Here is a 57,671-nt window from a genome sequence, read left to right as displayed (position 1 = left end):
TCCGTCAGTTGACCTTCCGGTGGCTGCCATGTTTTCTGACGCTGCAAGAGAGCCGCTTGCTGTAAATAACGGGTATGCGATAGCAGCATTCCAAAGATCTGCTCTGTAATTGGAATCGCATGTACACCACTCGTATTCGTGAGTGCAATGTTGCGCTTTTCCAGTTCGGTAAGCGGGAGCTTATCAATCCCAGCCGACCAGGTTTGTATCCACTTTAGCTTGCTGTCTGGATGTAATGCTTCCTCGGCAATATGCTTGGACCAGCCTAGAATAACCTCGGCCTCACGGATCTGTTCAGTCTCCAATTCCTGGGCTTTGCCAATAAGCAACTCGTAGCCTGGAGCCGCTGCACGAACCTGTTTTTTTTGATCATCCGTCAGTTGATGTAAACTTAAAATGCTTCCCATGATTCATAGCCTCCTCGATGTTTGATTCCTTGGAGTTTCCAATATATTCTGGCGAACCATCCCTTCAAGGATAACAGATTGTCGGAAAATTTGCATAAGATGGGTAGAAACAAGCCCGCGGTGTCATCATATATAACAACAAGTGGCTTTACCCTGATTGGGGACCAACCAAACAGCTACTTTTTGGGATATCCACGGGATATTCATTAAGAAAGGAGAAGAGGTAGATGAAAAATGAATCGCAAAGACTCTTTACAGCGATAGCTCTCCCGGACCAGCACAAGAAGAAGTTACGTCATTGGGTAGAGCAGGATTTGAGTAATTTGTCTTTCCGCAAATGGAGTGACTTCAGAGATTACCACGTGACACTTCAGTTTCTGGGTGATGTGGCGAATTCGGTTATTCCAAAACTTGAGCAGGCTCTAGTTCATGCTGCAGCTGAGCATCGCCCGTTCACGCTTGACATGGGTCAAGCAGGCTTTTTTGGACGCGAAGATTTTCCGCGTGTACTATGGAGGGGAGTGACCGGGCAGCGAGAGTCACTGGATCAGCTGTACCAGTCCATACTTCGAGCTACCGAACCGCTGGGTTTTAAACCCGAGGAACGACCTTATCGACCTCATATCACTGTAGCACGTTCATATACAGGAGGGGAGCCTGTTTCAGCGTCTGTGTGGCAGTCAGATGACCGAAGCGGCGAGCCTTGGGAAGTGGGGGAATTTGTATTATATGCAACCCGAATGGGACAAAAACCAATGTACCAAATAATTCAAACATTCCCATTAATGAGGTGAAACCCTTGATCTATCAGCGAATTTAGTGATATAGTGTTTCAGCGTTATTCAAAAAGCGCATTTTGGGTTACATATCTGAGGAATGTGCTTAAAGTTAACGGGAGGAACATTATGGAAATCGTTAAAGAACATCGTTGGTTTGCACCTCTTTTGAGTGTGCTGCTTGTTTGTATATTGGGGATAGGCCTCTACGCTGAGGTTCAGCAAACACAGAATAATCATAAAAATGCACCTATGCAATCTCTGAGCTGGTCAGGGAACACTTCGGTTCCTACATATGGCGACAGGATGGGGACCCATAACGGGTCAAACAGGACAAGCCCCATCTTTGTCGCTGCTCATGGGCAGCCAAGCTGGAAAGAAATCATGCCGACTCCGTTACCCGCTTCCCAGATGAAGCAGGTGGAACAAGCTCGGAATAACGCTGTTACAGGCAAGAAAAAGCCTGAGGTCCAGCATAGCAAGTCCGCAATCCTAACCCCTCCTACAACCATCTACTTTACGAAGACAAAAATGCTCACTCAGGATGACAAGGCGTTGTCTACCTGGAGCTATCCTGTCTCCGCTAAAGAACTGCTCCTGCTGCAAAAAATAGTGATGGCAGAAGCAGAAGGCGAACCGTACGAAGGCAAAGTGGCAGTTGCCAACGTTGTCTTAAACCGGCTGCGGTCAGCCTCATTTCCCGATACGATTCAGGCAGTGATTTATCAAAAAGCGCAATTTAGTCCGGTTGCGAACGGGCGTCTTCGTCGTGTTCAGCCTAACCAGGACTGCATACGTGCAGTTACGGCCGCTTTGAATGGCCATAAAGCCGTGCCTGATAACACCTGTTTTTTCCTTTCGCTTACGTTGGCCCAGGACCTTACGGTTCATCATTCGCGTACCAAGGTGAAAACAATCGGTCATCATACCTTTTATAAATGAGCATTTAGTATAAATCCCATGAGCGACAAATAACAGCCCTTTCTAAACAACAGGGTTCAGCTTTGTGAGCGTATTTTGTGTGCGCAGGTGAAGCAGGTATGCAAAAGAGGTATAATTAGGTAAAGGAAAGTAACCTAAATAATAAAAGTGACAAAGGAGGCGTAAATGTTATGAAAATCACATATTATGGACATTCAGTTGTGTTGGTGGAGGCAGAGGGGAAGCGGATTATTATCGATCCTTTTTTGACGGGGAATCCTAAAGCAACCGTACAGGCTAAAGATATTCAGGTGGATGCAGTGCTGTTGACACACGGTCACGCCGATCATTTTGGTGATGCAGTTGAAATTGCCAAGCGCAATGATTGCCCTGTAATCGCGGTGGCGGAATTGGCTGAATATTGTGCATCCTTGGGAACCAAAGCTCACGGTATGAATCTGGGTGGTGGTCACCAATTTGACGGTTTTCATGTGAAATTTACGCTGGCGTTCCACAGTTCCTCTTTGACAGTGAACGGACAAACCATCTACATGGGAGAGCCTGCGGGGATTTTATTGATTATGGGAGGCAAAACATTTTTCCATGCAGGGGATACCGGCTTGTTTGGCGATATGCGTCTCATTGGAGAAACCAACTCCATCGATGCCGCAGTATTGCCGATCGGAGATGGTTATACAATGGGACCGGAGGATGCTTTGCTGGCAGCGAAATGGCTACGGGCAAGCCGCGTGATACCGGTGCATTACAATACTTTTCCCGGCATAGAGCAGGACGGAGACGGCTTCTGTGACCGTCTTCATAAAGAAGGTATTGAAGGGAAAGCATTGAAGCCAGGCGAAAGTCTCGAATTTTAATACGGTTTATCGATTTGCGGGAATGTACATGATGGTCCGTATGTATATTAAACTCCTTTGTCAGCCTTTTCTGTTCCTTGGGAATAGAAAAGGCTGACTTTTTTAATGAATATTTATACATAAAAATGATATATTTTTGCATTGGTACGTTGAAGCTGTAATGTAAAAGATTTATTATCACAACCATAAAAACTTTGAATTGCTAACACAATAGGTCAATGATAAAATGATAGAACTAATTAGATTCATCAGTGGAATCGACGTGTTTTTCAAGTCAAGCCATTGCATAATTATTGAAAAACATGCGCATTCGGCGGACCGTACCGCCTTGAATACGTCTTATGTTTTTTGTCCCCCATTCCTCGTAGTTGTTCTTTGATTTACCTCTTGTTGCCACTGTCTTCTATTCGGCCGCCTGTATTTCAGGCCAGCATGACTTTATAACAGAAAGGTTGCGTTCCATGAGACAGACAGGTTTACCACCCAAACAGGGACTATATGATCCCCAATTCGAAAAAGACGCCTGCGGCATGGGCTTTGTTGCCCACATCAAGGGAAAACCATCGCACGATATTGTAAGTCAGGCTTTGACCATGCTCGTAAACATGGAGCATCGGGGCGGTCAGGGAAGTGAACCAAACTCCGGTGACGGAGCAGGGATCATGATTCAGGTTCCGCATCTGTTTTTTCAAGAGGAAGCGGAGCGATTGGGCTTCAAATTGCCAAAGGCTGGACAATATGGCGTGGGTATGCTTTTTGTATCCAATGATCCAAAAGTTCGTGAGCTGCATGAGCAAAAGCTTAGAGAAATCATTGTGGACGAGGGCCAGAACTGTCTGGGCTTTCGCGATGTTCCAACGTATGACGAAATGCTGGGTAAATCGGCAAAAGCAGCTAAACCTGGCGTACGTCAGGTGTTCATCGGCCGCAGTAGCGATTTGAAGGAAGAACTGGATTTTGAACGGAAACTGTATGTCATTCGTAAACGTGCAGAGCTTGCCATTCGCTATAACCAAGAGGATATGAATGGTGAGTCGTTCTATATTCCAAGTTTGTCATGTCGCAAGGTTGTATACAAAGGAATGCTGACAACCGAGCAGGTAGGTAAATTTTATCTGGATTTGCAGGATGAGCGGGTGACATCGGCGATCGCGCTGGTCCATTCCCGTTTTAGTACGAATACGTTCCCGAGCTGGGACCGTGCGCATCCTTATCGTTTTATGATTCACAACGGTGAAATTAATACCATGCGCGGCAACGTAAACTGGATGCATGCGCGTCAGGCACAGTTTGAAAGTGAAGCGTTTGGCAACGATATCAAGAAGGTTAAACCTGTCATCAACCCAGATGGCTCGGATACAGCTATGTTTGATAATACGCTGGAATTTCTGTATCTGAGTGGACGTTCGCTTCCTCATGTAGCCATGATGATGGTACCTGAGCCTTGGAACAAGCATGAGACCATGGACCCGAAGAAGCGGGCATTTTATGAATATCATAGCACCATGATGGAGCCGTGGGATGGACCTGCTGCGATGGCGTTTACAGACGGTATCCAAATCGGGGCGATTCTTGACCGCAACGGCCTGCGTCCTGCACGTTACTATGTGACCAAGGACGATCTGATTGCACTGTCATCTGAGGCGGGCGTTTTGGATATTGCTCCTGAAAATGTGCTTTATAAGGATCGTCTCCGTCCAGGGCGTATGCTCCTGGTGGATACCCAAGAAGGTCGCATCGTTTCTGATGAAGAGTTAAAGGAGCGCATTGCATCCGAAGAACCTTATCAGCAGTGGCTGGATGAGCATTTGATTGATCTGGATGATCTGCCTGAAGCACTGGAGCAGCCAGAACCGAAACATGAAAATGTAAATCAGCTTCAGCTCGCTTTTGGATATACGTTTGAAGAACTACGCAAACTTCTGGAGCCGATGGCACTTACAGGTGCGGAACCGATTGGCTCAATGGGGTATGATGCTCCATTGGCGGTATTGTCTGACCGTCCGCAACGTTTGTACAATTACTTTAAACAAATGTTTGCTCAGGTTACCAACCCGCCGATTGACGCCATTCGTGAAGAAATAGTGACGTCAACTGCAACGACGATTGGACCAGAGCGCAATTTACTGCACCCAGAACCGGAAAGCTGTCGCCAGATTCGGTTGGATTCGCCGGTGCTGTCGAATGAAGAGTTTGCCAAAATTCGTCACGTACACCGTCCAGGCTTCAAATCCATGACCATTCCGATCTTCTTTGAAGCAAAAGAAGGTGCTGAGGGCCTGTACAAGGCGCTGGAAGGACTGTTTGAGGCGGCTGACCGTGTCATTGACAAAGGTCATAACATTCTGATTCTGTCTGACCGTGGAGTGGACGCAGAAAATGCAGCCATTCCGGCGTTGCTAGCTGTTTCCAGCCTGCATCACCATCTGATTAAGCAGGGTACACGCACACGTGTGAGCATTTTGCTGGAATCCGGGGAGCCAAGAGATATTCACCATTATGCGGTGCTTTTGGGCTACGGTGTGAGCGCGGTTAATCCGTATCTGGCGTTTGAAACGCTGGATGTCATGATTCAACAGGGCTTGCTGCGCGGCATCTCGCACGAAAAAGCAGTTAAAAATTATATTAAAGCGGCAACCAAGGGTGTCGTTAAAATATTGTCCAAAATGGGTATTTCCACGATTCAGTCGTACCGTGGAGCGCAAATTTTCGAGGCCGTAGGTCTGAAGCAGGATTTCGTTGACCGTTATTTCACATGGACGCCTTCCCGCATTGGCGGTATTGGTCTGGAGGAAGTGACGATGGAAGCGCTGGCCCACCATAACCGTGCTTTCACTGATAAGGACGGCAATGACAAGGTGCTCGATTCGGGCGGCGAATACCAATGGCGCAACGATGGAGAAGAGCACTTGTTTAACCCGCAAACAGTGCATTTACTCCAGCAGTCGGTTCGCTCGGGAGACTACGAGCTTTACAAGAAGTATACCAAGCTGGTACAGGGTGAATCTGAACAACATTTGACGATTCGCTCCATGCTTCAATTGAAGCCTGCTGGTGAGCCTGTGCCGCTGGATGAAGTGGAATCTGCTGCATCGATTATGCGTCGCTTTAAAACAGGGGCTATGTCTTTTGGCTCCATTAGCCAGGAAGCGCATGAAGATTTGGCGATTGCGATGAATCGGATCGGTGGCAAGAGCAACACGGGTGAGGGCGGGGAAAACCCTGCGCGTTTCATCCCGGATGCTAATGGTGATTCACGTCGCAGTTCGATCAAGCAGGTGGCATCTGGCCGATTTGGTGTCACGTCGAACTACTTGGTGAATGCCGACGAAATTCAGATTAAAATGGCGCAAGGCGCGAAGCCGGGCGAAGGTGGGCAATTACCAGGACGCAAGGTGTATCCTTGGGTCGCCGAGGTACGCGGTTCAACGCCAGGAGTAGGCCTGATTTCGCCACCACCGCATCACGATATTTATTCTATCGAGGATTTGGCAGAGCTCATCTATGATCTCAAAAACGCCAATCCACGTGCTGATATTAACGTAAAGCTGGTATCAGAGGTAGGTGTAGGCACGATTGCTACAGGGGTAGCCAAAGGCCGTGCTGACATTATTCTGGTCAGCGGTTATGACGGTGGTACAGGCGCTTCCCCGCAAGGCTCCATCCGCCATGCGGGTATGCCTTGGGAGCTGGGGCTGGCTGAGACGCATCAGACGCTCATGCTGAACAACCTGCGCGACCGCGTGGTACTGGAGACAGACGGTAAGATGCTGTCTGGACGTGATTTGGTTGTAGCTGCCCTGTTGGGTGCGGAAGAATACGGCTTCTCCACAGCGCCGCTCGTAGCGTTGGGCTGTATTATGATGCGGGTATGCCAAATGGATACCTGTCCGGTGGGTGTGGCTACGCAGAATCCAGAGTTGCGCAAAAATTATATGGGTGATCCAGCCCATGTGGTGAATTTTATGCGTTTCATCGCAGAAGATGTCCGTGAAATTATGGCGGAGCTGGGATTCCGCACGATTCAGGAAATGATTGGCCGTACGGATTGTCTGGATACCGTGAACGCCGATTCGCACTGGAAGAAGAAGGGCGTAGACCTGAGCTTGCTGCTGCATGTTCCTGAGTTGGAAGATGGAAGTGTACGTTACCGTGTACAGCGCCAAAACCACGGTCTGGAAGAAACACTTGATATGCAGAAGCTCGTACCGATGGCTGCGGAAGCACTGGAGAGCGGAACGCCTGTGGAGGGTACCTTGCCTATTACTAACGTGAATCGGGCGGTAGGTACGATTCTGGGCAGCGAGGTTACACGTAAGTATGGGGCGGCAGGTCTGCCTGAGGATACGATTCGCTTTAACTTCATTGGATCGGCAGGTCAGAGCTTCGGAGCCTTTATTCCGAAAGGTATCACGTTGAGCGTCGAAGGCGATAGCAATGACTATGTCGGTAAAGGGCTATCTGGCGGTAAAGTTATTGTAAAGAAATCTCACAAAGCGACCTTTAAGGCTGAAGAGAACATTATTATCGGGAATACAGCCTTGTATGGAGCGACCAGTGGTGAAGCTTATATTAACGGAATCGCAGGCGAGCGCTTTGCCGTTCGGAATTCCGGCGCACGTATTGTTGTTGAGGGCGTTGGTGATCATGGCTGCGAATACATGACGGGCGGACGTGTAGCTGTATTGGGTGGAACCGGACGGAACTTTGGAGCCGGGATGTCCGGAGGTATTGCATACGTCTATGATCCTGAAGGAACGTTCCTGAGCCGTTGTAATCTGGAGATGGTGTTGCTGGAAGATGTGGAGGACCCTGCAGAAGCAGCGGATTTGCGCGGCTTAATTCAGCGCCATGTCACTTACACGGGTAGTGAAGCAGGACAACGTATTTTGGATGAATGGCAGACTGCGATTCAGCAATTTGTACGGGTGATTCCAAAGGATTACAAGCGTATGGTTGAACAGATCCAAAAAGAAGAGGCGACCGGTTTGAGCGGGGATGAAGCTCTACTGGCAGCATTTGAAGCCAATATGCGTGAGTTGGCGCGTACCGGGGGCTAAAAAGCAGACCGCCAAATTCACTAAAAAGGACTTGCTGAATACCGCTGTTATAGTCACGGCGGTGCCAGCAAGTCCTTTTTTTAGGCTGATAAAAATGTGATTTATTACCTTGACAAACGTCATAAATTCTGACATTACCCCCAAAATGTTTTCCTGAAACGGTAAATATGTTATAAAAAGTACCAAATTTTTTGGAATGTAACCGTTTACGTAAGAGTTTATGTCTTGTTATTTATTTTTGGATTGGTTATGATTTTTTTAGAGTACGCAAACAAACCTAATATGCCCATCGTCCCTTCAAAACACAGAATAGGGTGACAGGATGAAGTTGAAGAAGTCAGCAGAAGACAAAATGATTTTTTTATACCGTTATGTATCATTATCTTTAACATCACTTGTTTTTCTGTTCGAAACATCTAGATTAATGGTATGGCAAAAGCTATTACTGATTGTTTTTCTATTTTTATCCGTTACAGCATTTACTTGGATTTACCGTAAATACAGACTTCATGATATGGTATTGAAATGCAGTATTGCACTAGAAACCGCAGGGATCATTTTGCTGTTATTCCCGACCGGAGGGATCAATAGCCCGTTCAAATGGTATGTGATTACTCCCATGCTGGTAGCTTGTGCTCATCTATCTATGAGGTACAGCTGGACGCTCCTACTTTCTTATATCGGTTTGGTGCTCACATTTTGTTATATCTTTTTTACACCAGGTCAATATTTTTTGTGGGATCTTATATTGCAGAACATTAATCTGTTTCTGGTATTGATCGTAACCACTATGGCAATGCAGGTTATTCGCGTCATGAAGGACGAACTGAAGGTGGCTAAAGAACAAGCCAATGAGACGATGGATCATATCAAGTCGATTTACCACATCATGGAGACGACCAGCCATAATGAGGCATTAAATCTAGGTCAGGTCATCTCGGATTACACTGTCAAGTTAACCAAGCAGAGCCGTGCATTTTTCTGGCTGGATAGTCAGGAGGAAGATGCGCCGGCAAGCAGCCAGACAGGCTGGACGGTAGAGGAAGAGGAACAGCTATTCGAGGAACTGGAGAATTACCGGGAGGAGTTCAGGGAAGAGCGCGAACCATTTTTCAGACATCTGCCGGAATGGGGCGACTTTCTCATGATCACCGTACCGATGACGACCCGCTTTGTAGCGACGATTGGCCTCAAGCTGGGACCGGATCAAAGTTTGACAGGAAGACGCTGGCTTGTGCAACAACTGATATTCTTAGCTGAGCTGAGTGCTGTGTTTTTGGAACGCTATGAGCTGGAGCGTATTGAGAATCAGTTGATTGTGACGAATGAGCAGAACCGGATTGCAAATGAAATGCATGACAATGTTTCACAAAGTCTTTTTGGTATTGTGTATGCAACGCATTCTCTCCGGCAGACTTGGTGCCATCAGCCTAAGGAGCAGGTGGAGGAACAAATTGATTTAATTCAGCAATCGGCCAATCAAGCGGTTAGAGAGCTGAAGGGGGCAATTCATAGTCTAAGCTCGAAAAAAAGCGGAGGATCAACTTGGTTGGGGACGGTGAAAAGTCATCTGCATACACTCTCTAAGCTGAACCATGTACAAATTGATTTTGACATCCATGGTGATCATTATTCACTTCCGTATTTGTACCAAAAGGCTTTGTTCCGCATCATTTCCGAAGCGGCGGGGAACGCAATCCGTCATGGATTGGCCAAGCGAATTGATGTGAAGTTAAAATTGACGCCCCAAGTGATTAGACTGTCTATTCATGACGACGGAGTAGGGTTTGAGACGGCGAGAATGGTAGCAGGAGGTGAGGCGGTCAGTGCAGGCGGGGGCCTGGGCATGATGAATATGGAATATTTAGCTCAATCGATGGGAGGCGAATTTGATATTTCAAGTCGAATCGGAGAGGGAACACAGATCCGATTGTCCATTCCGGTAAATGCTTATGAATGAGGATTTTACAAAATCCTTGAATACATTGCGTGAACATTCTGCAATACAAAATCTGCGGTAACAATCGGATACATAGGGATTATGCAAATCCTGAACTGTAGACAGGAGGCCGAATCATGAAAATTGTCATTGTCGATGATCATCCTTTAGTACGGAAAGGACTCGCTGCGGTTATATCCATGCAGCCCAATGTTCAGTTCGCGGGAGAGGCCCAGAATCAACAGGAAGCACTTGCGGTGATCGAGGAAACGGATCCGGATTTGGTGCTGCTGGATTTGAAATTAGCTGATGAATCAGGTCTGGATATTATCAAGATAGCGCGCGGACGCGGGTTCAGAAGCAAATTTATTTTGCTGACCTCTTCTGCAACACGTGAAGATTTTCTGAAAGCGGAGGAAGCCTCTGTGGACGGTTACGTGCTTAAGGAGGCTTTGCCTGAGGAACTAATTTACGCGATTCATCTTGTCAACAAAGGACGCAAATATTATGATCCGGCTATTCTCGAAAATAAACTGCGTGAAGATGCGGGCAATCTCACGGACGACCTGACACCCAAGGAAAAGGAAGTGCTGGTCGAGCTGGGACAAGGGGCTTGCAATCGTGAAATAGCATCCCGGTTATTTATCAGTGAGTTCACCGTCAAAAAGCATGTCAGTCAGATCTTGGCCAAGCTGCGACTGGCAGATCGTACGCAGGCAGCATTATATGCCAATGCGATTGGTCTAGCGAAGTACGAGCCAACCAATATGATGATGCGCTAACCCCATAAGCTACGCAGTAGTTTCAATATGCGAGTGGTATAGAGAAATCCTCAAAATCACCAACTTTGGTGGTTTTGAGGATTTTTTCTTGCGTATTTACCATAATCGACAAAGTATGGTACAAAAGTATACCATGCCGTGTCCAAAAGTATACATCCCCCTTCCTCTGTAGTGAGGGAGAAAGTGCCGTTCGGTTCCATGTCGTTAATACAACGGATTGTTACAATTAGATCATACTTAAAATAAGAAGAGAAATTGTATGGGAGGGAGGATTTTTGTGGAGAAAACCATTTTGGATTATCTAGTCCTGATCAAAAAAAGATTGTGGCTGATTGCGATTTTTGTCATTCTCTCATGTGTAACGACTTACATTGTGAGCGACAATGTCGTAAAGCCAGTCTACTCCGCTTCAAGCCAACTGCTGGTTAATCATATTTCCGCCAAGCAGGGGAGTAACAATCTGAATGACGTCAACACAAGTCTTAATTTGGTGGAAAGCTACAAGCAAATTCTCACTTCACCTAAAATTATGGACGCTGTGGTAGCGACTCATCCTGAGTTCAATTTGACGTCGCAAAAGTTGGCAGAGAAGCTGCAAATTAAATCCTCGGATAAAAGTCAGGTAATCGGCTTGACGTTTGAGGCAGGGAATTATCCCCAGGCCGCAGCGGTTGTAAACGCAGTAACCCAGAAATTCGTGCAGACGGTTCCGGGATTGATGGAATTAAATAATGTGAAAATTTTAAATGAAGCGGACCCGCAAGCCAATCCTGACCCGATTAATGGGAATCCGCTCATGAATATTGCGATTAGTTTTCTCGTATCGCTGATGATTGCGCTGGGCACGATTGTGTTCCTGGAAAGCATTAACGGCACGCTGCGCACGGAAAAAGAAGCGGATGCAGACATCGGCATTCCGGTAATTGCATCGATTCCCGTCATTCGCAAGAAGGACATCGATGGAGTGGCCGGAAATTCCAAAGAACGGGTAGGGGAGCGTAAATATGCTGCGATTGAATGACATGTTGATTACAGAAAGTAATCCATCATCGTATATCTCGGAATCATTTCGATCCCTCCGTACATACATCCGGCAGCAGGTGGTCGGGCAAAAGGACTGTGGGACGGTTCTTTTGTTAACCTCGCCGGAAAGCGGAGCGGGGAAAACAACAATGATCGCCAACATCGGAGTTTCCTTTGCTCAAGAAGGCAAGAAGGTGGCTCTGGTGGATTGCAATCTGCATAAACCAGCGCTGCACGAGATATTCGGAATGGAGAATACCGGAGGTCTATCGGCTTATTTGCGCGGTGGGGCTTCTTCCAAATCTATCGTTAGGCATGGTGGACTGGAACTATCGGTTGTTCCTGGTGGGGACAGTCTGTATAACGCAGCAGATCTGCTCGGTAGCGAACGTATGGCAGAGCTGTTGGAAGAGCTCAAACGTGAATATGACATCATATTACTCGATTCGGCGCCAGCGCTGAATTATACGGATGCTCGCCTGATTGCAGGCTTGACGGATGGTGTGATTCTCGTTGCCAAACATGGCCGGACCAAACGGGAAGATCTACGCAAAACGAAGCAACTCATGGAGCAGGCTAGCGCGACGCTGGTTGGAATTGTGATGAATCAGGTGAAGTAAGCAACACCAAAATTCGATGAAGCAAGGAGAATGAGTGCGATGATGAAAAAAGTGAAAAAGGCCATTATTCCAGCAGCAGGATTGGGAACGCGCTTCCTCCCTGCCACCAAAGCAATGCCTAAGGAAATGCTCCCGATTATCAATAAGCCTACGATTCAATATATCGTGGAAGAAGCGATTGCTTCTGGTATCGAGGACATCATTATCGTTACGGGTAAAGGTAAACGTGCCATTGAGGACCACTTTGACAACGCATTTGAGCTGGAATCCAAACTGCTCGAGGACGGTAAGCTGAAGCTTCTGGAGGAAGTACAGCGTTCTTCAGGCGTGGAAATTCATTACATTCGCCAGAAAGAACCCAAAGGTCTTGGACATGCGGTATGGTGCGCAAGACGCTTTATCGGGGACGAGCCATTTGGTGTGCTGCTGGGCGACGATATCGTAACAGGTCAAAAACCTTGCCTGCGCCAGCTGATGGATCAATATGAGGAAACACAAAACTCTGTGATCGGTGTGCAGCGGGTACCACAGGAATTCACGAACCGGTATGGCATCATTGAACCGGACCAACAGGACGGACGATTGTACCGAGTGAATAATTTTATTGAAAAACCGGCTCCAGGCACAGCCCCATCCGATTTGGCTATTATGGGTCGCTATGTGTTCTCGCCGAAAATTTTCAAATATCTTGATCTTCAGGAAAAAGGAGCTGGAGGCGAAATTCAGTTGACGGATGCGATCCAAAAGCTGAATCAGAGTGAACGTGTGTACGCCTATGACTTTGAAGGCACGCGTTATGACGTAGGTGAACGTCTTGGATATATTTTAACCACTCTTGAATTTGCACTTGCCAGCGATGATTTGAAGTATCCGGTTATGGAGGCCATGAATGAATGGCTGAAAAAAACCGAGAAAGCAACCACAGCGGGTTGAGAGGAGGTACGTCAGCATGAGCATGGAAAATTTACCGGAGGATGGCGAGGCTGTCATGTCAGGTAAAGCGTTTTACATGCCATACGGAAATACACAAATTCAGGATAAAACGTCCTACCTGGTCACAAAACGCCTCCTTGATATGCTGCTGTCTTTCGTGGGTTTAATCGTATTGCTTCCATTGTTTGCAGTGGTGGCCATTCTGATTAAGCTCGAAGACCCAAAGGGAAGTGTGTTTTTCAAGCAAACTCGGGTGGGCAAGAATGAGAAGTTATTCGATATGTATAAATTCCGTTCAATGGTGTCCAATGCCGAGGAACTGAAAAAGGACCTGATGGAGCTGAATGAAGTGAGCGGCGCCATGTTCAAAATTAAAAACGATCCTCGGATCACGAAAATTGGCAGTTTTCTGCGCAAGACGAGTATTGATGAGATTCCGCAGCTGTGGAATGTGTTGGTTGGAGACATGACTTTAGTCGGTCCGCGTCCGCCGTTGCCCAGCGAGGTTGAGCAATACTCCGATTATGACAAGCAGCGCCTGATTGTAACACCGGGATGTACGGGTTACTGGCAGGTGAGCGCACGTAACAGTGTAGGCTTCGAAGAAATGGTGCAAATGGATTTGAAGTATATTCATGTTCGCAATACGTGGCTCGATCTGAAAATCATCATGAAAACAGGCGTTAAAATGCTGTTCTCCAAGGATGCTTACTGATGGATGCATTTAAGCGATGTCCCGCAGTGTCCGTCGTTATTTGCACCTATAACCGGGCGGACCTGCTGGAGAAAACGTTAATGTCTCTACTGAAGCTGGAAGACCTTGCACTGGCTGAGATCATTGTGGTCGATAACCGATCCACCGATCATACAGCAGCGACGATCAAAAGATTCACCGTTGCGCATGGTCAGCATATTCATCTTCGGTATCATTATGAGCGCGAACAAGGACTGTCTGCCGCTCGTAATGCCGGCATTACGTTATCAAAAGCAGACGTCATTGCTTTTCTGGATGATGATGCAATTCCGTGTGTTACATGGCTGCAAACGATTATGTCGGCCTTTGGGAACAATCCCGAGCTGACGGCTATGGGTGGGAAGATTGATCCTAAGTTTGAGACGGAACGCCCGAACTGGTTGACAGGGCCGCTTGAACTGCCTTACACGATTATTGATCTGGGGAAATCCGTTCGGGAATATCCGGCGGGCCTGAATCCATTTGGAGCGAATATGGCTATGCGCAAAACGGCTTTCGCCGCCGTCATGTTCCCGCTTCACTTGGGCAGAAAGGGAGATATCCTACTATCTGGTGAAGAATCGTGGGTATTCGAGCAAATCCGTAAAAATGGTGGAACGATTATGTATCATCCGCACATGGCTGTAGAACATTTTGTTCCGGCTTCACGCTTAACGAGAGAATGGATTTTGAATCGCTACTATTGTCAGGGCATGTCTAATGCTGCTCAAGCTACAGGTCTGCGCGGCAACGCGGTGCTGATGGCAAAAGTGGCAGCCAAAGTGTTATACATCACGGTGGATTCCCTGCTGGCACGTACTGAGGGCAGGAAGCTGTTGAACCGGTGCAGGCTTGAAAATATCCGCGGAACGCTGGATACACTGCGCAACCGGAAAAGCGAGTCAGCTGCGGGGTGAAAGATTGAACATGAGTAACTATCCTTGGACTTCCAGAATAAACACGATACAGCATGTTTTTATTTTTCTACTAGGCGCTCTTGCTGTAGGAATTGCAGCTACCTATCAACCTGTGGTCAGTATTGCGGCGGTATGCTTACTGCTTTTGTTGGCTGTCTCTATCCATCATCCTGAGCGCATTAGCTATGCGGTTTTACTAAGCACAGCGGTCTCGGTCGATTCTCTGTATCAGGGTGGCGTGTTCGGCATTGAGATATTGTCATTGTACAAATTGGGCATTTTGGCTCTGCTAGTGCCCTGCATGCTCGTGTATGGCATTCGTCTCAAGTTCAGCTATCCAGTTTGGGCATTGGTGATCATGCTGGGGATTACATTTGGATTTTCAGCATGGCTGCCTTTGTTAACGACCTCGATTGCCGTCAAGGCGTTCGTGGGACTATCACTGCCCTTCTTTTTTTTACTGATCCAGTGGAAAAAGGATGTGGCGGAAAAGCATATTCGACTGATTAGCCTGTTGCCGATTATTAGTGTGGTCATTGGATTAGGCTTACAGGTTTTAGGATTGCACTCATTTACGGATGTGGAATTTACGGGCGCAGTCAGAGTACAAGGAGCGAACATACCGCCGCATTTGGCAATGCTCTCCTTTCTCGGAATTGCTGTCTCTCTGATTGAGGTAAAGCGCAAACCTAGGCAAGCTGCCTTTTATTACACGGTGTTGGCCCTGAACTTTCTAATCCTGATCGCCACCGGTACACGTGGGCCGATTCTGGCATTGCTATTAATGTTTGCTGTGTATCTGTTTGATATTGCCCGTCAGTACCTCAAGGGAAAAGTCAATTATTTGCTACCGCTGGCCGGATCGTTTTTGGTTGCTCTGGGGGCGGTGGCCCTACAATGGAACAATTTAAAAAAACGCTCCTTCGAACGGGAGACCGACACAGGCATTGACCTATCGGGACGCTCGGAGGCATGGGAATATTTTTTGAACAGAGTACATGATTACCCTTGGTCAGGCAGAGGCCTTGGCGCGGTAACGGTTGCGAACGACGGGACGTTATTCAATGGTTTTGTTGTACCGCATAACGAGTATATACGATTTTATTTTGATACCGGATATATCGGTTGCGGGCTATTAATGCTTTCATTACTGATCGTGTTCGCTCTCATTTACCGGTCACTTGCCAAGTCTATCAAACCTTATTTTGCAACTTTAATTGCAGGTTTTTTGATCTACTCGTTTTCAGATAATACGTTGTCGACGGTTCAGATGATTATTCCGTTTTGCTGGTATTTGAACGCATTATACCAGACATCTACTCAAACCGATTTTCGCAAAGAGAAGTGATACGATGAGCAGAGTGAACATGTTCGATGTCAACTTTGATAATTACGATTTTAATGATCTACTCGAATTTATAGATACTTCTATTGAGCATCAGCGTCATTCCTACATTTTGACCTGTAATGTCGATCATGTGATCAAGCTTCGTAAGGATGATGAATTCCGCAAGGTGTATTCGGATGCCGGAGCTGTAGTGGCCGATGGAATGCCTATCATTTGGGCGTCTAAGTTGCTGAAAAAGCCCCTCAAACAAAAAGTGTCAGGGTCCGATTTGTTCACCCGGCTGGGAGAGGCTTTTGAGGATCGGGGCTATCGCTTGTTTTTTCTGGGTGCAGCTGACGGTATTCCTGAGAAGGCTATGCTTAATCTCCAGGAATCCTATCCAAACATGAATGTGGTGGGCTGCTATTCTCCTTCTTATGGCTTTGAGAAAAACGAAGAGGAGAACAGATACATTATCCAGTTGCTTCAAGAGGCTCGCCCAGACATCGTTTTTGTAGGTGTAGGAGCACCGAAGCAGGAAAAATGGATTTACAGATATTATGAGACTTACCGCGCTCCAGTTTCGATTGGGGTGGGAGCGACCTTTGATTTCCTGTCGGGAAATGTAAAGAGAGCACCGGAGCTGATGCAGAAGACAGGATTTGAATGGTTTTGGAGGTTGTCTCAGGAGCCTAAACGATTGTGGAAAAGATATTTGATTGAGGATTCCCAGTTCCTCGTTCTGCTGTTTAAAGAGATGTTCAAGCGGAAGCGGATGAAGGGAGGCCAGGGGTGAGAAACATGAGTCGGTTGGCAGATCAGCAGATTTCCTTCTGGCTAGGAAGTCGGCGTGGAATCGGCATGATCGGCATGGGGGTGCTGGCTTGTATGCTACCACTCGCCATCGGATTTGTCAGCGCCAAGATGAATCCCACCACGAGCCAGCAGGGAGCCATATTGCTGGCGATCGTTTTTCCAGCCTTCCTGCTGGCGATCTTGCAATCACGGCTATTGATTTCTTACACATTGGTGGTGTGGGCAGTAGGTCCGGAAATCCGCCGCATTGCAGATTGGTTGGAGGGAACGTATCACTCGGTTTCCTTATTGAGCGTGGCGCCGCTGCTGGTAAGCAGCATGCTGATCATTCCTGTGCTGCGGGGTATTCATCTGGCGGAAAAGCCATTAACCCGGATTGCTGTATTTTTCGGCATAGAGTTGGCCTACGGAAGTGTGGTCGGGTTATTCAAAAATGGTATTGTTTTTGCTTATGATTTGGCCAATTATGTGGTTCCATTGCTTCTATTGCCTTATCTTGCGATTAAGCCTATGAAAGCCAAGGAGCTGGACCGACTGCTGTATTCATACGCCAACATTGCTGTTCTAGTAGCGATATACGGCATTATTCAGTACTTGACGGTGCCTCCTTGGGATGCATTTTGGATGAATCGTGTGGAAATGAATTCCATTGGCGTGCCAGAACCGCTTCAAATTAGAGTGTTTTCTTCCATGAACTCGCCTGGCCCATGCGCTATTTTCCTGGCAATGGCACTTGTACCAATGCTGATGGAGAAACGGTGGCGAGGCACTTTGGGATGGATTGGAGTCCTGCTAACAGTCGTTTGTCTCTTGGTCACGCTCGTACGTTCAGCATGGCTGATTGCATTCGTCATGTTGCTGGCTTACATTCTCAGCTCATCCTCCAAAGGAAAGTGGAAGACCCTGTTTCAACTTGCTATCGTCGGCCTTCTTCTCTATATCATCGTTCCAAAACTTCCGGGGGCAGAAGGTTTGGTGGCTCGCATGCAGACGTTGACAGATATTCAACAGGATCATTCGTACAATGAACGTTTGGATCTACTGCATACAATGCTTCCGGCGATTACTAGCAATCCGGTCGGGCAGGGGATCGGGAGTGTAGGTATCGGAACCAAGCTTGATAACGGCGGCGATCTCGGTGAACTTGGGATTATGGATAATGGTTATATTGCCATTTTCCTCACCTTCGGTATTTGCGGAGCATTCTTTTTCTTCGGTGGTCTGTTCGTTATCATCAAGCGCCTTCTCGTCCGTATTGCCGAACGGAATTCCAGTCAGCCTTATATCAGACTGGCGTTGGCTACATGGGCCGGAGCTGTAGCCAGTCTCATATCGGATAATGGTTTCCCCGGTATGCGCGGCTATTTGATCTGGATGATGATCGGAATAGGACTATGGGCAAAAGATGTCATCGCGGAAAGAAGGTAAAGGCTGTGCAAAACTTACAAGCATTATCCGCACCTGTCCGGACACTATGGTCCACGGTGATTCGGTTTGCCAAAAGCAAGGATAACAGCTCTGCAGCAGTAAAAACGATGATATTTAGTATGCTGATTCTCGTCGTGAATATGCTGACTGGTGTGCTGACGGCACGATTCTTGGGTCCTACTGGACGCGGGGAACAGACAGCGATGGTGAACTGGTCCCAATTTCTTGCCTTCTGCATGAGCTTCGGTGTTCCATCTGCATTGATTTACAATGCCAAAAGGAAACCTGAGGAAACGGGTAAGCTGTATGGTCTGGCCTTGCTGCTGGCTACGGTATTTGGGGGAATGGCGACACTCGTCGGAGTATTTCTAATTCCTTATTGGCTGCGCTCTTTTTCTTCATCGGTCATACTTTTCGCGCAGTGTTCTATGATGATGTGTCCGCTCATAGCGATTTCACAGATCAATAATGCATTGCTTCAAGTTCGCTCGGAATATAAACAATACAATTTATTCCGGTACCTGGTACCACTAAGTACACTGCTGGGTCTGGCGATTCTGATCCTGACGGGGACGATGAATCCGTACACCTCAGCATTGGCTTACTTACTGCCAGGCTTGCCGATCTATATCGGTGTCACGATACGAATGATTCGGCTGTACAAACCAAAGGTGAAGAACAGCTGGACGCAATTTAAAAATCTCTTTACCTACGGTATGGGTTCATACGGGAATGATCTCATGGGGCAGGTTTCCACTTACATTGACCAGATTTTGATTGCAGGTCTGCTCAGACCTGCTGATCTCGGTTTATATGCGGTAGCGGTCAGCCTGGCCCGGATGGTGAATGTATTTTCAACCTCGATCATTGTCGTGTTGTTTCCCAAAGCCTCTGGTCTGGATAAGGAAGAGGCAGTGGCCATAACATTCCGGGCATTTAGAGTGACTTCAACGGCAACCTTTTTGGCTGCGGTGATGTTAATGCTGGTTGCTCCGTTCGTATTTACATTGTTATATGGTCAAGAGTTTAAACAAGCGCTTACGGTATTCCGGTTTCTGGTGCTTGAGGTTGCTATCAGTGGAGGTACCATGGTGCTGGCACAACAATTTATGGCGCTGGGTAAGCCCAAACTGGTTACCATTCTACAGGGTGTCGGATTGGCGCTCGTCATTCCATTGCTGTCCATACTCGTGCCGAGATATGGATTGACGGGTGCAGGGATAGCAATGCTGTCTTCGGGGATTTTACGGTTCGTTTTCATTTTATGTAATGTTAAGTTCGTTCTAAAAATGAAAATTCCAAGACTGCTTATTTCCAAACAAGATTTTCAATGGCTCCGATCAACGATGTCACACTACATCCGGAAAAAGCCAGTTAACGGTTAGATAAAGAAGGAGGCACCCGCTAATGAACCACATGTCTAGCGTTCCCGCGGACAACCGGATATCCGTAGTTATTATCGCTCAGGATGATGGCACTCGAATTACAGCCGCCATTAAATCCTGTCAGCCCTTTGCGGACGATATCGTCGTCATTGACGGAGGGAGCAAAGACAATACGATTCAGGTAGCTGAATCATTGGGCTGTCGGGTGTTTTCCAACCCATGGCCTGGTTATGCCAAACAGCGCATGTTTGGTGTTGATAAAGCGGAATTTGATTGGATTTTCCTGATTGATACAGACGAAGTAGTGGATGCAGAGTTGCTTGGTGACTTGTTGAAAGTAAAGGAAACGCTCCACGATCCGGCCAAAGCCTATTCTGTATTTCGCATTGGCGATTTTCTCGGCAAATGGATGAACAAAGGCGAGTATTTGGTTCGTTTGTACAATCGGCGAATTTATGGCATTACGAATAGTCTTGTTCATGAAATGCCGGATGTAGCCTCTTCCCAGATCATCAATCTGGAGGGCGTGTTATGGCACTATGGCTTCCGCAGCATCAGCGATCATATGACCCGTTTTAACAAATATACGGATCTGGAAGCAGAGACGGCATTTAACAAAGGAAGATCCTTTCGGATTACCAGACTGTTGTGGAGACCGCCTGCCCGCTTTGTACAGAAGTATTTTGTTCAAGGCTTATACCGCAAGGGGTTGGCGGGTTTTGCCGTAGCCGTTTTCTGGGTGATGTATGAGTTTCTCGTCTGCTTCAAGCATTATGAGTTAACCAAGCGGCGAAAAAAGATTGAAGTTGTGGATGGCGGACAAACCGAGCAGAAAGGAGAAACCAGCTATGTCGTACAATAACGGATTTCGTATTGCGGCAACCGGGCTGAGCTGGCCGTCCTTGCAGCCAGGAGGTCTCAACACATATTTCAAATCCATCTGTGAGCAGCTTACGCTAGAGCGCAATACGCTGGATGCTTTAATCTGTAGTGATGAGCAGCCTCAGGCGCCTGAACGCATTCGTATTCATTCAATTGGTAGCAAGCAGCAATCCATCTGGAAGCGTCGAGAGCTGATGCAAAAATATGCAGCAGAACTGTTCGACAAGCAACCGATAGATGTGCTGTATTCCCACTTTGCTCCCTATAGTGTCGGACCGGCACTGGAGGCGAAAAAAAGAGGAATCCCGGTCGTTACTACCTTCCACGGACCGTGGACGGAGGAAATGAAGATTGAAGGACAGGGAATTAAGCATTTTCTTAAAACGACGTTGGCCAAATCCATTGAAATGAAAGCTTATGGTTTGGCGGATAAATTTATAGTGCTAAGCGAGACTTTTCGGGATATTTTACACGAGCACTATAAAGTTCCACTTAGTAAAATTCATATTATTCCTGGTGCGGCGAATGTAGAAAGGTTCCATCCGGCAGAGGATCAGGAGGCCGTACGGAAGCGGCTGAATTTGCCGCAAAATGCGACGATTGTGCTAACCGTTCGTCGTCTTGTTAATCGCATGGGACTGCTACAGCTGCTCGAAGCATGGCGGCGAGTAACCGAGCGACACCCTGATCATCTGCTGCTGATTGGTGGGAAGGGCCCCTTGATGGAGGAATTGGCTTCCAAGGTGGCGGAATACAATCTTCATAATCACGTAAGATTGCTTGGTTATGTGTCGGATGAGGAGCTGCCCCTGTACCATCAAGCCTCGAACTTGTTCGTTGTGCCAACACAGGCACTAGAGGGTTTCGGTCTGATTACAGTCGAGGCGATGGCCTCGGGACTACCGGTGCTGGCCACTCCTGTAGGCGGCAACAAGGAAATCTTAAGTGGATTCCGTCCTGAGCTTTTGTTCCAGGGGACGGACAGTGAAGCCATTGCTGCTGGGCTGCTGCGTGTGCTGGATCATCGTGAACTTCTACCGAATGCACGGGAATGCCGGGACCATGTCCTGAGCAGATACACATGGGGACATGTAGCGGAGCAGGTAGAAGAGGTGTTCCGACAGGTCCTTGACAGAAAGGCGGCGGCGAAATGATGAGAGTAGCTTATATTGACCATACGGCAAGATGGAGCGGCGGCGAAGTCGCTTTGTATAACATCCTGACGAATATTGGGGAACATATCGACCCGCTCGTTATTTTGGCGGAGGAGGGCGATTTGGCGGATCGGCTTCGGCAGCGTGATATTGATGTGCGCATCGTTCCACTAGATGATTCGATTCGCAATCGAGGACGAAATGCTGTTAATCTGGGTGCGCCTGCAGCAGCCTTTCGATTGCTGGCTTACGGCAGAAAACTCGCGCCATTGCTGCGTGAGGAAAAAGTCGTGTGTGTGCACACAAACTCACTCAAGTCTGCACTGTATGGTGCAGTAGCCGCCAAATCGGCGAAGCTGCCGTTGATCTGGCATATCCGTGACCACATCGGTCCGCCGTATCTGAAGCCGATTGTAGCCAAAGGGATTCGGCTCATGTCCCGCTTTTTGCCTAACGGTGTGATTGCCAATTCCAAATCCACGCTGAGTGCATTGGAATTACCCCCGGACAAAAAGACGCTCGTCGTCTACTCCGCTTTTGCCAAAGCAATTACGGCTCGTGATTCGGCTGCGCATTTGCGTGGCGATGACTCGTTTAACGTCGTATTGGTCGGCAGATTGGCGGAATGGAAGGGACAACATATTTTATTGGAAGCGGCACGTTCTTTTTTACCAGATCAGCGTGTGAAATTCTGGCTGGCTGGAGATGCGTTGTTCGGAGAAGAGGAATACAAACAACGATTGGAATCCACGATGCGCGAATATGGGTTGACCAACGTCAATCTGATGGGACACGTCGATGACATTCAGGGACTGATGCAGCGCTGTGACCTGCTAATTCATACTTCCATTACACCGGAGCCATTCGGTCAAGTCATTATTGAGGGCATGGCTGCAGGTTTGCCAGTGATCGCTTCAAACGAAGGTGGTCCCAAGGAAACGGTGGTACCTAATGAAACCGGGCTGCTCATTGAACCGGGAGACCCGGCCAAGCTGGAAGAAGCCATCCGCTGGATGCTGGAGCATCCACAGGAACGTCAGCAGATGGGTGAGAGAGGGATGGAACGGGTCAAGAAGCATTTTGTCATCGAGAACACTGTTAAGGATATAGTTCATTACTATAAGGGTTTGTTGGCAGGAGTCTGACCGACATTCGCGTTAAAGGATGATTCAGATGAAAATAGCGATAGCACATGATTACTTAATCCAAATGGGCGGAGCGGAAAGGGTAGTAGAGGTATTCCATGATATGTATCCGGAGGCTCCCATCTTCACAACGGTGTTCAGCGACGAGCGCCTGTCGCGCAACTTGAAGGATGCGGACATTAGAGCCACTTGGCTACAAAACGTCCCAGGAGTGAAGACCAATTTCAAAGGAGTGCTGCCGCTGTATCCCATCGCTATCCGTGATTTTGATTTTAGGGATTTCGACATTGTTTTAAGCTCCAGCAGCGCATTTATGAAAAGCATCCAGGTACCCAAACATACGTTTCACATTTGTTACTGTCACACACCGATGCGGTTTGCCTGGGATTACGATACATATATGGCCCGGCAGTCCAAATCCAACCTGCTCAAAAATATGCTAAAGCTGTACATGAACAGGCTGAAAACATGGGATGCCAAAACTTCTCGCAACGTAGACCAGTTTATCGCCAATTCTTCCGTCGTCAAACGGAGAATTCTGCACTATTACCAACGGGAGGCAGATGTTATTTTCCCTCCTATCAATACATCCCGTTTTAAACGTGCTACAAGCATCGGTGACTATTATCTGATCGTATCCCGATTGGTGTCTTACAAGCGTATTGATCTCGCGATCGAGGCATTCAAACGTAACGGTCTCAAGCTGCGCATCGTTGGCGAAGGACCAGATCGTAAACGACTCGAAGCCATGGCTGGCCCGAACATTGAGTTCCTCGGCAGGCTTGAGGACGAAGAGGTTAACAAGCTGATGGCCGAATGCCGGGCGCTTGTTTTTCCGGGGGAAGAGGACTTCGGTATTACGCCTTTGGAGGCGAATGCGGCTGGACGGCCAGTTATCGCTTTTCAGGGCGGGGGAGCGCTGGATACGATTGTTCCTCATGTGAACGGCGTATTTTTCCGCAAGCATCAAGTAGACGATGTGCTGGAGGCCGTCGCAAAGGTCGAGCAACATGCATGGAATGTGGACGATATCATTACCCATGCCCGCAAATTTGATGAAGATAACTTCAAGGATCAATTGAAAAAGTATGTAGAACAAGCCTATGTGAACTTTCTAAAAGGAGGATGAACGGAATGAAGCTGGCTGTAATCGGTACTGGATACGTTGGACTCGTCTCGGGTGTGTGTTTTGCGCAAAAAGGTAATGAGGTGATTTGTGTCGATCTGGAGCAGTACAAAATCGACATGTTGAACCGGGCAGAATCTCCGATCTATGAACCGGGTATTGAGGAATTGATCGCGTTGAATCTGGAAGCTGGCCGTTTGGAGTTTACCTCCGATTTGGCCGATGCGGTACGTCGCTCGGATATCGTTATTTTAGCGGTAGGTACGCCTTCACTGGCTAACGGCGAGGCGAATTTGTCTTACATTGAACAGGCGGCTGCCGATGTCGGCAAAGCCATGAACGGGTACAAGATTATTATGACCAAGAGTACCGTACCTGTCGGAACGAACGAAAAGATTAAGGACGTAGTGGCTCGACATACGAGTTTGTCTTTTGATATTGTATCCGCGCCGGAGTTCCTGAGAGAAGGCTCAGCCATCAATGATACGCTTCATCCAGATCGCATCATTATTGGTTTGGACAATACAGGTTTGCGTGAAACAATGGTCACTCTGCATCAGGTATTCACGGATAAAATCTATGTGACCGATATCCGCAGTGCTGAAATGATCAAATATGCCTCCAATGCGTTCTTGGCAACTAAAATTTCGTTTATTAACGAGATTGCTAATATTTGCGAAAAGGTTGGCGCGGACGTTACCTGTGTGGCTGAAGGTATGGGCATGGACAAACGGATCGGTTCCTCTTTCCTGCAAGCAGGGATCGGATACGGGGGCTCTTGCTTTCCGAAAGATACGAATGCGCTCATCCAAATTGCGGGTAATGTAGACTATGAATTTAAGTTGTTAAAATCGGTGGTCGAGGTGAACACTGACCAGCGCTTTATGATTGTATCCAAGTTGCGTGAATCGCTGGGTCAGCTAAACGGCGTATCGATTGGCATTTGGGGCCTCGCCTTCAAGCCTAATACAGATGACATCCGCGAAGCTCCAGCACTGGAAATCGTAGAAACGCTCATTCAGGCAGGTGCTATTGTCAAGCTGTATGATCCCATTGCGATGGATAAATTCAAGGAGCGCGTGGATCACCCGAATATTATATGGTGCTCCTCCCCGCAGCAAGCCGCCGAAAGAAGCGACGCTGTGTGCCTGCTGACGGATTGGGAAGAGTTCAAAGAAGTTGATCTCGTGCAACTGGGCTCTATTCTACACAAGCCAGTTCTGATTGACGGTCGTAACGTATTCACCGAGGAACAGATTCAAGGCTCTGGACTGGAATACTACTCCGTGGGTCGTCCGCGGATGAGTGGATGGAACAGAGATAAAGTGGAAGTTTAAAAAGTGACTGTGGGCGGTGGGGGAGACGCTATGCGTTCTATTTGATCTTCCGATCGCTGTTGCAGTGGGATTCTCTGGATTATATAAAACATTCCAAGGTAAGAATCCCACTGCAAAGGCGAACGCCAGCGCTTCTCCAGATTCAAATGGGCCGCTCCGCTGCTTTTGCCGCATAGAGTCACGATTTTTAATCTCCCATCTTAGGGGATGGGAGTAGTAAGGGCGTATCGGAAGGAGCGGCACAGTTGAAGCCGCTCCTTCCGATTAAGGCGCCATGCGCTGTACCGCGGCGCCCCTGTGGAGCAAGCCTACCATGCGGATACGCTATGTTGCTCCTGCGGAGCAAAGCTGCCATTGCGGTAGTCGAAGGCAATCTTGGTAAGGCGTTACGAAGCGTCGATTACTAGAAGCTTGCAAGCAAGGCAGGCAAACGCCGAGCTCCCGAACGTTTTTTACAGGCTGACCGGACTTAATAATGTCCGGTCGTGCCTTTTGCACCACAAGGTATGATCGATATGATGCATTTTTGAGTAGCGTAGGAATGGATTTGAATCCCGGTCCAACAGCGATCGTAAGATCAAATCCAGCCCGTAGCGGGCTACTCAACCTTGCCTCATCCGATCGCCCACACATTATAGAGAGGAAGTGGAGAATTATGAAGCTCGTACTTTTGTCTGGTGGTTCCGGTAAAAGATTATGGCCGTTATCCAACGATTCCCGTTCCAAACAATTTTTGAAGGTACTGGAGAGCCCGGAAGGGATTTCGGAATCCATGGTGCAGCGGGTATGGAGACAATTGGGAGACAACGGATTATCCGAATCCTCGTTTATTGCGACAGGGAGAGCGCAGGTTGAAATGATCCAGAGTCAGGTCGGACCGAATACGCGCATCATAGTTGAGCCGGAACGCAGAGATACCTTTCCTGCGATTGCGCTGACAGCGACTTATCTATATTCCATTGCGGGTGTTTCGCCTGATGAAATTATAGCTATATTGCCTGTAGATCCTTATGTAGAGGATGCTTTCTTTGCTTCCGTTGCCCAACTGGAACACACACTTCAGGAGAGTGAAGGCAAGCTTGCATTAATTGGGGTTGTCCCTTCCTATCCTTCAGAGAAATACGGTTATATTATTCCGAAAAACGATGCCACTCAAGGTAGCACAGGCTACCGTGAAGTGAGCCATTTTCAAGAGAAACCCGACCGGGAGCAGGCGGAGCGTCTGATTGAACGCAATGCTCTATGGAACTGCGGGGTTTTTGCATTCAAATTAAGCTATTTGCTGGATATCCTGGCATCCAAGGGCCTGCCGCTGAATTATGAAGAAATGCAAAAGCAATATGCGTCTCTGGAAAAAATCAGCTTTGACTACGAAGTCGTTGAGAAGGAGAAGGACATTGTTGTTCTTCCTTATGATGGTTTTTGGAAGGATTTGGGCACCTGGAATACGCTCACAGAAGAAATGTCTAATCAGCAAGTGGGCAGAGGTGTAGTAACGGAGGATTGTGTCAATACAAGCCTTATTAATGAGTTGGACATTCCGGTAGCGATCATTGGAACGAATGATCTGATTGTAGCCGCTAGCCCAGATGGTATTCTTGTGACCAATAAGGCAGAAAGCCCACGCATCAAGGAAGTGCTCAAGGCTCATGATCAGCGTCCAATGTATGAAGAACGTCGTTGGGGGCAGTATCGAGTTGTAGACTATGTAAAGTATGACGAGGGTAATGAGGTACTGACCAAACGAATCCGCGTACACAAAGGTAAAAATATCAGCTACCAGCTTCACTTCAAACGAAGCGAAATCTGGACCATTATTAGCGGCGAAGCGGAAATTATTTTGAATGAGAAGCTGCACAAAGTGAAGGCCGGTGACGTAGTCCGTATCCCTGAAGGAACCAAGCATAGTATTTTGGCTGTAACCGATGTGGATTTTATAGAGGTGCAGACTGGCACTGAGTTGGTTGAAGAGGATATTGTACGCTTTTGCATGGATTGGAATGAAATTGCCCGTCATCAATTTATCTCATAATCGTTTTCGTAAAAACGAAATAAAGAAGATTTGATGAAAATTTATAGCCCAAACTGTCGAAATTGGGCGAAAACCTGTAAATTCATGAACATGACCTATTAAATTTTGGTAAAAAAAAGTCGATACTTAGGTTAAGAAGGAATCCAAACTCCTTCCAACGATAAACGCAGCCCTGTCGAAAGGCAGGTACGCAAAGCTAAAGGGCCTTCCCGTAAGGATGGCAGCCTGGCTACCGAAAGGAAGAGCAAAAGTGAGATTCAATTTTATTCCTCTGTATCGACTGATACGTCATGTACTCCCCGTAGTTATAATTTTTTCTTTGTTTCCCGTCGGATTTGGTGATTCTCTGTCTGTGGTGAATGCCGCTTCATTACAACCTGTTAATTCGGACGCTTGTACTCAGGCCCGTGAACTATACAATTATTTACTCAGCATCTCTGGAAAGAAAACAGTCACTGGTCAGCATGATTATTTGGAAAGTCCAGATGAATTAAGCAACAAGGTCCAAAAAATCAGCCAGGCGTATGTGGGTCTGCACGGCTATGAGATGGGAGCCATCTCTGGTCAATCTGACGCTACAGAAGCAGCACAACGTAAAAATGTCATCGATAGCGCTATTCGTTGGAGCAGAGCAGGTGGCATTGTGACGATGACTTTTCATGAAGCGCTGCCGGGTAGACCGCTGACTTGGGCCAATGTGCAGGCCAAAGTAAGTCAGGCGGAGTTCAATAAATACGTCACGCCAGGCACTACGCAGTATAACCTCCTCATTGCCGATCTGGATAAGGTCGCTGTATCGTTAAAGCAGCTTCGTGATGCAGGGGTTCCGGTATTGTGGAGACCTTACCACGAAATGAATGGTGACTGGTTCTGGTGGGGAAACAAAAACAATTTCAATCAGCTATGGAATATCATGTACGATCGTTTTGTTAACACGCATCAATTGAACAATCTGTTGTGGGTGTGGAGTCCCAATGCTCCCAATTCTTACACTGTCCCGTATACCCCAAAATATCCGGGGGATGACAAAGTGGATATTTTGGCAGTAGACATCTACAACAATGATTTTAAGCAAAGTCATTATGAAGGACTGCTCGAGTTGGCACGGAATAAGCCGATTGCCATTGGCGAGCACGGTGAGATACCTAGTTCTGAGGTGTTGCAGGCTCAGCCAAAATGGGTGTATTCCATGACTTGGGGCAAGATGCTGACCGAGAATAACACAACCACTCAAATACAGGATTATATGAACGATGCGAAGAGTTTGACACGGGATGATGTGAAAAATGGGCTGGAGGCCATCCAACAACCTGGAACAGATGTACCGACCTTACCGGATGAGGGACAAAGTGAGCCTCTCCCAGCTCCACCAGTAGTGATTGCTCCTCCAGCTCCGACTCCTCCTTCCGTTCCTGATGAAGTATATGTGAACGGGCTGCGGGGCGAATATTTCAACAATATGAATTTGAGCGGCAGTCCTGTTTTGATCCGTACAGACAGTAAGCTGGACTACAACTGGCGCGCCATTGCTGCTGATCCAAAGGTAAATGCCGACCAGTTCTCGGTTCGCTGGACGGGTAAAATCAAGCCACAATACTGCGAGACCTATACGTTCACAACCATATCCGATGATGGTATTCGTGTATGGGTAGACGGCAAGTTAGTGATCGATAGTTGGTTCAAACAAAGCTGGACAGAGCGAAAAGGCAGTATTGCTTTGGAAGCAGGTAAAATGGTAGATCTAAAAGTGGAATACTATGATGAAAAAGGCGATGCGATGGCACGTCTGATGTGGGAAAGTCAGCATGAAGCGAAAGCGGTGGTTCCCGGAAACGCTTTGTTTCTTCCTTGATAGATACTCTTTCCCGGTCAAAAATTTTGAGGAGAGAGGGTGTATCATATGATGAAAAAATGGTTGACCCATAGGTATACGATCGTATTATCCGGATTACTAGGGGTCGCAGCTCTAGCCATGATCGCTTGGTTTATATACACGGCTTCAAAAAGTGTAGAATTGCAGACAGATAAGGTAGCGGCGGCCAGTCCAGTATGGAAGCTGGGTCAGAGGGATGACTCCTCAGCGGAATTTAAAGGAGTGGTCGGTAGGGATAATATCGATATTTCTGCAGCATCAGCTTCTTCCGAATCATCTGCTAAAGCAGCATTTTCGGCGTTGTCGGAAGCAGAGAGTACAACAGTTCCGGTATTGCTCAGCAGTGGAGATATTCCTCCTGGTTTGAATGCATCCACGAATCCAGAACTAACACTTCAATATAAGCTGAATCAGGTTCCTCCCAATGGTATGATATTCCGTGTTCGGATTTTGGATGCGGGCAAAGCTGTGCCGCAGATGGCTGTCTTCTCAAATCATCAGCTGTCTGGAATCATTCAGATTGCCGGGGTATCCGGTACTGGGAGTACCTATAATTTCAAAAACAACTACGAGCTGTATATCCCCAAAGAACAATTGCAAAGCGGTGTTAACGTACTCAAGCTAAAGACAGCGCGCTGCCTATACTGCTCCTCTGCGGAAGATAAAAATGTGTGGTGGACTTGGGATGACTTGAGCTTGGAGACGTTAGCTTCCCCTGCGGCCGAACCGGTACATGGGAAATATATACTGACTGGTACGAATGTGAATAATAAAGAATTTTATTATGATCAGGGTGCAGTTAAGCATCTACCATACGTTCTCAAATGGCTGGGAATTGCCTATAGTGGCAACGTCATGAGGGTTACCTGTGCCAGTAATGTAGGTAAGGCATGCACAGACGTGGATGATTACTATCAAACGTTAAAGCAGTATAATATGCAATCGTCTGCATTGTATCTATACACAGGTGATATTAAGCTGCAAAAAGATGGTACTCTGCCAGAGACGGCCAAGCAAAAGTTGCGTGATTATGTAAAAAAATACGGTTCATACCTTCAATATTATGAAGTAGATAACGAACCTGGTTTGTTTAATCGTTCCAAGGCAGTAGATCTGGCTGTGGCTAAATGGTTGAATACGGAAGGCAAGCAATTGGCACCGCACCTCAAAACCGTAGCGCCGGGTTGGGCCTACTGGCCGACATACTCTACCAAGGCGTGCAAAAATCAAACCGGAGGCACGCAAAAATGCGGTGATCCGGATGGATGGGAACGGGACCCAGCGCAGCGTAAACAGCTAGAGGAAGTCACCGACCTGACCAACGGACACGCCTACGGTGAATCGTATAATGAAGAGGGCGGGGGCAGCTTCGTTCAGAATTTGAAAACCTTCGGTGGTTCGAGCAACGGACTGGCGAAAAAGATGCTAAACACGGAGTTCGGTACTAACGATACGCATCGAGACAATCCTGATTACGGGGCTAGTCAGCCACAAGCAGCTGCATTCGATCGGATTATGCGATCGCAAATCGGGTTTGCCGATATGTTTATCCAGCACGCTGCTTTTTATAAGGATTACACACTATTTAAAACGGGTTTTGATCTGCAAAGTCACAACCCGGCTAACACGGAAATTTATCCGTTTGGGCAAGGACAGGACACTCGCGTTAAGATTATGAGACGCTTGAGTCTAGCCTATGCCACGCATGGTAAACCACTGACTTATACAATGTTGAATCCAGAGGAGACCAAGGACAAGATGGTCTATGTTCGCGCGGTGGATACGTCCAAGCTTAAACCGCTGGCAGGTAGCGGCGCTACCTCGAACAAATTGCTGGTGAACCTAGTGAATTTCGAATCCACTACGCAGACCGTTCGTGTACGGGTGACGATGCCGAAAGCTGGCTTGTACACGGGGGAACGTTTTGGGGCGGGTCCCACCTACAGTCAGGCGCAGCGTTCCATATCAGGGCTGAAGGCTTCTCCTGCCCTTGATTTTGAAGAAAAGCTGGGCCCTGGCGAATCGGTACAATATATTTTGGAATTAAAAAGTACAGATCAAACCACGGCCTCCGCCCCAACAGAGGTGAAAGCAGCCTCTATTCAGGATGGGGGGGTAAAGATTAATTGGCTTCAAGCAGAAGGCATATCTTCCTATGATGTGCTGCGTGCTGACCGGACAGACGGTGCCTATCAGGTGATTGCCTCGCAAGTAGAAGGGAGCACGTATACGGACCGCACTGTAAAAGCTGGAAGTCATTACGTCTACAAAGTCCGAGCGACCGGAGGTACTCAGGTTTCTCAGGCAGCCGAGGTCGCTTAGTTACACCGGAATGCATGTAGGACCTTACCTAATGAATATCTAACACCATTCCGAAAGAAAGCAAAAAAGAACCTATCAGGAGAAAATAGGACCTGACAGGTTCTTTTTTATTTGTAAATCGTTCTGAATTGCCAATACTTTACGTATAATGGAGAAAAAAATAAGAAAATCCTTTAATATTCTCGTCATAAGACGACAACATTGCAGGTATGTATTCATATATAATAGTTTTGTTCATGACTATACATACATGGTTTGTAGGGAATCTCTTTCTTTCCGGCGACCAAGACTAATAAAGTGAGGTTAGTGCTGAATGAACAAGGAAACAGAATTAGGGGGGAATGGCCCTCTTCTTCGAGACAACGCACGGAAAGCAGTCAAAGCAGCCATCCACTTGGACATCCGGAACATTTTGCTCCAATGTGGTATCACGACACCAGAATGGCTGGAGGGCGACGCTGATAGAACTAAGTGCCAGAAGGACAAGCGCGTGTAATTTTCAGTTGCTGGTCCTACTTAAGCCAAACATCAAGCAGCGGCGCTTTCTTTATTCCATCATTCGTTCCATTCGAACAAACGCGATAAAACGTTTGGCTTCTTCCTCAGACAAGGTGCGTCCGTCAATCGTCAGGTTAAAACGTTGCAGGATATCCTCGTCTGACAGTTCAAGCTGATCCACAAATTCCCTCACATCTGAATCCAATATGGCTGTCGGGTGGCTCGTACGTCCCACCAAATAATCGATGGTTACCTCGAAAATATCAGCGAGCTTGGTCAAGGTCTCAAAGTCTGGCTTGCGTCTATTTTTTTCATAGTGAGAAAGAGCCGCCCGCGTAATTCCGAGGGATTGCGCTAATTCCTCTTGTTTTAATCCCTTATGTTCTCGTAATTCAGCGATGCGGGTTCCATAATTCATCTGTTTTTCCTCCTGAAGGCAAGGTTAAGAAAGGTAAGAAAAGCAATTTTGCGCTTGACAAGATACAATTTGTATCATAAATTAATTATGTAGGTTACATAACGTATCCTTATTTCATAGTTTTCACTTATATCTTCATTTATATACCCTTAAGAGGCCAACGATGATTGAGCATTGTGTGCTTATTCGCTGGCTAGACCTTCTATGCGCTATTATACAACATTTTACTATAGATTAGAGGGTCATGCATCGTTCTTTTCCCCGTCATGCAGAGGATCAGTACAAGCGTTATTCATCGAAAACAAGTCAAGCAGGGAGGACTGGTCTTGTGCAGTTGAAAGAGTACATCCGTTTGATCCGCAAAAGAATGTGGTTGATTGGTAGCATTGTACTGCTGGTGTGTACTGTAGTAGGCATAAAAAATGTATATTTTACCCCGCAGGTTTATGAAGCTACCGCCAAGCTCATTATTAATCAGACGCCACGACCGGACCGTGCAGGTGTCGTCGATTACAGTGTGGTGCAAACCAATATAGCTCTAACGAACTCCTATAAGCAAATTATGATCTCCTCGGCGATTATGGATCAGGTGGTCGCCAGCTTCCCCGATCTTAAGGTTACTCCGTCAGTTTTGGCGCAAAAATTAAGAGTAAACACCGCAGGTGATTCACAGGTCATGGATGTTACAGTCCGCGATTTATCGTATACGAAGGCTGTGAAAACCGTCAATGCGGTAGCCAAAGTATTCAAACGGCAAATCCCCTCTATCATGAAAATGGACAATGTCACCATCCTAAGCGAAGCCAGTCTGAATGACCCAGCAGTTCCCGTGAACAATAATCCCGCTATACAAATTTTTATTGCTTTTACCATTTCTTTATTACTGGGCATAGGCTTGGCGTTTTTGCTGGAGGTATTGGATGATACATTTAAAAATGAGGAGGATATTGAAAAAGAACTCGGTCTGCCTACCCTATCCCTGATTACAAAAATGAAAAAAGAAGATAGACGCTCTGACAGCTCTACTACAACTCCTAAACAGGTAGGTGAGGGACAATATGCCGCGATTAATCAATAATCAGCTCGTTACATCCTTGCATGCTCAGTCTTCCGTGTCGGAGGAGTACCGCATGCTTCGCACTAACATCCAGTTTTCCTCTATAGACGAGCCGATTGAGGTGATGATGGTGGCGTCCGCTCAGGCGGGTGAAGGCAGAACAGTCACGATTAGCAATTTGGCTGTAACCTATGCGCAAGAGGGAAAAAAGGTGCTGGTTATGGATATGGATCTGCGTCGGTCCTCCTTGCATCATATGTTTGGTTTGCGCAATCATACAGGGCTGACACGGGTACTTGCCAATCAACAGACATGGCAGGATGTGGTTCAGGAAACCGGGATTGATCATCTGCATGCAATCACAGCTGGACCGAATCCACCCAATCCGTCCGAGATGCTCAGTTCCCGTAGAATGAAGGCTCTACTAGTTGAGCTAAAAGAACATTATGACGTGATTCTGATGGATACGCCACCCCTGCTGCCTTTTCCGGATGGCCTCATTGTAAGTGCCATGTGTGATGGTGTCATTTTGGTAGTACAGGCAGGGAAAGTCAAAAAGGATGTCGTTAAGAAGGCGAAGGCAAATTTAGAAAGAGTTAAGGCGCGCATTCTGGGTGTAGTGCTCAATAACGTGAAGCGCCGCGCCGAGCGTGGTATGGAGGAACGCAATCTGACATGAAAAATCGGGGAAAATAAAAGTATATAAAATTCTTTTAACAATGAATAAATAATATTTATCAATAAGGAGTGAGGTGATGAGACGTGTCTTCTTCCCGCTCGAACGAGGCCAAAGTGCTGGGCGCGTCAGTAGATGTATATTCGGTCGCTCATGGGCTTGAACGACGACAAGGATGGAGCGTATATCCGTTCGTGAAGCGAAGTATGGACATTATACTGTCTTTTATTGGAATCATCGTACTGTGCCCGGTATTTCTGCTCGTCATTTTGTTGATCAAGCTGGAGGACCCCAAAGGAAGTGCATTATTTTATCAAATACGTATTGGTAAACATGAGCGACCGTTTCGCATGATCAAATTTCGTTCCATGGTGTCTGATGCCGAAGCCAGATTGTCTGCATTGCTGGTGGAAAATGAAATTGAGGGTGCGATGTTCAAAATGCGGGACGATCCCCGAATTACCCGTGTGGGTCGCTTTCTTCGCAGAACGAGCATCGACGAACTACCGCAACTCTTCAATGTACTACGTGGGCATATGAGCCTTGTAGGACCCAGACCCCCATTGCCAAGAGAAGTCCATGATTACACCATGAGGGATAAGCTGCGTCTGACGGTTACACCGGGCTGCACCGGATTATGGCAGATCAGCGGTCGCAATCATCTAAGCTTTGACCAGATGGTAGAACTGGATTTGGAGTACATATCTAGACGGAGTTTCCGCACGGATATGATCATCATGCTGAAAACATTTCGTGTGCTGCTGGGCTCCAAGGATGCTTATTAAAGTCAATTTTAATAAAGAGGGGTAGGAGAGAAGGATGGAGCTTCATTCCAACATTTATGTGGCAGGGCACAATGGACTGGTGGGTTCCGCTATTGTCCGAGCGCTTCAGAAAGCGGGATATCGTCATATTATTACTCGCACAAGCCGTGAGCTGGATCTGCGCAATAAAGAGGCCGTAGATCATTTTTTTGATACAGAACCTGTGGATTATGTATTTCTGGCAGCAGCCAAGGTGGGCGGGATTTTGGCCAATAACGAATATCCGGCCGATTTTATCCGTGACAATCTGCTTATACAAACAAATGTGATTGATGCGGCATACCGGAAGAATGTAAGCAAGCTGTTATTTCTAGGCTCTACCTGCATCTATCCCAAATTTGCTCCACAGCCGTTGCGAGAAGAATATCTGCTTACAGGTGAGCTTGAGCCTACCAATGAGGCCTATGCGGTTGCTAAAATTGCCGGGATTACAATGTGTCAGTCCTACAACCGTCAGTATGGAACCCGTTTTATTTCGGTGATGCCTACGAATTTATATGGTCCGGGCGACAATTTTGATCTCCAAACCTCTCATGTGCTGCCTGCGCTGATCCGCAAGTTTCATGAGGCAAAGCTGAATCAATCTCCGACTGTAGAAGTATGGGGCTCCGGTACGCCTCGGCGAGAATTTCTTCATTCGGATGATTTGGCTGATGCTTGTCTATTTCTGATGAATAACTATGAGGGAAATGAGATTGTAAATATCGGTGTGGGTGAGGATATTTCCATCCGTGAGCTGGCTGAACGAGTCAAGAATGTAGTCGGCTATGAGGGCGAAATTACTTTTAATACATCCGTTCCTGACGGAACGCCGCGTAAGTTGGTAGATGTATCCCGGATTTCCGGGCTGGGCTGGTCGGCGCGTATTTCACTAGAAGAAGGATTAAGGTCTGTATACCAGGCGTTTCAAGGTCTGGATCTGGTTGAACAATAAATAACGGTGGGGGAATTGGAATGAAAAAAGCGCTGATCACTGGGATTACCGGACAAGACGGGTCTTATCTGGCTGAGTTGCTGCTGTCCAAGGATTATGAGGTGTACGGGGTGCGCAGACGAACCAGCACGCCGAACTTTGAAAATGTAGCGCATATCCAGAATGACATTCACTGGCTTTCCGGTGATATGACCGATCTGGCTTCGCTGATCGAAGCCGTCCGTCAGTCCGACCCGGATGAGGTCTATAACTTGGCTGCTCAATCCTTTGTAGCGGCCTCATGGCCGCAGCCCTTGGCTACAGGGCAAATCACAGCATTATCTGTTACCAATATGCTGGAGGCGGTTCGAATTGCTAAGCCGGATGCACGCTTTTATCAGGCTTCAAGCAGCGAGATGTTCGGTAAGGTACTGGAGACGCCGCAGACAGAAACGACCCCATTTTACCCACGTAGTCCTTATGGTGTAGCCAAGGTGTACGGCCATTGGATTACAGTCAACTACCGCGAAAGCTTTGATATGTTTGCTTGCTCCGGTATTTTGTTCAATCACGAATCACCTCGCCGAGGGCTGGAGTTTGTAACACGCAAAGTGTCGGATGCAGTAGCTCGTATCAAGCTGGGATTGCAGCAGGAGCTGCGCATGGGGAATTTGGATTCACTGCGAGACTGGGGTTTTGCAGGGGATTATGTAAAGGCGATGTGGCTGATGCTTCAGCAGGATCGACCAGATGATTACGTGATTTCTACAGGAGAAATGCATTCTGTGCGTGAACTGCTGCAAATTGCTTTTTCTCATGTAGGTTTAAATTACGAGGATTATGTGGTGATTGATCCGCAATTTGTTCGACCGGCAGAGGTAGATCTATTGCTTGGCGATTGTGCCAAGGCGAAAGAAAAGCTGGGCTGGCGATTGGAAGTCGGCTTCGACCAGCTCGTTCGTATGATGGTGGATGCAGACTTGGAGCGTGTAAAAAGACAGGCTGCAGTTGAAGCTTCTGTCGTCGTGTAAGAGGTGGAGAGGCCGCCCGCCTGGCCGGGGGGTCTCTTCGTTGTACATGATTTCAGCTGTATGACAGATCATAAAGCAATGTTTGAGGTCATTTTTCAAGATGGAGTAGAACCTATGACATTAGTCAAGAAACGTGCCAAACCGCGCAGAAGCTTGCTGGTGAATACCTCCTGGCTGTTCGGTGACAAAATGATTCGCATGGTGTTCGGGCTGGCAGTCAGTATCATCATGGCGAGAGTGTTGGGACCAGAGGAACTGGGAAAATGGAATTATGCGGAATCCTTTTTCGGGATGTTCCTGATTTTCACGACCCTTGGCTTTGATTCTATATTAGTACGCGATCTTGTCAAACATCCCAAGGATGAGCACGAGCTATTGGGTACGGCAGTTCTGTTGAAGTTGTTAGGTACTCTGGTAGCGATTGTACTGTCTTATTCCTTTATTTCACTGCTCAGACCGGAAGACAGTTCAGTACGGCTAATCAATCTGATCCTGGCTACGGCCTCGGTATTTCAGTTGTTTGATATTATCGACTACTGGTTCCGTGCGCAGATGTTGTCCAAATATACGGTTGTTGCCAAGAATACCGCCTTTGTCCTCGGTTCCACCGTCAAAATCATTCTATTATTGTCCGGTATTCCAGTTTGGGCAGTGGCGTTGTGTGCTCATGGAGAGTTTCTGCTGGGAAGCCTGCTACTGCTGTATTTCTTCCATAAGGAAGGGCGGCGTGTGAACAAGTGGACGTTCCGCATCGCAACTGCTCGGCGAATCATGGATCACAGCTGGCCGCTTATTTTGTCCTCCTCTGCTGTATATGTACAGGCACGAATTGATCAGGTCATTATCGGAGAATTGTTGGGAAACGAGGCTGTCGGGCAATACTCCGTTGCACTCCGACTCATCGAGGTGTTGGGCTTTATCCCGGTCGTGCTAACGACAGCTTATGCCCCGGTGGTGACGCGTTCCAAGCAGAAAGGAAGCGACGAATACAGACGGACGTTGTCTAACGTGTATCGGCTGATGTTTATATGCTTTCTTGTGACCTCAGTCCCCTTATTTTTTCTATCCCAATGGGTAGTCGTTGTGCTGTATGGGAGAGAGTTTGCTGAAGCAGGCTCGCTGTTGTCACTGTTTGCGATTCGTCTATTTTTCACCAACTTTAGTGTCGCCAAAAGCTTGTTTATCACCAATGAAAATTTGTTCAAATACACGCTGCTGACCTCGATAATAGGTGCGGTTACGAATATAGCTTTCAATTACGCGCTGATCCCATGGCTTGGTGTCCGAGGGTCCTTAGTGGCGACGATTTTGTCCTTTACGATATCTGTATTTCTATTGGATTTGTTGTTTAAGGAAGTCAAAGCCAATTTGGGTTGGATGATGAAGTCAATCCTGACCTTCTGGCATGTTCATATTACAGTACCGAAAGTTGGAGAGAACAATCATGATACCGATTAAACCATTTGTTCGGCATGAGGAACAGTGCCCGCATTGTGGAGACACGTTACGTGCTGGAGAGGTGCTGTGGCAGGGAATCCACGTATGTGTCAGTACTAAGTGTGAGGGTTGCGGACGTGAATATCTCGAGGACATGAGGGTTGGTCATGCGACGTATTCACCTTATCGTGTAGAAATGCCTGACTATATCCTGACCGGTAATGCGAAGTCAAGAAAATGGCTCGGAGAGCCTCTGCGGCAATCGTTGATGAATCCATCCTATGATTTGGCAGTTGGTATGACCGTGCATAAAATGAAAGCTTCTTCGCGGGTGATCATCATCAACACTATAGATTATTTATATGGTCATGCGTTGCTCAAGCTGCTGAATGTTCAGCGCGAATACGAGCAATCACCGGAAATGGGGATCATCGTTATTGTGCAAAAATCGCTGGAGTGGATGGTGCCGGCATATGTGTCTGAAATTTGGACGGTCGATGTCCCGTTCAACAAGGCGCGAAACTTTTATCCTCTGCTACATCATCGGATGATTGAGGAATTGATACGTTTTGATGAGGTGTATGTCAGCCCGGCATATTCACATCCCAGCCAGTTTGAAATTGAGCAATTTACAGGTGTCACTCGTTATGACGAGGAACGTGAGTCGGACCCACGCATTACCTTTGTATGGAGGGAAGACCGCTTGTGGAGCGGCAGCCATCATATTGCCAGAGCAGTGCAAAAATTTCCACAACTCAAACGTGGCCTAAAACCGCTAATTTATCATCAACGCAGCAAAATCATTGGACTGTTCCGCAGACTGAGAGAAAGCTTCCCTGATCATTGCTTTACAGTTGCGGGACTTGGGCGCACGGGAAGCTTCCCAGCATGGATTGCTGACGAGCGCGTCTCACGCTTCGATCGGGATAGTGAAAAGCGGGTATGCGAGGTATACGCAGCCAGCCGATTAGTCATTGGTATTCATGGCTCCAATATGCTGCTGCCTTCTGCACATGCAGGTATGACGATTGATTTGATGCCTAAGGACCGATGGGGCAATTATGCCCAGGACATTTTATTTCACGAAACGGATCATCGGCTTACAGCCTACAAATATCGCTTTGTACCGATGGAATCGAGCGTGAGCTTGGTGGCGGATATGGCAGCGGCCCAGCTTAAAGGGGCAGACCATTTTAATATGCAGATGATGGAGGAAAGACAACGGCAGGGGGAACATTCAAGTTGGAGGGGAAAGGCCGCTACGGGAAGGATTTGATCTTCCGATCGCTGTTGACGAGGGATTCCTTAGGTTGAATAAAGCCCTATAGAGAGCGGAATCCCACGGGGAATATGCTTTCGAAGCGAGCTTTCCTTCGGAAAGCTTTGAGGCGAACGCTGACGATTCTCCAGATTCAAATCCTTACCCTCCGCTACCCACCGTCGCCAAAAAAGATTTTCCCCCAGCCTATAAGGTGGGGGAGGGTAAGAGCCGCCTGGCAATAGCTTCGCCCTATCGCCGCGAACTTCACGCCGGGCATGTGTGCCGGTGTATTAATGCTCTTTATAGTCCTCTCTCAAGGTGAGAGAGCTTGATGAATAGTACTCACAGCAAGCAACAATCAAGTCTAGTTAGGGCATCTTGGTCAGCCTAGCAGTAGTATAGCCATGCTTGCTTGTGAGCGTGCCATAACGTGCCAAGCTTACAAGCTGTTTGACGAAGTCAACGCCCTGCATGCATTCGCACACGTTTATCCGCAGCGATGGCACTTCATGCCCAGCATTCCCTTTTTTAAGATGGGGTGACTTTATGGAAACGGCGGTCAGCAGCGGAGTGGATGGAATCGTTCTGAAGAAGCGATAGCGTTCGCCTTTATCCCCGGATTTTACCCTTTAAAGGGTTTATATAAATCAGATGAAATCCGGGGATAACAGCGATCGGAAGAATGATCCATCCGCGTAGCGGACTCTAACCCCCGCGTGCCATAACTCACCCAATATGAAATGGCAGGAGTACTGATGATGATTCCAAAAATATTGTATCTTCGCAACTTTGCCAGCAAGGTGAATGGAGCCTCATACAATTTGCAGGAAGTCGGCTTGGGCAAAGCGCTCGTCCGTAAAGGCTACGATTGCGATATTGTTTACTACAACGATCGTAAGGAGACCCATCTGGAACAAGTCTATCGTCACGCAGGCTGCACCTTGCGCATTATCTGGCTGCACGGTTTCAAGTTTTTAAGCAACAGCATCTACAGAGATGTTCTCAAAGATTCTTTTCTGGCAGCTTATGATCTGGTTATTACTACAGAATACAACCAGATCATGACCTACCTGCTTTCCCGCAAATGTCCCGATAAGCTGGCGCTGTATCACGGTCCATACCGGGATAATACGCATGCGCTGATCCGCAAACTGTACGATGTTATGCTGCTGCCTAAGGTGACAAAGTCTCTACGCCGAACCTATGTCAAATCCGATCTTGCCAAGCGCTATCTGGAGAATAAAGGCTTTGACAACGTGATAACGATTGGGGTCGGACTGGACCGCAGCAATGTAGAGAAAGGATTCAACAGTGACGACCAAAGCGGAGAGCGTGAGGAAAACCGTGAGGTTGCGAATGAACTGCGTCGGATCGGTAATCGCCCGGTGTTGCTGTATGTCGGTGTGCTGGAGGAACGGAGAAATATACGTTTTATGCTGAATACGTTCAAAAGAGTACTCCAAAAGCATCCCGGCTGCCTTTTGTTAATGGTTGGGGATGGACGAAAGATAGATACGGATCGTTATTGGGCTTATGCTGAGCAACTGGGGTTGACGGATAGTATTATACATTTTCCAAGAGTGGAGCAACGTCATCTGTGGCAGATTTACGGAGCAGCGGATGTGATGCTGTTTCCGACCCAATACGATATTTTTGGCATGGTGCTGCTGGAAAGCATGCTGTTCCGTGTCCCGATTATTTCTTCGGTGAACGGTGGCTCGGTTACCTTGATTGAGGACGGAGTGAGCGGAGTGATGCTGAGAAGCTTTTCGGAGGAGGAATGGGCTGGTCGTATAGGCACATTGCTGGATGATGCTGGGCTTAGACGAAGTCTGGCCGAGCAAGCGTTTCTTACGCTCGAGCGTATGTCGTGGGATCGGATTGCGGATGAAATCATAAGCCAGCAGCGGATCAAACCCATAAGCTCCAATCACGCTATGCAATCAACACAGGAAAGTGGGGCGGCCACGTGAGTCAACAGGTTAGCAGACGAATGACCCCGCCTGTAAGCAAAGTACTGATCATCCATAACTATTATCAGCAAAGTGGGGGAGAAGACAAGGTTGTCGAGCAGGAATCGGCTATGCTGCGTTCCAGAGGAATAGAGACGGAGCATTACTATGTGCATAACGACAGCATTCAAAGCAAAGGATTGGCCAACATGGCAAAGCTGGCGGTAGAGGCAGCCTGGTCCTTCCCAGAATTCAAAAGGATCAAAGAGCTGCTTTTGCGGGTGAAACCGGATGTGGTACATGTGCATAATTTTTTCCCGGTCATATCCCCATCGGTCTATCATGCCTGTGAACGGCTGGGGGTTCCGGTTGTCCAGACACTGCATAATTACAGGCTGATTTGTCCGGCGGCAACCTTTATGCGAGGGAATGAAGTTTGTGAAAAATGCCTGCACGGCACGCTGCTGCACTCCATCCGTCATGGATGTTACCGAGGCTCACAGCTGCAGACGATTCCGGTGGCGGCGATGATTAAGTTCAACGAGCTGATCGGCACATGGCTGCACAAGGTAAGTCGCTATATTGCGCTGACGGAGTTTGCACGGGACAAATTTGCCGAAAGTGGCATTCCGCTGGATCGCATCGCAGTAAAACCGAATTTTATCCATCATCAAACAGTCAAAGCCAAGTATGACCCCAATGATCGTTATTTGTTGTTCGTGGGCCGGATTTCAGCTGAAAAAGGGGTTCGCAATCTGTTGCAAGCCTGGTCACAGCTGGAAGATCGAGGTGGATTGAGACTGGTCATCATTGGCGATGGTCCGCAAAAGGCTGAACTGGCTGCTGCTTATTCGCAGGAAGACATTCGGTTTCTCGGCAAGCAGGATGGAGACACGGTGCTGGATTGTATGAGCCGAGCCATGTATGTGATGGTGCCTTCCATTTGGTATGAAGGTTTTCCGATGACGATTGTAGAGTCCTATTCCGTGGGAACGCCGGTATTGTGCAGCCGAATCGGCGCATTGGAGGAAATCGTGGAGGACGGAGTGACGGGCTTCCATTTTCAACATGATGATCTGGAAAATATAAAGACCGTGATTCGCCGTGCAGTAGCCTATGAGAACTATGCAGCTATGAGACAGAAGGTGGCGGAAAACTATGCAGCACACTATACGGAAGAAGTGAATGTGAAGCAACTGCTGGCGATATATAGCGAGGCCATGGAGGAATGTGATGATGAAGCAGCTGCCCCAGTATAGAGTCGGAAGGATTGCGAGCACAGATGTTGCAGCACTGACGTTTCAGGAGACGGTACATACGCTGGAACAATGGGCAGTCGGACGAAAGGACAGCTATGTATGTATTTGCAACACCCACTCCATTGTCACGGCCGGGAATCATCCCGAGTTCCACGAAGCGCTCACTCAGGCTGATTTGTGTACTCCAGACGGTATGCCACTGGTATGGGCACTCAAGCTGTACGGGTTCGAGCGTCAGGATCGAGTAGATGGTCCCAGTTTGATGCTCAAGTTGTGCGAACGTGCGCCACAAACGGAGGTGAGCGTATATTTTTACGGCAGTACGCCGGATACGCTGGATAGCTTAAAAGACAGGGTAGGACAGGATTACCCTGGAATTCGTATCGCGGGCAGCTTTTCACCGCCATTTCGTGAACTTCAGCCAGAGGAGGAGAAGCGGATCATTGAGGAAATCAATGCTTCAGGTGCGCATCTCATATTCGTCAGTCTGGGCTGTCCGAAGCAGGAAATCTGGATGCATCGCAACAAGGATCGTATCCGTGGCGTGATGGTTGGAGTAGGGGCTGCCTTTGACTATATTACAGGCAAGGTTCGCAGACCGCCGCTAATGATACAAAGGTTGGGACTGGAGTGGCTGTACCGTCTGCTCTGTGAGCCAAAGCGTTTATGGAAGAGGTATGCCTATAACAATCCAATGTATATCTATCGTTTTCTCAAATCCTATCGGCATAATAAAAGGCTCACGCTCTATCATAATCGGCATACAGGGAGAGGCGTAGAGAAGTGAAGCAGGGCAAAAGTACAGTGAAATGAGACAGCATGTAAAAGGGGGAATTGGTTTGAAACTATGTGTTATAGGTGCCGGGTATGTCGGACTGGTGTCAGGGGTCTGTTTTGCCGCGCTTGGCAATAACGTCGTCTGTATCGATCAGAATGAAGACAAAATTCGTCAGCTGCGTGCAGGCGGAGTACCGATTTATGAACCAGGCTTAAAGGCTCTAATTAAAGATAATGTCGAGCAGGGCCGGCTAAGCTTCACAACAGATACCGCAGCTTCAGTGCAGGCAGCTGAAATTGTTATTTTGGCGGTGGGTACGCCTTCATTGCCGAGCGGCGAAGCCAACTTGTCTTATATTGAAGAAGCAGCGTGCGAGGTGGCAGCTGCCATGAATGGCTACAAGATCATAGTTACCAAAAGCACGGTGCCTGTCGGAACGAACGAGCGTATTCAAAATTGGATCGCTAGCCGCACGAACTATCCTTTTGGTGTCGCTTCGGTTCCTGAATTTTTACGAGAAGGCTCGGCGGTCATGGACACCCTACAGCCTGATCGAATCGTCATTGGAGCTTCCGATCCGCATGTATCCGCAGTGCTAACTACTCTGCATGAGCCGCTGACAACGAATATTTTAACCACGGATATCCATTCGACCGAGATGATTAAGTATGCGTCGAATGCTTTTTTGGCGACCAAAATTTCGTTCATTAATGAGATTGCGAATATTTGTGAAAAGGTGGGTGCAGACGTTACACGCGTGGCACACGGTATGGGACTGGATCAGCGGATCGGTTCCTCCTTTTTGTCTGCTGGTATCGGCTATGGTGGTTCGTGTTTTCCCAAAGATACGCAGGCTTTAATTCAAATTGCAGGCAACGTGGATTATGAATTTAAGCTGCTGAAATCCGTGGTAGAGGTGAATCAGGGACAACGTTTTAACGTGATTCGCAAGCTGAAAGAGGCACTGGGTGAGCTGGAAGGGGCTACGATTGGCATATGGGGGCTGGCCTTTAAACCAAATACAGATGACGTAAGAGATGCCCCGGCGCTGGATATCATACAGTCGCTGCTGGAGGCAGGGGCACACATTCGTGCATATGACCCGATCGCTACCGCTAACTTCCGCCGATTACTGGACAGCTCGGAAATAAAGTGGGCCGATAGCGCACGAGAAGCAGCAGAAGGATGCGATGCATTATGTCTCTTGACGGAATGGGAGGAGTTTGGTGAGGTCGGACTGGGTGAGCTGAACGAGCTGATGAAGTATCCCATTATGATTGACGGGCGCAATGTGTACAGCGAAGAACAAATCAGACAATCTGCCTTTGCATACTATTCTGTCGGCAGGCCACAGATGAACAATCTGGATATAGATCGTCATCAGTCTGTAGTGAATCCGTAAAGGGAGGCTGCGTATGAAACGATGGCTGAAGGTGACATTGGGGGCTGTGGCGTTATTGGTTGTAGGAGGTGCCGCCTATACCGTCTATGTGTATCATTCCTTTAAAACAGCGGCAAATGCGATGTATCATCCGCGCAGCATCGTGCAGCCCGGAGCGGTCTCTACCCTTGCAACGGGCGGAGCAGGGCGCTCCGTAGGTACAGACACTGGATCAAGTACACCCAATCCGGCAGCCATCTCTCAGTTCAAGCCGTTCACCGTGCTGGTGCTGGGTGTTGATCGGCGACCGCACGATCCAGGACGATCGGATACGATGATCGTTCTATCTGTGAATCCCGCCAATGGTTCGATGTTGATGTTCAACATTCCGCGTGATACGCGAACAGAGTTGGTCGGTAGAGGGCGTGAGGACAAAATCAATCACGCGTTTGCTTTTGGGGGCGTGGATATGTCGATCCGTACGGTAGAGCATTTTTTGAATCACCCGATAGATTACTATGTACAAATGAATATGGAAGGGTTTGCGAAAATGGTGGACCTTGTGGGAGGAGTGGAGGTCTACAATCCACTTGATTTTCAGTATGAGGGGCATCATTTTGCGCAGGGGAATTTGAACTTGAACGGAACTGAAGCATTGGCCTATGCCCGTATGCGATTTGATGATCCGCGTGGGGATCTCGGAAGAAACGCCCGCCAGCGAGAGCTGCTCAAGCAAATTCTTGCCCAGTCCATCAGCAAGGAAGGGCTATTGCGAGTAAAACCGATACTAGAGGCAGCGGGGGAGCAGATTCGCACAGACATTAGCTTTGACGATATGAAGACCTTCCTGACCCGGATCGGCCCGTCTCTTAAGCAGACGGATACCGTTGAGATAAAGGGACATGGGAGCAAAATTAACGGTGTGTATTATTACATCGTAGATGAGCAGGAACGCCAACGTATCCATGGAGTGCTGGAGAAGCATTTGCTCACCACTCCCGCATCACCTTAGGCATCCCTTATATAGGCGAATGTCCTTTAGGGAGACCCTGTTATTCTCTTCTAAACTTCTCTTGTCCCACATACATCTGTAGAGTATTCGGTACAGTCCGACAGAGGGAGGGACAGGTGTGCTGCTTAGAAGGAGAGCGGCTTCGGCGTTCGTCCGTAAGCTACTGTATTTTGCAATCATATGTGGATTGCTATGGCTACTGTGGATGGGTCTGCGTGGGGTGATGTCTACAGGGGAAGGGGATCAAGCCGTAGAAGCGCTGAACGAGTTCTACACGATGGAGCAATCGGGGAATTTTGGCGGCTCATGGGAGCTTTTTCATTCACAAATGAAGAAGAAATTCGAGAAGTCCACGTATGTGCAGCAGCGTGCGCACGTTTTTATGCAGGATATGGGGACGGATACGTTTACGTTTGAACTGGGGGAGCCGCAGGCTGAATATGACATTCGTACCGATTCGAATGGGGAAGATTTAGGGAAGGTCTACCGTATTACGGTCACTCAGCACTACAAGACCCGATTCGGTACTTTTGATATCGTACAGCCTTGTTATGTGACGCAGGAAGATGAGGAGTGGAGAGTGCTTTGGATATACAAGGAGAAGGAACAGACGTGATAAGGTGCTCCCAAAGGTGTTTCTGACAGGATAAATATGGTACAATACTTCCAAAACCGGAAATGTACAGTAAAATGGATGACAGCTTCACTCCGGGTGGAAGGAGTTTCATAGCATGCAGCAAGCGACAGGGCAGGTTCCCGTCATACGGATGGAGGGTGTGAGTAAAATCATTTCCTCAAAAGCGATCGTGGACAATCTGACACTGGAGGTTCCGGCAGGACAGGTATTTGGTTTCCTCGGACCGAACGGTGCAGGAAAAACGACCACCATTCGTATGATGGTTGGCCTGATTTCGATCAGCAAGGGTGATATTCATATTTGCGGAGACAGCATTAATACCGATTTCGAAAAGGCTGTTTCCCATGTCGGTGCGATTGTTGAGAACCCGGAGATGTACAAGTTTTTGACAGGCTATCAAAATTTGCAGCATTTTGCGCGAATGTCTCCCGGGGTGAGCCAAGAGCGTATAGACGAAGCGATTCGTCTGGTGGGACTCGGAAACCGAATTCATGATAAAGTCAAAACCTACTCGCTCGGGATGCGGCAGCGACTCGGGGTAGCTCAGGCGATTTTACATCGACCGAAGCTGCTTGTGCTGGATGAGCCGACCAATGGCTTGGACCCGCAGGGTATTCGTGAACTGCGGGATTATTTGCGTCAATTGACCCGTACCGAAGGAATTACCGTGTTTGTATCAAGCCATTTGTTGTCCGAAATGGAGCTGATGTGCGACCGCGTGGCCATTATTCAGAGCGGACGATTGGTTGATATTAAGCAGTTGAAGAATACAGAGGGAGAAGTGCAGACGGCGGAAATTGCTTTTGAAGTCAATGATGCTGAGCAAGCCTATACGCTTGCTGGAGCCGGGCGCGTCGAAGGCAATCAACTACTGCTTCATCTGGAGCGGGAACAGATTGCAGAGATGAACAGTCTGCTGGCTGCAAATGGAGTCAAGGTGTATGCGATTCGCCCGGTTGCCCGTACGTTGGAAGATCAATTTTTGGAAGTGACGGGAGGCGGGGCCATTGGCTGATTTCTTCAAGCTGGTACATAATGAAAATCTTAAAATCTACTTGCGTGTGCGCACATGGATCATGCTGGGGCTGCTGGCGGTCATCACCGCTGTGATTCCGATGCTGATTTCTCTAGTTTCTGATCAGGTTAGTGTGTGGGATGGCATCGCATTGACAACGTTGTTTACATTTTTCCTCAATACGACGTTTACGGTCATTGTAGCTGCTGATTCGGTGGCTGGCGAATTTACATGGGGAACGATTAAGTTGCTGCTCATCCGCCCTTGGACTCGCAGCAAAATTTTGTTGTCCAAGTATATATCGGTGATTTTGTTCAGCTTGCTTGGAACAATCGTTTTGGTCTTGATGGTTACGCTATCCTCCTGGCTGATGTTATCGAAAGACGCACCAGCGGGCTCTGTTCCGCTGTTCAGTGATCCGATATCTTACGTAACGCTGAACTTCTTGTATAGCTATATCGCCTTATTCGTGACCATGGCTTTTGCATTTATGTTATCCGCGGTGTTTCGTTCGAGCGCTTTGGCGATTGGTTTGTCCTTGTTTATGATGTTCACCAAAACGGTGTATAACTCTATTGGCTTGTTCAGCACAGATCGTTTTGAATGGACCAAATACGTACTCTTTACGCATATGGATCTGAAAAAATATCTAGATATGCCGCCGGGTACAGTAAGTTCCAATCTAACCTTTTCGCTCGCCGTGCTGGCCGCTTATTATGTGGTTTTTATCGCGATTGCCTGGGTGGTTTTCGTAAAACGCGATGTCTCCACCTAAACACGTATCTCTTAGCATGTGTGATTGAATGACACGAGGATTTTGGCAAAATGCTGAGATCACAAAAAGGAAGTCCAATGCCTAGCCATTTGGACTTCCTTTTTTGCTATGTTGGCACTGTTTTATTCAGTATCTATGTCATTTTTGCTACATATTCTGTAAGTGTGGGTATATTGTAATCTATTTTCAGCAAGAATCAATCAATAGGGTCGGTTTGCGTTTAAAGAAGTAGAGAGAAACAGAACAGGGGGGCGTATGATATGCTGCAAAATAATCGTTTTTTTCGTCTGACTTCAGGAATCGTCATGATATTGCTTATCATTTACTTGGGCACCAAAGTAAGCTTTATATTCAGTCCTCTTGTATCCTTGGTCAGCTTGCTGGTTGTACCGTTGATGCTATCTTTTTTCCTCTATTATTTATTGAGACCGATTGTAGATGTCATGGAACGGAGAAAAATCAAACGATCGATTTCCATATTGCTGATTTATTTGGTTATTGGCGTGTTACTGTTCCTCTTCTCATGGGGAGTGTGGCCTACGCTCCGTGATCAGGTAACCAATTTATTTGAGAACGCGCCGAAGCTTATTAAAAGTCTGGTTGATCAATTGAGCCAATGGCGGCATAATCAATCCTTGAGACAAGTACTGCCTCCGGGTGAAGACCCGCTGTCACAACTGTCAGATACGTTAAACGAAGCTTTTTCAACGCTATCAGATTATTCGGTAAAGTTGGTATCGTTCGTATCCTACTTTTTTATCGTATTGGCTACCTTTCCCATATTGCTCTATTACATGTTGAAGGAAGGGAGCAAGTTTGGTCCCAAAATGCTTAACTTCTTTCCTAAAAAGTATCATAAGGACGCGCTGGAAGTTATGGAGGATATTGATAGTGCGCTCAGCAGCTTTATCGTCAGTCGAGTGCTGATCAATGTCGCGTTGGGCTTGATGATGTTCCTTGGATTTTTGATTATTGGTTTGCCTTATGCCTTGCTGCTTGCCGTTATTTCGATTTTCCTTAATTTTATTCCCTATGTGGGGGCAGTAGCTGCTTCTATACCTGTGGTTATCATTGGATTTCTCGAATCGCCTTCCATGGCGCTCTGGTCGCTGGTGGTGGTGATCGTTGCACAGCAAATTCAGGATAATTGGCTGTCGCCGATTGTCTTTGGCAAGCAGCTGGACATTCATCCGTTGACTGTCGTCATTTTATTGCTAGTTGGTGGCGACCTGCTCGGGATCTTGGGTATCATTTTGGTTATTCCATTATATATGTGCGGCAAAATCGTCATACGCAAGGTGTACCATTTATTTTTGGAACGCAGAGTGGAGGATATTATGGAGTGATTGGAGGATGTACTGTATATATAGGAGTATAAGCCGGCCCTATCCCGCTTCAGGTTGTAGGGAGGCTTGGCTGTCCTCTATGTCTTGGCTGAAACTGGATTGATTTTCATCCTCTGATTTCTCTATAGCAGCTGGCGACTCTGCATCCATAGTTTGGTTCATTTGACTTGTGCCGTTCAGTACGCCGCCTTCAGAAATGACCAATGTAGGGGTCGCCGTATTTCCGTACAGTTCGCCTGTCGATGTAATGGTCAGCCGTCCTTCTGTGGTGATGCTGCCGAATACCTTGCCGGCAAGAATGACGTCCCGTGCAATAATGTCCGAACGTACAACTGCTGATTCTCCAATGACGACAGTGCGAGTGCTGTAGATATCGCCCTGAAAATGACCGTCAATGCGAATGTTGGCCTCTGCCTCAATCGTACCTTCAAAGCTGGTGCCGTTCGCGAGCAGTGTATCCGTCGCCGGGGTGGAGAGCTTTTTTTTGGATTCCTTGAACATGATCGTTTTCCTCCAATCCTTTATTGTCGGTATTTTGCAAAAAACTTATTGTACATACAGCAATGGATCGACAGGTTGGTTATGCTTGACGATCTGAAAATGAAGATGAGGTCCTGTGCTTCTCCCGGTACTTCCCAGCAGGCCAATGGTCTGTCCTTTGTGAACACGGTCCCCCGGAGCCACCTGCATACCGCTTAGGTGCATATACCAGCTTTGGAGTCCGTCAGGATGCTGAATGATGATGCACTTGCCGCGAGCTCCGCTGGAAGCGGCCTCCAGCACAGTGCCTGCCCCTGCTGCATAGACAGGATCACCGGATTGACCGGCAATGTCCACGCCTGAGTGAAAAGCGGATTTCCCTGTAAATGGGTCGCTGCGATAGCCGAAACTGGAGGTCATGCGCCGCGAACCAACAGGCCAAATGGAGGGCCTGCCTTGTTCAGCAAGTGCCAGTCTTCGGGTCTGGAGCAGCTGCGCGGCTTGTTGGCGCTCCAGGTTCTGCTGTACGGCGTTTGCCTGTTGAATAGAGCGCGGAACCGTGCGCTCCACTGTGTCCAGCAGAGCTTCGATTTCCTGAAAATCATCCATGGCCTGGCGGGCTAGAAGAGCTGTATTTTCATGCACTGCGATCAATTCACCCCCGGTATGGCCGGAAGCATCCCAGGAGAGGGGGGTGATGGTTGATTTATTACTGCTGGCGCTGGAGGAATTTCCGTGTTTACGAATGAATTGCTGCATTTGTTGTTCCAGCTCAGTTACACGCTGGAGACGTTCGCGAATACTGGTGGCTTGATTCGTCAGCTCCATGACTTCCTGCCGCAGTCGCCCAATGGCTGCGTCTTTGTCTGCTACCGTGACCTCCATCTGCAAACTCTGGACAGCAAGATTGGTTTCCATTTGGGAAATAATATGGGAAGAACGGATTTGCAGCCCGATCACGAGCGTAGAGATTGATGCGATCACAAGGGTCGGGACGAGAATGACAGCGGCTGCGGAGCATTGTAGCTGCTTGGGCGGTTGCTGTGCATCCCGAATGACAAGCAGGGTCATCCGGCGATTTAGGCTTCCTTTTTTCATAATCGCTCCTTTCCGGACATCGCTCCTATAGTGCTTGGTTACTATCTATTCAGCTTAAGAGGCAAACATGTCAAAAAAATTGGAGCTTTGTATAAAACGTAGATATATAAGGAGGCTTAGACATGCTGTGGTTGCTGTTGGTTTTAATTATTTTTATTTTTCAGACCGGGACGATTCTGCTCTTTGAATTTCGCAAGCCGTCCAAAGCGGTAGCCTGGCTCTTTATTTTGTTTTGCTTCCCGCTTATTGGTTTTGTGGTGTACTATTTTGTTGCTCAGGATTACCAGAAGCGTAAAGTGGTTCGTAAAGCAGGATCGCAGCTATTTCGTGAATTCCGTGAACATCTGTGGGCGCAAACCAAGGTGATTGAAAATGTAGAGCAAATGCACAATCCCCATTTCAAGCATCAGGAGCGTCTGTTTAACCAGTTGATTCGTATGTCGGAAAACCCGTTGACTGGCTGCAACCGTACACGTGTGCTGACGAACGGGGAAGAGACTTTCGACGCCATGCTGAAAGCGATGGAACAGGCACAACATCATATCCATGTGGAGTTTTACATATTTCGGGCAGACGAAATCGGGAAAAAATTTCAGGAGGTCATGATCCGTAAGGCACGCGAGGGAGTTAAGGTACGATTCATTGTGGACGGCGTAGGGAGCTACCATTTACCCTATTCATTTATTCGCACCTGTAATGAGGCTGGGGTCGAATTTCATTATTTTCTACCGCCGTTTTTCGCCACGCTGGACCGCCGGATTAACTATCGCAATCACCGGAAAATCGTGGTGGTGGATGGCACGATCGGATTTGTGGGGGGAATCAATGTAGGCGACGATTATCTCGGAAAGTACCCCAAAGTGGGATTTTGGAGGGATACGCATTTGCAGATTGAAGGAGATGGCGTTTATTTTCTGCAAAATGTGTTTCTTAGCGATTGGAAGCTGGCTTCGGGGGAGAGGCTAATGGACGTGAATTTATTTCCTCCACATACCTGCACAGGGGATGAGGAAGTACAGATTTTGAGCAGTGGGCCCGATCAGGTATGGGATACGATTCAGGAATTGTGCTTTGGAGCGCTTACGGTTGCCAAAAAGCGGATTTGGATAACGACGCCGTATTTTATTCCCGATCCGGGGATTTATGAGGCACTGAAGCTGGCGGCCGTCAGCGGCATAGATGTGAAAATTATTATTCCCTACCAATCAGATTCGAAACTGGTCCACCTGGCGTCACTGTCCTATGTGCAAGAACTGCTGGAGGCAGGAGTGGAGTTCTACCAATATCGAAAAGGATTTATTCACGCTAAAGTGGTGATTGTGGACGATTTGCTCGGCTCGGTTGGGACCGCCAATATGGACATGCGTAGCTTTTTCTATAATTTTGAGTTGACCGCTGTACTTTTTGCAACTTCGGCGTTGGAACGGCTATCGGCAGATTTTGTAGAGGACATTTCCAACTCTTCCAAAATAGATTTGAACGTGTTCCGCAGACGCCCTCGATCTCAAAAAATAGCTGAAATTCTAACTCGCATGCTCTCTCCCCTCCTTTAGAGGCGGTTTTCGCCGTTTTTATCAATATAATCCCGCTTTATTGTGATTTATGTGCTCTTTGCTAACTTTTTTGCGCAAAATCACAGTTTTATGATATACTAATCACATAACTAAGCGCCGTAAAGGAGAGGGGACTGCGGAGAGCAGCCCCTTTTTCGGTCCAATATACCATACTGTAACGGGGGGATTTATATATGAGTGTAGTGAGCAAGGAAGTCCAAAATCTGTCTGAGATCACAGATGTAACCGGAGAGTTGACCAAGATCAGCAAAATTCCAGCTAATCCAAAGAACAAAGTAAAACGCTTATTGCAGCGTGCAGCCATGATCGTGGTTGGTGCAGCGCTGATGGCCGTGGGATTGGAAATATTCCTGGTTCCTAACGGCGTTATTGACGGCGGCGTTACAGGTATTTCCATTATGGCCTCCAAGATTACTGGTTATCCGCTCGGTATTTTCCTGACCCTGTTGAACCTTCCATTTTTACTTATCGGCTACAAACAAATCGGTAAAACCTTCGCTTTATCCACATTATTCGGCATCGTCGTTATGTCCATCGGAACTGCGTTACTTCACAATGTAAGTGCATTGACGCCTGGGGAACCGCTGCTTGGCGCTATCTTCGGGGGTGTCATTCTCGGCGTGGGAGTGGGTCTTGTGATTCGGTCCGGCGGCTCGCTGGATGGGACAGAGATCGTGGCTATTCTCGTCAGCGAAAAAACTCCTTTTTCGGTCGGTGAGATCGTATTGTTCGTTAATATTTTCATTCTGGGAAGTGCGGGTTTTGTATTCGGTTGGCCGAATGCCCTGTATTCCATGATTGCTTATTATATTGCTATGAAAATGATTGATATTACAATTGAGGGTCTGGATCAGTCCAAATCGGTCTGGATTATTAGTGATAAATACCGTGATATCGGAGATGCCCTGACGGACCGTCTTGGACGGGGGGTAACTTACCTGGAAGGTGAAGGCGGCTTTACAGGCGAGAGCAAAAAAGTGATTTTCGTCGTCATTACCCGACTGGAGGAAGCGAAGCTCAAGAGCATCGTTGAGGATTGGGACCCGCACGCCTTCATTGCAATTGGTAATATTCACGATGTGAAGGGCGGACGTTTTAAGAAAAAAGGAATACACTAGCGCAAGGGGACAATTTCTCAGCCTATGGCTGCGGGGTTCGTCCCCTTTTTTGTGCTTCAAAGCATGGATCAGGTTGGGTGTGTTTTGGAGCGCATATGTTTGAGGAGGTCCTCTACGGGCTGGGGAGGCACCTTGTCGATCAAGTCGCCTACCTGGTTTAACCGTTCCTCAATATTTAGTAAATGGTAATCAAGTGGTGACACATCTTGCCGTACCTCTTCCCAGGTTAGCGGAGTCGAGACCGTAGCACCGGGACGTGCCCGAGGAGTATAAGGAGCGGCTAGGGTTTTTCCCTGATAATGCTGCAAGTAATCAAAATAGATGGCTGTTCCACGATCCTTCTTTAACCGTTCCAGTGTGAACAGATTCGGGTGCTTTTCCGTCACAAATTGTCCAACCAACAGTCCGATGCTGCGTAGCTCGTCAAAGGTGATGCCTGTACGGATCGGGACGATAATTTGTACACCTGTGGCCCCGGAGGTTTTGGGGACAGAGTCCAACCCCAGCGAAGCCAATACTTCGCCTACAATGGAGGCGGCCTCCATAATACGTGGCTCGACTTCTCTGGATGGATCCAGATCAATCATCCATTCACAGGGCAGTTGGCTTCCTGTTCTGTGCAGAGAGGGATGAAATTCCAACGCAGCTTGATTACCGAGCCAGAGTAGTTGGGGCAGCTTGCCAAGCACGATATACTCAATGCCATCATGCAGAGCGGTTTCAATATAGTCTGGCCGAGGATGTGGGGCATTTTTCTGATAAAAAAAATCTCCATGGATACCATGTGGCCAACGGATGACAGTCAATAGACGCTGATGACAATATTTGAGCAGGTAGGGGGCCAATACCGCAAGCTTGCGAAGATATAGCGCCTTAGTTACACCTGCTTCGGGCCACAGCGGTTTATCCGGGTTTGTGATTGCAATTTCATGACCTTCAATCGTAATCGTACCTTTAACAGCTCGTCCCATAGTGCTATGCTCCTTTGGTTAACATGCAGCAAGATCATTATTTACAGACAACTGGCAGCATTTCTACATCTACATAAGGTTTAACATGAGCGTGCAGCACAGAATTTATCCATCAAAGGGATTGACAAGATACATTATGTATCATAAATTATAATAAAAATACGATATGTATCTATTAAAACGTCTTGAGCAGAGGTAGAGGAGGAGTGTGCTTGATTGAAAAGCAGGGCGGAAAGCTAGTATTTCTGTTGAGTGTCCCTCGAAGTGGAAGCTCGCTGCTAACCGCCATTTTGCAAAACCATTCCCGTCTGTTTGCCACGCAGGAAATGTGGTTTCTGCTCAGTTTATATGATCTTCCTCAGTCACATGCACGGCCATATGGAGGAACAGGAATACTCCGGCAATTTTTTAAAGGTATGGTCCCTCCACATGTATTGGAGCAGGCCGCTCGTTCGTATGCACTTGAAATATATAATGGCCTGCTTCAGGGGACGACCGCTGATATGCTTATCGACAAATCACCGCGTTACTATACAGTGCTTGAATTTGTAGACCGTTTGTTCCCGGCTGCCCGTCGAGTGTGGCTTATCCGCAATCCTTTGTCCATCGTGGCCTCGTTTAAAAAGGTCAATCAGCTCCGAAATGGGAACTTTCACCTGCTGAAGGAACTGGGAAGTCCGCATTTTAATATGAAAATGACAGATATTACGGTTGGTTTGTTCCGGTACGCTCATTATTTTGCCACACCTCATCCACTTGCATACCCGCTGATGTATGAACAGCTCGTAGCCAATCCAAGGATGGAGATTGAGAAGCTGTGTCATTTTCTGGAGATCCATTATGAGCCGGGGATGGAAAGGTACGGGAACTTTGCGGATACGCCCCAATCCAATCTTTTTTATAGCATGGGAGCGGGTGATCCGTTTGTCATGGAGCATGAACAGGCGCATCAGAATTCGGTACATAGTTGGCAATATCTATTGAGTACAATGGAAATTGAACTGTATTGCAGAAGTATTGGAGCTCGCTTGTTTAGGCAGCTTGGTTACGGAGAAGCGCTGGAACAGGCTGAGCAGTTGACGGGAGTCCGCTTTGAGGATGACCCGGATGTAGAGCTGTTGAGTCGACGTACACACCAGTTCCTCCAACAAAGTGGCTTTGAATGGAAGGCAGCTTATCGGATGCTGGAAGAACAGGATGCAGATAACAAAGTATTCATGACAAATGCAACCTGTCATGCTGCACCTCACAACCCGGCAAGGATGGATATGGCACAGATCGTGAGTGATCGACGAATTCAATCACTGGAAAACAGACTGGCACATAGCTTTGAGGAACGGAACCGGCTGATCGCGCAGCTCCAAAGCTATCAGCGCCCAAGCCAAGGATTCCGGTCCCATTTATTGGCCCGTAAGTTCGGGCGCTGGGCGTCTGAAGTATTATCAAGTATCGGAAAAGAAAAGGGGGGAGAACGTGAGTGCAATTGCCGGAATCTATAGATTTGGGCATGAGTCTGTATATGCTGAAGAAGGCGAAAAAATGATGCAAACTCTGCAAAAATATCCCGCTGACCGCGTGTGCGCTTGGTGTGAAGGTTCGATTTTTTTGGGATGTCATGCCCAGCATGTGACCCCAGAATCTGTTCATGAGCGTCTTCCCTTTTATGATGAGCTAAGAGATTTGGCTATAACGGCCGATGCGATCATTGACAACCGTTCTGAGCTGTTTGAACGACTAGCAGTTGAGCAGGGGCGGCGGATAGATATCACGGACAGCGAGCTGATTTTACTGGCATACGACAAATGGGGTGTTGATGCAGCAGGTTATCTGATAGGTGATTTTGCCTTTGTCATTTGGGATGCTAAGAAACATCGGTTATATGGTGCTAGAGATATGACAGGCAATCGTACGCTGTACACCTACCAACATGACGGAGGATTTGCGTTTAGCACGGTAGTCGCTCCGCTATTGGTTCTGTCCTCTCTGCGAAAAGAACTGCATGAACCATGGCTGGCCGAATTCTTATCTATCCGTGCAATGCAGGAATCCGTCGATATCGGGACAACCGCCTACAAGCATATCAACCAACTGCCTCCTGCACATTGGTTCACTATGGAAGAGGGAAAGCAATCGCTCTGTAAATATGCATGTCTGGATGAGGTAGAGCCGTTGCGGCTCAAAACAGGCGGCGAATACATAGAAGCTTTCCGTGAGGTATTCTCCCAGGCGGTAACTGCCCGATTACGGACGCATCGCGCTGTAGGGGCTGCCCTGAGTGGGGGATTGGATTCCGGAGCGGTTGCCAGCTTTGCCGCGCCATCGCTGCACTTACAACACAAGCCGCTAC

At 47.6% G+C, this 57,671-nt stretch carries 48 protein-coding genes and 1 riboswitch (2 of these 49 cut by a window edge); of the genes, 43 read left to right on the top strand and 5 right to left on the bottom strand.

Annotation, left to right across the window (positions count from 1 at the left end; genetic code table 11):
* Positions 1-407, bottom strand: the beginning of a protein-coding gene (locus HFD99_RS07325; protein WP_123796875.1) for a D-2-hydroxyacid dehydrogenase. 550 nt of this gene lie to the left of the window's left edge; the window shows 407 of its 957 coding nt (coding positions 1-407); the start codon lies at positions 405-407; its stop codon lies beyond the left edge, outside the window.
* Positions 408-634: 227 nt separating this feature from the next.
* Here HFD99_RS07325 and thpR point away from each other — a divergent pair, with 227 nt between their 5' ends.
* The 23 genes from thpR (at position 635) to HFD99_RS07210 (ending at position 31,813) form a co-directional block, all read left to right on the top strand.
* The gene (gene thpR / locus HFD99_RS07320) at positions 635-1,201 is read left to right on the top strand and encodes an RNA 2',3'-cyclic phosphodiesterase (protein ID WP_123796876.1); all 567 of its coding nucleotides are present in this window, start codon (positions 635-637) and stop codon (positions 1,199-1,201) included.
* A gap of 111 nt (positions 1,202-1,312) precedes the next feature.
* Positions 1,313-2,125: a cell wall hydrolase gene (locus HFD99_RS07315; protein ID WP_016821264.1), complete on the top strand. Its 813-nt coding sequence runs from the start codon at positions 1,313-1,315 to the stop codon at positions 2,123-2,125.
* Between the two features lie 170 nt (positions 2,126-2,295).
* On the top strand, positions 2,296-2,979 hold the full coding sequence (locus HFD99_RS07310) for a metal-dependent hydrolase (protein WP_123796877.1): 684 nt from the start codon (positions 2,296-2,298) through the stop codon (positions 2,977-2,979).
* 461 nt (positions 2,980-3,440) lie between these two features.
* The gene (gene gltB, locus HFD99_RS07305; RefSeq protein WP_044785745.1) at positions 3,441-8,039 is read left to right on the top strand and encodes a glutamate synthase large subunit; all 4,599 of its coding nucleotides are present in this window, start codon (positions 3,441-3,443) and stop codon (positions 8,037-8,039) included.
* A 322-nt stretch (positions 8,040-8,361) separates the two neighbouring features.
* On the top strand, positions 8,362-9,999 hold the full coding sequence (locus HFD99_RS07300) for a sensor histidine kinase (protein ID WP_013369810.1): 1,638 nt from the start codon (positions 8,362-8,364) through the stop codon (positions 9,997-9,999).
* A 116-nt stretch (positions 10,000-10,115) separates the two neighbouring features.
* Positions 10,116-10,760: a response regulator gene (locus HFD99_RS07295; RefSeq protein WP_013369811.1), complete on the top strand. Its 645-nt coding sequence runs from the start codon at positions 10,116-10,118 to the stop codon at positions 10,758-10,760.
* A 277-nt stretch (positions 10,761-11,037) separates the two neighbouring features.
* Positions 11,038-11,781, top strand: a complete 744-nt coding sequence (locus tag HFD99_RS07290; RefSeq protein WP_013369812.1) for a YveK family protein — start codon at positions 11,038-11,040, stop codon at positions 11,779-11,781.
* Positions 11,765-12,403 (top strand): CpsD/CapB family tyrosine-protein kinase, encoded by a 639-nt coding sequence (locus tag HFD99_RS07285; protein ID WP_123796878.1) that lies wholly within the window; start codon positions 11,765-11,767, stop codon positions 12,401-12,403. The genes HFD99_RS07290 and HFD99_RS07285 overlap by 17 nt, the downstream gene beginning before the upstream one ends.
* 42 nt (positions 12,404-12,445) lie before the next feature.
* Positions 12,446-13,336, top strand: a complete 891-nt coding sequence (gene galU / locus HFD99_RS07280) for a UTP--glucose-1-phosphate uridylyltransferase GalU (protein WP_025364257.1) — start codon at positions 12,446-12,448, stop codon at positions 13,334-13,336.
* 16 nt (positions 13,337-13,352) lie between these two features.
* On the top strand, positions 13,353-14,051 hold the full coding sequence (locus HFD99_RS07275; RefSeq protein WP_013369815.1) for a sugar transferase: 699 nt from the start codon (positions 13,353-13,355) through the stop codon (positions 14,049-14,051).
* A complete protein-coding gene (locus HFD99_RS07270; protein WP_019686405.1) occupies positions 14,051-14,986 on the top strand; it encodes a glycosyltransferase in 936 nt (311 codons plus the stop codon). The genes HFD99_RS07275 and HFD99_RS07270 overlap by 1 nt, the downstream gene beginning before the upstream one ends.
* 10 nt (positions 14,987-14,996) lie before the next feature.
* On the top strand, positions 14,997-16,334 hold the full coding sequence (locus tag HFD99_RS07265; RefSeq protein WP_013369817.1) for an O-antigen ligase family protein: 1,338 nt from the start codon (positions 14,997-14,999) through the stop codon (positions 16,332-16,334).
* A 4-nt stretch (positions 16,335-16,338) separates the two neighbouring features.
* Positions 16,339-17,109: a WecB/TagA/CpsF family glycosyltransferase gene (locus HFD99_RS07260; RefSeq protein ID WP_014599532.1), complete on the top strand. Its 771-nt coding sequence runs from the start codon at positions 16,339-16,341 to the stop codon at positions 17,107-17,109.
* A 5-nt stretch (positions 17,110-17,114) separates the two neighbouring features.
* Positions 17,115-18,557 carry an O-antigen ligase family protein gene (locus HFD99_RS07255; protein WP_123796879.1) on the top strand — a complete coding sequence of 481 codons (1,443 nt, stop codon included), beginning with the start codon at positions 17,115-17,117 and terminating at the stop codon, positions 18,555-18,557.
* A 5-nt stretch (positions 18,558-18,562) separates the two neighbouring features.
* Positions 18,563-19,942: a lipopolysaccharide biosynthesis protein gene (locus HFD99_RS07250; protein ID WP_016821254.1), complete on the top strand. Its 1,380-nt coding sequence runs from the start codon at positions 18,563-18,565 to the stop codon at positions 19,940-19,942.
* Between the two features lie 22 nt (positions 19,943-19,964).
* A complete protein-coding gene (locus HFD99_RS07245) occupies positions 19,965-20,804 on the top strand; it encodes a glycosyltransferase family 2 protein (protein ID WP_016821253.1) in 840 nt (279 codons plus the stop codon).
* The gene (locus HFD99_RS07240; RefSeq protein ID WP_123796880.1) at positions 20,791-21,978 is read left to right on the top strand and encodes a glycosyltransferase family 4 protein; all 1,188 of its coding nucleotides are present in this window, start codon (positions 20,791-20,793) and stop codon (positions 21,976-21,978) included. The genes HFD99_RS07245 and HFD99_RS07240 overlap by 14 nt, the downstream gene beginning before the upstream one ends.
* The gene (locus HFD99_RS07235) at positions 21,975-23,123 is read left to right on the top strand and encodes a glycosyltransferase family 4 protein (RefSeq protein ID WP_016821251.1); all 1,149 of its coding nucleotides are present in this window, start codon (positions 21,975-21,977) and stop codon (positions 23,121-23,123) included. Before HFD99_RS07240 ends, HFD99_RS07235 begins: the two co-directional genes overlap by 4 nt.
* Positions 23,124-23,151: 28 nt before the next feature.
* Positions 23,152-24,252, top strand: a complete 1,101-nt coding sequence (locus HFD99_RS07230; RefSeq protein WP_025364260.1) for a glycosyltransferase — start codon at positions 23,152-23,154, stop codon at positions 24,250-24,252.
* Positions 24,253-24,257: 5 nt separating this feature from the next.
* Positions 24,258-25,586 (top strand): UDP-glucose dehydrogenase family protein, encoded by a 1,329-nt coding sequence (locus tag HFD99_RS07225; protein WP_016821249.1) that lies wholly within the window; start codon positions 24,258-24,260, stop codon positions 25,584-25,586.
* Between the two features lie 655 nt (positions 25,587-26,241).
* Positions 26,242-27,618 carry a sugar phosphate nucleotidyltransferase gene (locus tag HFD99_RS07220; RefSeq protein WP_045244088.1) on the top strand — a complete coding sequence of 459 codons (1,377 nt, stop codon included), beginning with the start codon at positions 26,242-26,244 and terminating at the stop codon, positions 27,616-27,618.
* A gap of 155 nt (positions 27,619-27,773) precedes the next feature.
* Positions 27,774-27,855, top strand: a riboswitch (cyclic di-GMP riboswitch).
* Between the two features lie 13 nt (positions 27,856-27,868).
* On the top strand, positions 27,869-29,470 hold the full coding sequence (locus HFD99_RS07215) for a glycosyl hydrolase (protein WP_123796882.1): 1,602 nt from the start codon (positions 27,869-27,871) through the stop codon (positions 29,468-29,470).
* Positions 29,471-29,518: 48 nt separating this feature from the next.
* Positions 29,519-31,813 carry a hypothetical protein gene (locus tag HFD99_RS07210; protein ID WP_123796883.1) on the top strand — a complete coding sequence of 765 codons (2,295 nt, stop codon included), beginning with the start codon at positions 29,519-29,521 and terminating at the stop codon, positions 31,811-31,813.
* A gap of 547 nt (positions 31,814-32,360) precedes the next feature.
* On the opposite strand, the gene HFD99_RS07200 is transcribed toward HFD99_RS07210, so the two are convergent.
* Positions 32,361-32,729: a helix-turn-helix domain-containing protein gene (locus HFD99_RS07200; protein WP_016821244.1), complete on the bottom strand. Its 369-nt coding sequence runs from the start codon at positions 32,727-32,729 to the stop codon at positions 32,361-32,363.
* A gap of 328 nt (positions 32,730-33,057) precedes the next feature.
* Here HFD99_RS07200 and HFD99_RS07195 point away from each other — a divergent pair, with 328 nt between their 5' ends.
* From HFD99_RS07195 to HFD99_RS07120, 16 genes are all read left to right on the top strand, one after another.
* On the top strand, positions 33,058-33,807 hold the full coding sequence (locus tag HFD99_RS07195; RefSeq protein WP_123796884.1) for a YveK family protein: 750 nt from the start codon (positions 33,058-33,060) through the stop codon (positions 33,805-33,807).
* Positions 33,788-34,465, top strand: a complete 678-nt coding sequence (locus HFD99_RS07190) for a CpsD/CapB family tyrosine-protein kinase (RefSeq protein WP_016821242.1) — start codon at positions 33,788-33,790, stop codon at positions 34,463-34,465. Before HFD99_RS07195 ends, HFD99_RS07190 begins: the two co-directional genes overlap by 20 nt.
* A gap of 83 nt (positions 34,466-34,548) precedes the next feature.
* The gene (locus tag HFD99_RS07185) at positions 34,549-35,247 is read left to right on the top strand and encodes a sugar transferase (protein ID WP_016821241.1); all 699 of its coding nucleotides are present in this window, start codon (positions 34,549-34,551) and stop codon (positions 35,245-35,247) included.
* 34 nt (positions 35,248-35,281) lie between these two features.
* Positions 35,282-36,220 (top strand): GDP-L-fucose synthase family protein, encoded by a 939-nt coding sequence (locus HFD99_RS07180; protein WP_064962383.1) that lies wholly within the window; start codon positions 35,282-35,284, stop codon positions 36,218-36,220.
* Positions 36,221-36,240: 20 nt separating this feature from the next.
* Positions 36,241-37,230: a GDP-mannose 4,6-dehydratase gene (gmd, locus tag HFD99_RS07175; protein WP_025364263.1), complete on the top strand. Its 990-nt coding sequence runs from the start codon at positions 36,241-36,243 to the stop codon at positions 37,228-37,230.
* Positions 37,231-37,344: 114 nt separating this feature from the next.
* A complete protein-coding gene (locus HFD99_RS07170; protein ID WP_123796885.1) occupies positions 37,345-38,688 on the top strand; it encodes a flippase in 1,344 nt (447 codons plus the stop codon).
* A complete protein-coding gene (locus HFD99_RS07165) occupies positions 38,675-39,943 on the top strand; it encodes a zf-TFIIB domain-containing protein (protein ID WP_123796886.1) in 1,269 nt (422 codons plus the stop codon). Before HFD99_RS07170 ends, HFD99_RS07165 begins: the two co-directional genes overlap by 14 nt.
* A 743-nt stretch (positions 39,944-40,686) precedes the next feature.
* The gene (locus HFD99_RS07160; RefSeq protein WP_025364266.1) at positions 40,687-41,901 is read left to right on the top strand and encodes a glycosyltransferase family 4 protein; all 1,215 of its coding nucleotides are present in this window, start codon (positions 40,687-40,689) and stop codon (positions 41,899-41,901) included.
* Positions 41,898-43,139, top strand: a complete 1,242-nt coding sequence (locus HFD99_RS07155; RefSeq protein WP_123796887.1) for a glycosyltransferase family 4 protein — start codon at positions 41,898-41,900, stop codon at positions 43,137-43,139. The genes HFD99_RS07160 and HFD99_RS07155 overlap by 4 nt, the downstream gene beginning before the upstream one ends.
* The gene (locus HFD99_RS07150) at positions 43,114-43,926 is read left to right on the top strand and encodes a WecB/TagA/CpsF family glycosyltransferase (RefSeq protein ID WP_019686417.1); all 813 of its coding nucleotides are present in this window, start codon (positions 43,114-43,116) and stop codon (positions 43,924-43,926) included. Before HFD99_RS07155 ends, HFD99_RS07150 begins: the two co-directional genes overlap by 26 nt.
* 52 nt (positions 43,927-43,978) lie before the next feature.
* A complete protein-coding gene (locus HFD99_RS07145; RefSeq protein WP_151255762.1) occupies positions 43,979-45,319 on the top strand; it encodes a UDP-glucose dehydrogenase family protein in 1,341 nt (446 codons plus the stop codon).
* Between the two features lie 13 nt (positions 45,320-45,332).
* A complete protein-coding gene (locus HFD99_RS07140; protein ID WP_016821232.1) occupies positions 45,333-46,310 on the top strand; it encodes an LCP family glycopolymer transferase in 978 nt (325 codons plus the stop codon).
* A gap of 118 nt (positions 46,311-46,428) precedes the next feature.
* Positions 46,429-46,926: a hypothetical protein gene (locus tag HFD99_RS07135; protein ID WP_016821231.1), complete on the top strand. Its 498-nt coding sequence runs from the start codon at positions 46,429-46,431 to the stop codon at positions 46,924-46,926.
* A gap of 115 nt (positions 46,927-47,041) precedes the next feature.
* Positions 47,042-47,962 (top strand): ABC transporter ATP-binding protein, encoded by a 921-nt coding sequence (locus tag HFD99_RS07130; protein ID WP_045244078.1) that lies wholly within the window; start codon positions 47,042-47,044, stop codon positions 47,960-47,962.
* Positions 47,955-48,737 carry an ABC transporter permease gene (locus HFD99_RS07125; protein ID WP_016821229.1) on the top strand — a complete coding sequence of 261 codons (783 nt, stop codon included), beginning with the start codon at positions 47,955-47,957 and terminating at the stop codon, positions 48,735-48,737. The genes HFD99_RS07130 and HFD99_RS07125 overlap by 8 nt, the downstream gene beginning before the upstream one ends.
* 260 nt (positions 48,738-48,997) lie before the next feature.
* Positions 48,998-50,083, top strand: a complete 1,086-nt coding sequence (locus HFD99_RS07120) for an AI-2E family transporter (protein WP_016821228.1) — start codon at positions 48,998-49,000, stop codon at positions 50,081-50,083.
* A gap of 39 nt (positions 50,084-50,122) precedes the next feature.
* Here the strand turns inward: HFD99_RS07120 and HFD99_RS07115 are convergent, their stop codons facing one another.
* Both HFD99_RS07115 and HFD99_RS07110 read right to left on the bottom strand, forming a co-directional pair.
* A complete protein-coding gene (locus HFD99_RS07115) occupies positions 50,123-50,584 on the bottom strand; it encodes a bactofilin family protein (RefSeq protein ID WP_107734024.1) in 462 nt (153 codons plus the stop codon).
* A gap of 45 nt (positions 50,585-50,629) precedes the next feature.
* On the bottom strand, positions 50,630-51,661 hold the full coding sequence (locus tag HFD99_RS07110; protein WP_017426474.1) for a M23 family metallopeptidase: 1,032 nt from the start codon (positions 51,659-51,661) through the stop codon (positions 50,630-50,632).
* Between the two features lie 122 nt (positions 51,662-51,783).
* On the opposite strand from HFD99_RS07110, the gene cls reads away from it, so the two are divergent.
* Together cls and HFD99_RS07100 are read left to right on the top strand one after the other, a co-directional pair.
* Positions 51,784-53,214 (top strand): cardiolipin synthase, encoded by a 1,431-nt coding sequence (gene cls, locus HFD99_RS07105; protein ID WP_019686424.1) that lies wholly within the window; start codon positions 51,784-51,786, stop codon positions 53,212-53,214.
* Between the two features lie 194 nt (positions 53,215-53,408).
* Positions 53,409-54,353 (top strand): YitT family protein, encoded by a 945-nt coding sequence (locus HFD99_RS07100; protein WP_013369852.1) that lies wholly within the window; start codon positions 53,409-53,411, stop codon positions 54,351-54,353.
* Between the two features lie 68 nt (positions 54,354-54,421).
* On the opposite strand, the gene ligD is transcribed toward HFD99_RS07100, so the two are convergent.
* Positions 54,422-55,324: a non-homologous end-joining DNA ligase gene (gene ligD, locus HFD99_RS07095; RefSeq protein WP_017426476.1), complete on the bottom strand. Its 903-nt coding sequence runs from the start codon at positions 55,322-55,324 to the stop codon at positions 54,422-54,424.
* Between the two features lie 212 nt (positions 55,325-55,536).
* On the opposite strand from ligD, the gene HFD99_RS07090 reads away from it, so the two are divergent.
* Both HFD99_RS07090 and HFD99_RS07085 read left to right on the top strand, forming a co-directional pair.
* Entirely contained in the window at positions 55,537-56,823 is a 1,287-nt protein-coding gene (locus HFD99_RS07090; protein ID WP_025364271.1) for a sulfotransferase family protein, read from the top strand.
* Positions 56,798-57,671 carry the 5' portion of an asparagine synthase-related protein gene (locus HFD99_RS07085; RefSeq protein WP_025364272.1) on the top strand. The gene runs 1,052 nt beyond the window's last position, so the window shows 874 of its 1,926 coding nt (coding positions 1-874); it begins with the start codon at positions 56,798-56,800; its stop codon lies off the right edge, out of view. Before HFD99_RS07090 ends, HFD99_RS07085 begins: the two co-directional genes overlap by 26 nt.

The organism is Paenibacillus sp. EKM301P, from assembly GCF_011800295.1.
GTDB lineage: Bacteria > Bacillota > Bacilli > Paenibacillales > Paenibacillaceae > Paenibacillus > Paenibacillus polymyxa.
The sequence above is the reverse complement of the archived record's forward strand: the minus strand, read 5'-3'. Positions and strand labels throughout refer to the sequence as shown.

Bases quoted from the DNA above. Each gene is read 5' to 3' on its own strand.
- thpR (WP_123796876.1), top strand. From the start codon at position 635: ATGAAAAATGAATCGCAAAGACTCTTTACAGCGATAGCTCTCCCGGAC.
- HFD99_RS07315 (WP_016821264.1), top strand. From the start codon at position 1,313: ATGGAAATCGTTAAAGAACATCGTTGGTTTGCACCTCTTTTGAGTGTG.
- HFD99_RS07310 (WP_123796877.1), top strand. From the start codon at position 2,296: ATGAAAATCACATATTATGGACATTCAGTTGTGTTGGTGGAGGCAGAG.
- gltB (WP_044785745.1), top strand. From the start codon at position 3,441: ATGAGACAGACAGGTTTACCACCCAAACAGGGACTATATGATCCCCAA.
- HFD99_RS07300 (WP_013369810.1), top strand. From the start codon at position 8,362: ATGAAGTTGAAGAAGTCAGCAGAAGACAAAATGATTTTTTTATACCGT.
- HFD99_RS07295 (WP_013369811.1), top strand. From the start codon at position 10,116: ATGAAAATTGTCATTGTCGATGATCATCCTTTAGTACGGAAAGGACTC.
- HFD99_RS07285 (WP_123796878.1), top strand. From the start codon at position 11,765: ATGCTGCGATTGAATGACATGTTGATTACAGAAAGTAATCCATCATCG.
- galU (WP_025364257.1), top strand. From the start codon at position 12,446: ATGAAAAAAGTGAAAAAGGCCATTATTCCAGCAGCAGGATTGGGAACG.
- HFD99_RS07275 (WP_013369815.1), top strand. From the start codon at position 13,353: ATGAGCATGGAAAATTTACCGGAGGATGGCGAGGCTGTCATGTCAGGT.
- HFD99_RS07270 (WP_019686405.1), top strand. From the start codon at position 14,051: ATGGATGCATTTAAGCGATGTCCCGCAGTGTCCGTCGTTATTTGCACC.
- HFD99_RS07265 (WP_013369817.1), top strand. From the start codon at position 14,997: ATGAGTAACTATCCTTGGACTTCCAGAATAAACACGATACAGCATGTT.
- HFD99_RS07260 (WP_014599532.1), top strand. From the start codon at position 16,339: ATGAGCAGAGTGAACATGTTCGATGTCAACTTTGATAATTACGATTTT.
- HFD99_RS07255 (WP_123796879.1), top strand. From the start codon at position 17,115: ATGAGTCGGTTGGCAGATCAGCAGATTTCCTTCTGGCTAGGAAGTCGG.
- HFD99_RS07245 (WP_016821253.1), top strand. From the start codon at position 19,965: ATGAACCACATGTCTAGCGTTCCCGCGGACAACCGGATATCCGTAGTT.
- HFD99_RS07240 (WP_123796880.1), top strand. From the start codon at position 20,791: ATGTCGTACAATAACGGATTTCGTATTGCGGCAACCGGGCTGAGCTGG.
- HFD99_RS07235 (WP_016821251.1), top strand. From the start codon at position 21,975: ATGATGAGAGTAGCTTATATTGACCATACGGCAAGATGGAGCGGCGGC.
- HFD99_RS07230 (WP_025364260.1), top strand. From the start codon at position 23,152: ATGAAAATAGCGATAGCACATGATTACTTAATCCAAATGGGCGGAGCG.
- HFD99_RS07225 (WP_016821249.1), top strand. From the start codon at position 24,258: ATGAAGCTGGCTGTAATCGGTACTGGATACGTTGGACTCGTCTCGGGT.
- HFD99_RS07220 (WP_045244088.1), top strand. From the start codon at position 26,242: ATGAAGCTCGTACTTTTGTCTGGTGGTTCCGGTAAAAGATTATGGCCG.
- HFD99_RS07210 (WP_123796883.1), top strand. From the start codon at position 29,519: ATGATGAAAAAATGGTTGACCCATAGGTATACGATCGTATTATCCGGA.
- HFD99_RS07200 (WP_016821244.1), bottom strand. From the start codon at position 32,729: ATGAATTATGGAACCCGCATCGCTGAATTACGAGAACATAAGGGATTA.
- HFD99_RS07190 (WP_016821242.1), top strand. From the start codon at position 33,788: ATGCCGCGATTAATCAATAATCAGCTCGTTACATCCTTGCATGCTCAG.
- HFD99_RS07180 (WP_064962383.1), top strand. From the start codon at position 35,282: ATGGAGCTTCATTCCAACATTTATGTGGCAGGGCACAATGGACTGGTG.
- gmd (WP_025364263.1), top strand. From the start codon at position 36,241: ATGAAAAAAGCGCTGATCACTGGGATTACCGGACAAGACGGGTCTTAT.
- HFD99_RS07170 (WP_123796885.1), top strand. From the start codon at position 37,345: ATGACATTAGTCAAGAAACGTGCCAAACCGCGCAGAAGCTTGCTGGTG.
- HFD99_RS07165 (WP_123796886.1), top strand. From the start codon at position 38,675: ATGATACCGATTAAACCATTTGTTCGGCATGAGGAACAGTGCCCGCAT.
- HFD99_RS07160 (WP_025364266.1), top strand. From the start codon at position 40,687: ATGATTCCAAAAATATTGTATCTTCGCAACTTTGCCAGCAAGGTGAAT.
- HFD99_RS07150 (WP_019686417.1), top strand. From the start codon at position 43,114: ATGATGAAGCAGCTGCCCCAGTATAGAGTCGGAAGGATTGCGAGCACA.
- HFD99_RS07140 (WP_016821232.1), top strand. From the start codon at position 45,333: ATGAAACGATGGCTGAAGGTGACATTGGGGGCTGTGGCGTTATTGGTT.
- HFD99_RS07130 (WP_045244078.1), top strand. From the start codon at position 47,042: ATGCAGCAAGCGACAGGGCAGGTTCCCGTCATACGGATGGAGGGTGTG.
- HFD99_RS07120 (WP_016821228.1), top strand. From the start codon at position 48,998: ATGCTGCAAAATAATCGTTTTTTTCGTCTGACTTCAGGAATCGTCATG.
- HFD99_RS07115 (WP_107734024.1), bottom strand. From the start codon at position 50,584: ATGTTCAAGGAATCCAAAAAAAAGCTCTCCACCCCGGCGACGGATACA.
- HFD99_RS07110 (WP_017426474.1), bottom strand. From the start codon at position 51,661: ATGAAAAAAGGAAGCCTAAATCGCCGGATGACCCTGCTTGTCATTCGG.
- cls (WP_019686424.1), top strand. From the start codon at position 51,784: ATGCTGTGGTTGCTGTTGGTTTTAATTATTTTTATTTTTCAGACCGGG.
- HFD99_RS07100 (WP_013369852.1), top strand. From the start codon at position 53,409: ATGAGTGTAGTGAGCAAGGAAGTCCAAAATCTGTCTGAGATCACAGAT.
- ligD (WP_017426476.1), bottom strand. From the start codon at position 55,324: ATGGGACGAGCTGTTAAAGGTACGATTACGATTGAAGGTCATGAAATT.